Annotated in this window: 44 protein-coding genes, 10 tRNA genes and 1 riboswitch (1 of these 55 running past the window's edge); of the genes, 40 read left to right on the top strand and 14 right to left on the bottom strand. The window is 52.9% G+C overall.

Annotated elements, in window-relative coordinates; all coding sequences use genetic code 11:
* From YWK_RS0105950 to YWK_RS0105915, 7 genes are all read left to right on the top strand, one after another.
* Positions 1-449, top strand: partial view of a phosphotriesterase family protein gene (locus tag YWK_RS0105950; RefSeq protein ID WP_026964077.1) — the final stretch only. 550 nt of this gene lie to the left of the window's left edge; the window shows 449 of its 999 coding nt (coding positions 551-999); its start codon lies off the left edge, out of view; it ends in the stop codon at positions 447-449.
* 84 nt (positions 450-533) lie between these two features.
* Positions 534-2237 (top strand): long-chain-fatty-acid--CoA ligase, encoded by a 1704-nt coding sequence (locus tag YWK_RS0105945; protein WP_026964076.1) that lies wholly within the window; start codon positions 534-536, stop codon positions 2235-2237.
* A gap of 25 nt (positions 2238-2262) precedes the next feature.
* Entirely contained in the window at positions 2263-3414 is a 1152-nt protein-coding gene (locus YWK_RS18545; protein ID WP_245578520.1) for a phosphotransferase family protein, read from the top strand.
* Between the two features lie 28 nt (positions 3415-3442).
* On the top strand, positions 3443-4825 hold the full coding sequence (locus YWK_RS0105935) for a sigma-54 interaction domain-containing protein (RefSeq protein ID WP_026964075.1): 1383 nt from the start codon (positions 3443-3445) through the stop codon (positions 4823-4825).
* Positions 4826-5364: 539 nt separating this feature from the next.
* A riboswitch (cyclic di-AMP (ydaO/yuaA leader) is annotated at positions 5365-5517 on the top strand.
* Between the two features lie 203 nt (positions 5518-5720).
* Complete coding sequence (locus YWK_RS0105925) at positions 5721-6938, top strand: quaternary amine ABC transporter ATP-binding protein (RefSeq protein ID WP_026964073.1); 1218 nt, start codon at positions 5721-5723, stop codon at positions 6936-6938.
* The gene (locus YWK_RS0105920; protein WP_156909042.1) at positions 6913-7767 is read left to right on the top strand and encodes an ABC transporter permease; all 855 of its coding nucleotides are present in this window, start codon (positions 6913-6915) and stop codon (positions 7765-7767) included. The genes YWK_RS0105925 and YWK_RS0105920 overlap by 26 nt, the downstream gene beginning before the upstream one ends.
* Positions 7767-8669: a glycine betaine ABC transporter substrate-binding protein gene (locus YWK_RS0105915; RefSeq protein ID WP_026964071.1), complete on the top strand. Its 903-nt coding sequence runs from the start codon at positions 7767-7769 to the stop codon at positions 8667-8669. The genes YWK_RS0105920 and YWK_RS0105915 overlap by 1 nt, the downstream gene beginning before the upstream one ends.
* Before the next feature lie 227 nt (positions 8670-8896).
* On the opposite strand, the gene YWK_RS0105910 is transcribed toward YWK_RS0105915, so the two are convergent.
* Both YWK_RS0105910 and cudC read right to left on the bottom strand, forming a co-directional pair.
* Entirely contained in the window at positions 8897-9808 is a 912-nt protein-coding gene (locus YWK_RS0105910) for a glycine betaine ABC transporter substrate-binding protein (RefSeq protein WP_026964070.1), read from the bottom strand.
* Positions 9809-9846: 38 nt separating this feature from the next.
* A complete protein-coding gene (gene cudC / locus YWK_RS0105905) occupies positions 9847-10407 on the bottom strand; it encodes a choline uptake/conversion transcriptional regulator CudC (protein ID WP_035466169.1) in 561 nt (186 codons plus the stop codon).
* 203 nt (positions 10408-10610) lie between these two features.
* On the opposite strand from cudC, the gene betB reads away from it, so the two are divergent.
* Together betB and gbsB are read left to right on the top strand one after the other, a co-directional pair.
* Positions 10611-12107, top strand: coding sequence for a betaine-aldehyde dehydrogenase (gene betB / locus YWK_RS0105900; protein ID WP_051375204.1), 1497 nt, complete (start codon positions 10611-10613; stop codon positions 12105-12107).
* 38 nt (positions 12108-12145) lie between these two features.
* A complete protein-coding gene (gene gbsB / locus YWK_RS0105895; RefSeq protein ID WP_026964067.1) occupies positions 12146-13345 on the top strand; it encodes a choline dehydrogenase in 1200 nt (399 codons plus the stop codon).
* A gap of 804 nt (positions 13346-14149) precedes the next feature.
* Here the strand turns inward: gbsB and YWK_RS0105885 are convergent.
* The 3 genes from YWK_RS0105885 to YWK_RS0105875 form a co-directional block, all read right to left on the bottom strand.
* Positions 14150-15676 (bottom strand): alkaline phosphatase family protein, encoded by a 1527-nt coding sequence (locus YWK_RS0105885; RefSeq protein WP_026964066.1) that lies wholly within the window; start codon positions 15674-15676, stop codon positions 14150-14152.
* Positions 15677-15860: 184 nt separating this feature from the next.
* Complete coding sequence (locus tag YWK_RS21385) at positions 15861-17132, bottom strand: phosphodiester glycosidase family protein (protein ID WP_084453512.1); 1272 nt, start codon at positions 17130-17132, stop codon at positions 15861-15863.
* Between the two features lie 288 nt (positions 17133-17420).
* Positions 17421-18419: a DUF6454 family protein gene (locus tag YWK_RS0105875; protein WP_211231378.1), complete on the bottom strand. Its 999-nt coding sequence runs from the start codon at positions 18417-18419 to the stop codon at positions 17421-17423.
* A 262-nt stretch (positions 18420-18681) separates the two neighbouring features.
* Between YWK_RS0105875 and YWK_RS22220 the strand changes: the two genes are divergently transcribed.
* The 7 genes from YWK_RS22220 to YWK_RS0105840 all read left to right on the top strand — a co-directional run bounded on the left by YWK_RS22220 (position 18682) and on the right by YWK_RS0105840 (position 26428).
* Complete coding sequence (locus YWK_RS22220; RefSeq protein ID WP_035466166.1) at positions 18682-18939, top strand: DUF5670 family protein; 258 nt, start codon at positions 18682-18684, stop codon at positions 18937-18939.
* Between the two features lie 371 nt (positions 18940-19310).
* Positions 19311-20639 (top strand): NAD(P)-dependent oxidoreductase, encoded by a 1329-nt coding sequence (locus YWK_RS0105865; protein ID WP_084453511.1) that lies wholly within the window; start codon positions 19311-19313, stop codon positions 20637-20639.
* Between the two features lie 32 nt (positions 20640-20671).
* Positions 20672-21895 carry an NAD-dependent dihydropyrimidine dehydrogenase subunit PreA gene (preA, locus tag YWK_RS18535; protein ID WP_051375203.1) on the top strand — a complete coding sequence of 408 codons (1224 nt, stop codon included), beginning with the start codon at positions 20672-20674 and terminating at the stop codon, positions 21893-21895.
* 45 nt (positions 21896-21940) lie between these two features.
* The gene (hydA, locus tag YWK_RS0105855; RefSeq protein ID WP_156909041.1) at positions 21941-23332 is read left to right on the top strand and encodes a dihydropyrimidinase; all 1392 of its coding nucleotides are present in this window, start codon (positions 21941-21943) and stop codon (positions 23330-23332) included.
* Between the two features lie 44 nt (positions 23333-23376).
* Complete coding sequence (locus YWK_RS0105850; protein ID WP_026964061.1) at positions 23377-24270, top strand: nitrilase-related carbon-nitrogen hydrolase; 894 nt, start codon at positions 23377-23379, stop codon at positions 24268-24270.
* 43 nt (positions 24271-24313) lie between these two features.
* Positions 24314-25834, top strand: a complete 1521-nt coding sequence (locus YWK_RS0105845; RefSeq protein ID WP_026964060.1) for an NCS1 family nucleobase:cation symporter-1 — start codon at positions 24314-24316, stop codon at positions 25832-25834.
* 156 nt (positions 25835-25990) lie between these two features.
* On the top strand, positions 25991-26428 hold the full coding sequence (locus YWK_RS0105840; RefSeq protein WP_026964059.1) for a MaoC/PaaZ C-terminal domain-containing protein: 438 nt from the start codon (positions 25991-25993) through the stop codon (positions 26426-26428).
* 65 nt (positions 26429-26493) lie between these two features.
* On the opposite strand, the gene YWK_RS20815 is transcribed toward YWK_RS0105840, so the two are convergent.
* Positions 26494-27150: a MerR family transcriptional regulator gene (locus YWK_RS20815; protein ID WP_051375202.1), complete on the bottom strand. Its 657-nt coding sequence runs from the start codon at positions 27148-27150 to the stop codon at positions 26494-26496.
* A 244-nt stretch (positions 27151-27394) separates the two neighbouring features.
* Between YWK_RS20815 and YWK_RS0105830 the strand changes: the two genes are divergently transcribed.
* Entirely contained in the window at positions 27395-27673 is a 279-nt protein-coding gene (locus YWK_RS0105830) for a hypothetical protein (RefSeq protein WP_026964058.1), read from the top strand.
* Positions 27674-28509: 836 nt separating this feature from the next.
* On the opposite strand, the gene YWK_RS0105825 is transcribed toward YWK_RS0105830, so the two are convergent.
* Complete coding sequence (locus tag YWK_RS0105825) at positions 28510-29673, bottom strand: oxalate decarboxylase family bicupin (protein WP_026964057.1); 1164 nt, start codon at positions 29671-29673, stop codon at positions 28510-28512.
* Between the two features lie 227 nt (positions 29674-29900).
* Between YWK_RS0105825 and YWK_RS0105820 the strand changes: the two genes are divergently transcribed.
* The 5 genes from YWK_RS0105820 (at position 29901) to YWK_RS0105800 (ending at position 36114) form a co-directional block, all read left to right on the top strand.
* Positions 29901-30212 carry an ArsR/SmtB family transcription factor gene (locus tag YWK_RS0105820; RefSeq protein WP_026964056.1) on the top strand — a complete coding sequence of 104 codons (312 nt, stop codon included), beginning with the start codon at positions 29901-29903 and terminating at the stop codon, positions 30210-30212.
* A 3-nt stretch (positions 30213-30215) separates the two neighbouring features.
* Complete coding sequence (locus YWK_RS18525; RefSeq protein WP_035466163.1) at positions 30216-30704, top strand: SRPBCC family protein; 489 nt, start codon at positions 30216-30218, stop codon at positions 30702-30704.
* Positions 30705-31126: 422 nt separating this feature from the next.
* Positions 31127-33271 (top strand): hydantoinase/oxoprolinase family protein, encoded by a 2145-nt coding sequence (locus YWK_RS0105810; RefSeq protein ID WP_026964055.1) that lies wholly within the window; start codon positions 31127-31129, stop codon positions 33269-33271.
* A gap of 33 nt (positions 33272-33304) precedes the next feature.
* A complete protein-coding gene (locus YWK_RS0105805; protein WP_415782783.1) occupies positions 33305-35611 on the top strand; it encodes a hydantoinase B/oxoprolinase family protein in 2307 nt (768 codons plus the stop codon).
* Between the two features lie 5 nt (positions 35612-35616).
* The gene (locus tag YWK_RS0105800) at positions 35617-36114 is read left to right on the top strand and encodes an acetone carboxylase subunit gamma (protein ID WP_026964053.1); all 498 of its coding nucleotides are present in this window, start codon (positions 35617-35619) and stop codon (positions 36112-36114) included.
* Between the two features lie 69 nt (positions 36115-36183).
* Here YWK_RS0105800 and YWK_RS0105795 read toward each other — a convergent pair whose 3' ends face one another.
* Positions 36184-38043, bottom strand: coding sequence for a sigma-54-dependent Fis family transcriptional regulator (locus YWK_RS0105795; protein ID WP_169727144.1), 1860 nt, complete (start codon positions 38041-38043; stop codon positions 36184-36186).
* Positions 38044-38728: 685 nt separating this feature from the next.
* Between YWK_RS0105795 and YWK_RS0105785 the strand changes: the two genes are divergently transcribed.
* The 15 genes from YWK_RS0105785 to YWK_RS0105710 all read left to right on the top strand — a co-directional run bounded on the left by YWK_RS0105785 (position 38729) and on the right by YWK_RS0105710 (position 44298).
* The gene (locus YWK_RS0105785; protein ID WP_026964051.1) at positions 38729-39163 is read left to right on the top strand and encodes an Hsp20/alpha crystallin family protein; all 435 of its coding nucleotides are present in this window, start codon (positions 38729-38731) and stop codon (positions 39161-39163) included.
* Positions 39164-39381: 218 nt separating this feature from the next.
* Positions 39382-39816, top strand: coding sequence for a MarR family winged helix-turn-helix transcriptional regulator (locus YWK_RS18520; RefSeq protein ID WP_169727143.1), 435 nt, complete (start codon positions 39382-39384; stop codon positions 39814-39816).
* Between the two features lie 629 nt (positions 39817-40445).
* Positions 40446-40763 carry a hypothetical protein gene (locus YWK_RS0105770; protein WP_026964050.1) on the top strand — a complete coding sequence of 106 codons (318 nt, stop codon included), beginning with the start codon at positions 40446-40448 and terminating at the stop codon, positions 40761-40763.
* A 193-nt stretch (positions 40764-40956) separates the two neighbouring features.
* Positions 40957-41033, top strand: a tRNA-Arg gene (locus YWK_RS0105765).
* Between the two features lies 1 nt (position 41034).
* Positions 41035-41117 (top strand) — tRNA-Leu (locus YWK_RS0105760).
* A 5-nt stretch (positions 41118-41122) separates the two neighbouring features.
* Positions 41123-41198: transfer RNA gene (locus YWK_RS0105755), tRNA-Ala, on the top strand.
* 4 nt (positions 41199-41202) lie between these two features.
* Positions 41203-41277 (top strand) — tRNA-Asn (locus YWK_RS0105750).
* A 30-nt stretch (positions 41278-41307) separates the two neighbouring features.
* Positions 41308-41382: transfer RNA gene (locus tag YWK_RS0105745), tRNA-Glu, on the top strand.
* Position 41383: 1 nt separating this feature from the next.
* A tRNA-Val gene (locus tag YWK_RS0105740) sits at positions 41384-41458 on the top strand.
* A gap of 21 nt (positions 41459-41479) precedes the next feature.
* Positions 41480-41555: transfer RNA gene (locus YWK_RS0105735), tRNA-Met, on the top strand.
* Positions 41556-41564: 9 nt separating this feature from the next.
* Positions 41565-41641, top strand: a tRNA-Asp gene (locus tag YWK_RS0105730).
* A 13-nt stretch (positions 41642-41654) separates the two neighbouring features.
* A tRNA-Ile gene (locus tag YWK_RS0105725) sits at positions 41655-41731 on the top strand.
* Positions 41732-41994: 263 nt separating this feature from the next.
* Positions 41995-42552 (top strand): anthranilate synthase component II, encoded by a 558-nt coding sequence (locus tag YWK_RS0105720; RefSeq protein WP_026964049.1) that lies wholly within the window; start codon positions 41995-41997, stop codon positions 42550-42552.
* A 28-nt stretch (positions 42553-42580) separates the two neighbouring features.
* Positions 42581-44191, top strand: a complete 1611-nt coding sequence (locus tag YWK_RS18515; RefSeq protein WP_051375195.1) for an anthranilate synthase component I family protein — start codon at positions 42581-42583, stop codon at positions 44189-44191.
* Positions 44192-44223: 32 nt separating this feature from the next.
* Positions 44224-44298 (top strand) — tRNA-Arg (locus tag YWK_RS0105710).
* Between the two features lie 165 nt (positions 44299-44463).
* On the opposite strand, the gene YWK_RS0105705 is transcribed toward YWK_RS0105710, so the two are convergent.
* The 4 genes from YWK_RS0105705 to YWK_RS0105690 all read right to left on the bottom strand — a co-directional run bounded on the left by YWK_RS0105705 (position 44464) and on the right by YWK_RS0105690 (position 49118).
* Entirely contained in the window at positions 44464-45384 is a 921-nt protein-coding gene (locus YWK_RS0105705) for an ABC transporter permease (protein WP_026964048.1), read from the bottom strand.
* Positions 45381-46463: an ABC transporter permease gene (locus tag YWK_RS18510; protein WP_051375194.1), complete on the bottom strand. Its 1083-nt coding sequence runs from the start codon at positions 46461-46463 to the stop codon at positions 45381-45383. Before YWK_RS18510 ends, YWK_RS0105705 begins: the two co-directional genes overlap by 4 nt.
* Positions 46460-47992, bottom strand: a complete 1533-nt coding sequence (locus tag YWK_RS0105695; RefSeq protein WP_026964047.1) for an ABC transporter ATP-binding protein — start codon at positions 47990-47992, stop codon at positions 46460-46462. Before YWK_RS0105695 ends, YWK_RS18510 begins: the two co-directional genes overlap by 4 nt.
* Before the next feature lie 76 nt (positions 47993-48068).
* Entirely contained in the window at positions 48069-49118 is a 1050-nt protein-coding gene (locus tag YWK_RS0105690; RefSeq protein ID WP_026964046.1) for a BMP family lipoprotein, read from the bottom strand.
* Between the two features lie 143 nt (positions 49119-49261).
* Here YWK_RS0105690 and YWK_RS21790 point away from each other — a divergent pair, with 143 nt between their 5' ends.
* Positions 49262-50446 carry a glycoside hydrolase domain-containing protein gene (locus YWK_RS21790; protein WP_051375192.1) on the top strand — a complete coding sequence of 395 codons (1185 nt, stop codon included), beginning with the start codon at positions 49262-49264 and terminating at the stop codon, positions 50444-50446.
* 84 nt (positions 50447-50530) lie between these two features.
* On the opposite strand, the gene YWK_RS0105680 is transcribed toward YWK_RS21790, so the two are convergent.
* Both YWK_RS0105680 and YWK_RS18505 read right to left on the bottom strand, forming a co-directional pair.
* Positions 50531-50917, bottom strand: a complete 387-nt coding sequence (locus tag YWK_RS0105680) for a cupredoxin domain-containing protein (protein WP_026964044.1) — start codon at positions 50915-50917, stop codon at positions 50531-50533.
* Positions 50918-51069: 152 nt separating this feature from the next.
* Positions 51070-51291 (bottom strand): hypothetical protein, encoded by a 222-nt coding sequence (locus YWK_RS18505; protein WP_035466160.1) that lies wholly within the window; start codon positions 51289-51291, stop codon positions 51070-51072.
* Positions 51292-51700: 409 nt separating this feature from the next.
* Here YWK_RS18505 and YWK_RS0105670 point away from each other — a divergent pair, with 409 nt between their 5' ends.
* Together YWK_RS0105670 and YWK_RS0105665 are read left to right on the top strand one after the other, a co-directional pair.
* The gene (locus YWK_RS0105670) at positions 51701-56269 is read left to right on the top strand and encodes a glutamate synthase-related protein (RefSeq protein ID WP_035466158.1); all 4569 of its coding nucleotides are present in this window, start codon (positions 51701-51703) and stop codon (positions 56267-56269) included.
* A gap of 82 nt (positions 56270-56351) precedes the next feature.
* Complete coding sequence (locus tag YWK_RS0105665) at positions 56352-57575, top strand: aspartate kinase (protein WP_211231381.1); 1224 nt, start codon at positions 56352-56354, stop codon at positions 57573-57575.
* The last annotated feature ends 96 nt before the right edge of the window (positions 57576-57671 follow it).

Here is a 57671-nt window from a genome sequence, read left to right as displayed (position 1 = left end):
TGGGGCCGGAACAGGCGGAGCTTCTGGTGGCCGAAGGGGCGGAACCCAGCCGCATCCTCATCGGTCACATGGATGGGAATACCGATGTTGGCTACCACATCCGCGTGCTGCAGACTGGCTGCTCTGTCGGCTTTGACCGCTTGGGCATCCAGGGATTTGTCGGGATGCCGATGGAATCTGAGAAACTCACTGTTCTGCTGGGGCTGATTGCTGCAGGCTACGAGGAGCAAATTCTCCTATCCCACGATACGGTAAACATCTGGTTGGGCCGGCCTCCTGTCTGGCCGGAGCAGCTGGCCAAATTGCTGGAAAACTGGCATATCACTCATGTGTTTGACAACGTCATTCCGCAACTCATGGAAAAAGGCGTCACGGAGGAGCAAATTGATCAGATCATGGTGAAAAACCCGGCGCGGATGTTCGGCGTTCGCATCAAGGTGGAAGTGTAATCGACACATTCGGCCCCGGACCCGTGAATACATATCTGGTCGCGGCCATCGTTCCGGGGCTGGTGAATCACAGGAGGGATAAGCATGTCTTCCGCGTATGAGGACAAACCCTGGCTTGCGTCTTACGCGCCTTACGTTCCTCCGGAGCTTCCGCTGCCGAAGATGAGCATGATTGACTATTTCGAGGAGTCGGTGAAGCGGCATCCCAACCAATCGGCTGTTCATTATTTCGACCACTCCATCTCCTATCAGGAGCTGGATGACATGGCGGAGGCCTTTGCCGCCCTCCTGGCAGAGTGGGGGATTGGCAAGGGGGACCGGGTGGCTGTTTACATGCAGAACAACCCCCAGTTCCTCATCGTCCAATACGGTGCCTGGAAGCGCGGCGCCATCATGGTTCCCCTCAACCCGATGTTCAAGGAAAAGGAGCTCGAGTACCACTTAGTAGACTCCGGGGCAAAGGTTCTGGTCTGTCTGGAGTCCCTATACGCCTCGGTGGCCCAGGAAGTGGTGGCGAAGACCAAAGTGGCACATGTGGTCACCACCAATGAGGCGGATCTACTTCCCGACGGGATGAAGGAGTCCATCAGCCTTCTCAATGACTCACATAAGCAGCGGTTTGCCGACACCATCGACATGATGGATGTGGTGCAACAGAGGTTGAACATGCGTGCCCCGCATGAGGAGGTTACCCCTGACGACGTCGCCTGTTTGGTATACACCTCTGGTACCACGGGTCTTCCGAAGGGGGCAATGAGCCTACACAAGAACATCGCCTTCAATGCCGAGGTGTATCGCACATGGATGCAGCTAGGAGACAAGGACTGTGTGTTGGGTGTGGCGCCCTTGTTCCACATCACTGGCATGGTGGGTCATATCGCTGTGTCGAGTCTTGTCGGAATTCCTCTGGTGCTGTTCCATCGGTTTGATGTCAAGGAGATGCTGCGGCTCGTCGAAAAGTGGGAGCCCACCTTTACTGTCGGCTCCATCACGGTCTACATCGCTCTGATGAACCACCCGGATGTTGAAAAGCGCCAGCTCTCTTCTCTGAAAAAATGCTACAGCGGCGGTGCGCCCATCGCTCCCAGCATTACTGAACAGTTTTTGGAGAAGTTTGACATTTACATTCACAACGTCTACGGGCTGACAGAGAGCAACTCTCCCGCCCACGCTGTGCCCTTGGGCGAACGGGCGCCGGTAGATCTGGAGAGCGGAGCCCTCTCGGTGGGCATTCCCGTCCCCAACTGTGAAGTGAAGGTGGTGGACCTGTCAGATCCCTCGAAGGAGGCTGCCAAGGGGGAGACGGGGGAATTTGCTGTGCGGGGCCCGATGATTTTCGCCGGCTACTGGGACAAACCCGCTGAGACGGAAAAGGCTTTCCACGATGGCTGGTTCCTCACCGGCGATGTGGTCAAGATGGATGAAAAGGGTTGGTTCTACGTCGTCGACCGGAAAAAGGACATGATTATCGCGTCTGGATTCAAGGTGTGGCCCCGGGATGTGGAAGACGTTCTGTACAAGCACCCCGCTGTGAAGGAGGCGGCGGTGGTCGGCGTTCCTCACCCCTACCGGGGCGAGACCGTCAGGGCGTACGTGTCCATCAAGGAAGGTTTCTCCATAACGGAGGAAGAGCTGATCCAATTCTGCAAGGAGAGAATGGCAGATTACAAATATCCTCGGGAGATCATCTTCCTACAGGAATTGCCCAAGACGGCCACGGGCAAATTCCTGCGCCGGCAGCTTCGGGACGAGGCGAGGGAGGCGTCTTTGAATCAACAAAACGCGTAACCGAAATCGAGGAGCAGCTCGGAACATGAAAGATGAAAAGGGGATTGGAGGGAGACCCATGGAGGAGAAGACGGTTCCCGTTCGGGAAGGGGAAGCGTTGGATGGGGAAAAGTTAATCCGTTTCCTACGAGAGCATATCGCCGGGGTGGCGGATGCTCCCGTAGAGGTGCGGCAGTATCCCACTGGGGCTTCCAACCTGACCTATCTCATCCGGATTGGCGAGTGGGAGGCGGTGCTGCGCCGCCCTCCCCTCGGTCCGCTGCCGCCCAAGGCTCACGACATGGAGCGTGAGGCAACGATTCTACAGAAGATTCACCCGGTATTCCCTCTGGCGCCGAAGCCATATGCCATCTGCCGAGATACTTCTGTGTTAGGAGCCGTGTTCTACGTGATGGAGCGCCGGCAAGGCGTTGTCATCGATGGTACCTTCCCTCCCGGGGTACATCCAACACCGGATCTCTGCCGGCGGATTTCGGAAGCGGCGGTGGACACCCTGGTGAAGCTTCACGACATCGACTGGCGGGAAGCGGGGCTGGCATCCATCGGCCGCCCCGCGGGGTTTTTAGAGCGTCAGGTAAACGGGTGGATTGCACGGTACGACAAGGCAAAGACCGACGATGATCCTGAAGCGGAGCCTCTCATTCGCTGGCTGTCGGACAACGTGCCTGAGAGTTCCGAGCTGACGGTCATCCACAACGATTACAAGTTGAACAACATGCTGTGGAATCCAAAGGATGTGGCTGAGCCCGTGGCGGTGCTCGATTGGGAGATGACGACCATCGGCGATCCCCTCTTTGACCTGGCCGCGGCTTTAAGCTACTGGGCGCGGCCGGAGGATCCCGAGGAGCTCATCCACGTGTTGCCCAATGTGACCACCTACTCTGGCTTCTTCTCCCGGGTCCTCCTTTGGGGAACGGGTACGTCACCTGCTCCGTCATGCCGATGCTTTGGCGGGGGTGGGAAAACTGTAGACTGGCGTGTGAATCGGAGCCGGTCTCCTGCTGGTGAACCACGCCGGCCTCCGGGCATTGTACCTCGATTTACACCATCCTCTACAGTCATATGGAAACGCTCAGGCGATGGTCCAAGCCATCGCCTTCAACAATGGGTGTCCTTGGGTCATGATGTAAATCGTCCATCGTTGACTATATTCAGAATAGATGAAAAAATAGAATGACAACTTATCATCTCTTTTGGGGGTTAAGATGAGCAAAAACCAGCAGGTTTTGCTAAACAATTGGTCCAGCATCTTGGACCAGTTGGACGAGATTTTCCTGTTTATCGGCAACGATACGGAGATTCTTTACGCCAACAGTGCTTATTCTCGGCTGATTGGCGTCCCCAAGGACAAGGTGATTGGCAGGCACTTATCCGACATCGAGCCCAGGGCGCGGATTATCGAGGTGTTGGAGTCGGAGCGGCCGGTCTGTCACGATTACTCCTATATCGAATCCGCGGGCATGGATATCGTGGCGAATATCTTTCCCGTTTACGACGAAGGGAAAAAAGTGGGGGCCATTGGCATTTTTCGCCCCGTTTCCTTATTTTCCGCCGACTCTTTTCGCGCTTCCGCTCCCGTAAGTCGCACGAAGGGGGAGCCGATGGAGCGAGACAAGCCGTTTAGACGCTTGGTTGGAGAGAGCCAGGCGCTGAAAAACGTGATATCCATTGCGCAAAAGGTGGCCCAGACGGACACCACTGTCCTCCTCAGAGGGGAGACCGGGGTGGGCAAAGAGCTGTTCGCTCGGGCGGTTCACGAAGCAAGCCCCTTCTCTAACGGCCCTTTTGTCGCCCTCAACATGGCTTCTATCCCGGAGACCCTGCTTGAATCGGAGCTTTTCGGCTATGAGGTTGGCGCATTTACCGGGGCGCACAAGACCAAGTCGGGATTGATGGAGTTGGCCGAGGGCGGGACGCTATTTTTGGACGAAATCGGCGAAATCAGCCCCATGCTCCAATCCAAGCTGCTTCGGGTGCTGCAAGAGCGCGAAGTCATCCGGGTGGGGGGGACCAAAGCCCGCCCCGTACGCTTCCGCCTCATCGCCGCAACCAACCGCGACCTGGAGTCTATGGTCGAAAACGGGAATTTTCGCCCCGATTTTTACTACCGCATCAGCGTCATCCCCATCCACATTCCGCCCCTCAGGGAGCGCGCGTCCGATGTACTCCTCTTGGCCGAACACTTCAAGCGGCAGCTGGAGGAGCGTCACGGTCTGCACAAATCTTTCTCTCCCCGAGTCCTGGACGTAATGAAAAGGTATTCCTGGCCAGGCAATGTGCGGGAGCTGCAAAGCTGTATCGAGTACATGTACGTTCTGTCCGAAGGACAGCTATTGGACGTCCAGCACTTGCCCCATCACCTCTGGGAGGCTGCCAACGCCCAGAGCAGAGAAGAAGCTTGTGTACCTCCCTCGCAGAAGGATATCAAGGTCAAAGCGAACCTGAAAGAGGTCATGGAGCAGGTGGAGAAAGAGATGATGATGCAGGCCATAAGGGAATCCAGGACCAAAACGGAAGCCATCCAACGCCTAGGAATGAGCCGCAAGGGCTTCTACATGAAGCTCAAGAAATATCACATCACCTTCTGAATGTGATAGAGTCCATGCCATGGATGATGCCTGAGACTCGGTCTCTAGATCCGCTCGGCTCTCCGATGTGATGTTGAGTTTCATTGTCCTCATTTCCTGGTGAATACATTGGTGAAATGCTGCGTACTGCTCCTCGTATTGCGTGACACCTTTCGCTTGTTCATGTGGTTGTGGGAATGTATCGGTAGCCGCTACAGATGGTATCGCATCGCTCTGTTGGTATTTCAGAGGTTCGGACGATGTCCTCGCAATTTCGGCAAGGAGGCTCACAATACATAAGAGGGAATGCATGGCGGCGTTTTGGAGGTATGGCTTCGGATGTTCGGACATAGCTTTCATTATGGAGATACCTGCATTCTACTTTATTCGCTTTTACGGAATGACATCCACAATGGTGTATTTTTCTTGCCGGATATTCCGTTTTCCTTTAGACTGGAAGAGTGACAGTGAGGAGGGAGTAAGTACTGAGTCACGTGAAACGTGGATGCGCATGCAGAAATGAATTCGCACACAATCTCCTTTCTTACCCTGCCTAGCATACTTAGGACGGGCCGAATTTCGCATCGGTACTGGTGCGAGAACGGGGGACCCACAATTTCTGGGGTGAATTGACTGGCTGTTCTCGCAGCTTCGTCATAGGCGATGTTCGCCGAACCCGACAGCTAACCCCGTAGGCGAATACGACAGAACTGCTACTTCCTTCGTTTTAATTTCCCGAATGTTCGTTTTTGTAATGTAACCCGTTTCGTGGTTTCCGTCGCACGCTCATGGATTGTAGGCGCATTGTACTCGTCATAGATTCTGAGCATTTCATATTTATTGTTAACAGTGATATGGTGTCGGCTGCATTCAGTTGACACCTGAAGCTAGACCATACTGTCACAGGGGGGTATCCATGGCTAATTTCATTGAGTTGAAGAACGTCACTAAAATCTTCGGTACACGAAAAGCACAGGCCTTGCAACTGTTACAAAGAGGCATAGGTAAGGAGGAAATTCTCAAACAGACAGGAGCAACTGTGGGGGTCAATCAAGTCAGCTTGACGGTAAAACAGGGTGAGCTGTTTGTTCTGATGGGACTCTCAGGCAGCGGTAAATCTACATTGCTGCGATGTTTGAATCGATTGGTTGAACCCACATCCGGATTGATTCGCATTGACGACACGGACATTCTGAGTCTCAGCAAGAAGGACCTGTTGCGCTTCCGGCAGACGAAAATGGCGATGGTGTTTCAGCACTTTGCACTGCTCCCACATCGAACTGTCGTTGAGAATGTGGCGTTCGGACTGGAACTGCAGAATGTATCGAAAGCGGATCGACTCCGGATTGCAAGGGAAAAACTGAGTCTGGTCGGGCTGGAGGAATGGGCAGATTATTACCCGGAAGACTTGAGCGGCGGGATGCAGCAGCGTGTTGGCCTAGCACGTGCCCTGGCGAATGACCCGGATATCCTGTTGATGGATGAAGCGTTTAGCGCATTAGATCCACTCATTCGCGAAGACATGCAAACGGAACTATTGCAACTCCAACACCGTCTGCACAAAACCGTTGTGTTCATCACCCATGATTTGAACGAAGCCTTGCGACTCGGTGACCGAATTGCGCTGATGAAAGACGGGCAAATCATTCAATGCGGGACCCCAGACGACATCGTCAGTAATCCGGCAAACGAATACGTTGCACGCTTTGTGCGCGGTGTGGATTTGACGAAAGTGCTTGTGGCAGCCGATGTGATGAAGCGTCCATCCCCGCTTCTACGATTGAAGGACGGGCCCCGGGTGGCGCTGCGGACACTGAGGGACGCCGGATTATCCAGTGGCTTTGTGATTGACGACGCTCGCACGTTGCAGGGCATTGTTTCAGTCGACGCGCTGGTGACGGCTGTTGCAGAGAAAAAGCTGTCGGTCAGTGAATGCAGCCTCGAGGATGTGACCCCAGTTCGAAAGGACACATCACTCGACGCATTATTGCATCGTATCGTGCATTCCAAATACCCGCTTCCGGTGGTGGATGACAAAGCGCGTCTTGAGGGGCTTATTCTCAAAAGCTCCATTTTAGAGGCCCTCACTTCACAAGGAGGTGAAGCGGATGCTGCCGCAACTTCCACTCGATAACTGGGTTAATGCATTGGTCAGTTGGGTTTACTCGGCCCTCGGTCCGTTCTGCAATCTCGTCTCGGAATTTATTAAGACGATTGTGACGGCCATCACAAACGAAATGACCGCCATCCCATGGCTAGTCGTACTGGTCGTATTCTCGGCGCTCGCGTTCCTCGCAGGCCGATGGAAATTGATGATTGGAACCGCGATTGGACTGTTTCTCGTGTACGACCTAGCCCTTTGGAATGACATGATGGCAACGCTGGTCCTCGTCATACTCTCCGCATTTGTGTCTGTGGTGATTGGCTTGCCCATTGGGATTTGGAGTGCTCGCAGCAATCGCGTTTATAAACTTGTCGCACCACTGCTCGACTTGATGCAGACGATGCCAGCCTTTGTCTATCTCGTGCCTGTGCTTATCTTTTTCAACATCGGACTGGTACCGGCCATTTTTGCCACCGTTGTGTTTGCGATGCCGCCCGTGATCCGTTTGACGCGCCTTGGTATCTTGCACGTGCCGACTCAGCTTGTCGAAGCGTCGAGAGCGTTCGGAGCATCCGACAGACAACTACTGTGGAAGGTGCAAATTCCACTTGCCATGCCGAGTATTAAAGCAGGTATCAATCAGACGATTATGCTCTCACTGTCCATGGTGGTCATCGCATCCATGATTGGTGCGGGCGGACTTGGCGCGGACGTGATGTCTGCCCTGCAAACCATCAATGTCGGTAAAGGGTTTGAAGCTGGCATCAGTATTGTCATTCTTGCAGTGATATTGGACCGCATTTCGCAAAAGCTGGGCACTGGGCGAATGCGTCGACAAACGATGGGTGGTAATGCCTGATGAACAAACTGCAGAAGATCACTTGCGCGTTGTCCGGGATTTGCCTTACAACACTTACGCTGGCGGGGTGTTCGAACACGCCGACCCAAGGTCATCAGACCAGCAATCAACCAAACACGTCAACATCGGGGAAGACAGTCACCATCGGCTACGTGGATTGGGATGAAGACGTCGCCGCTTCATACCTCTGGAAAGACATTTTGACGGAGAAGGGGTATAGCGTTCAATTGCAGTCCCTTGACGCAGGGCCGTTGTTCTCTGGTCTGTCCGAAGGTGGTGTTGACGTCTTTTTTGACACATGGCTTCCAGTCACGCACCAGACTTACATGACCCGATACGGAAGCAATCTCGCGAACCTCGGTAAGTGGTATCAAGGTCAAACGCAGGAAGGGTTTGCTGTACCCAGTTATGTCACCGATGTCACCAGCATCGGGGACTTGAAAAAACACGCCGCGGAATTTGGAAATCAAATTGTCGGGATTGACCCTGGTGCTGGAGAAATGCAACTCGCTGCCAAGGCGGTCTCTGATTACGGACTCGGCATGCAACTGGTTCAAAGTTCGTCACCAGCCATGCTCAGTGCATTGCAGAAGGCGTACAGCGAACACAAACCGATTGTCGTCACCATGTGGAGTCCGCATTGGGCCGTGACGAAGTATCACCTGAAGTACCTATCGGATCCCAAAGGCGACTTCGGCAAGCCCGGCTGGATTCAAACGGAAGCCAATAAAAACTGGGCAAGTAGCAACGCACAGGTGTCACAGTGGATCAAGAATTTTAAACTGACGCCGCAGCAACTGGGAAGTCTGGAAGAAGACATCAACAGCGGGCCTTCAAAGGACCAAGGGGTTAAGAAGTGGATAAGCGACAATCAAAACCTCGTGAACAGCTGGTTGAAGTAGAGAACCTACCAAGAGTGCGGGAGTGAACGGTGCCGAAAGCAGGAAGGAATATGGGCCGAAACAAAAAATATCCACAGTAAGAAAAGTACGTGAACGAGGGCGGATACTCTTTCATCAAATTTGAAGAACGAAGTACCAATGAGAAAAACCCCCAGGGTAGTATGTGAGTGTGCTGCCGCCCTGGTGGTTTTTCTTCATAAGGGTGATGACGAATACACAACAGGAAATTACGAACGGAACCAGCTGTTGACGAGGTTTTGGTTTGATTGAACCCACTTTTCGACGCCTGCCTGTGTAGTTGGCGCGTGGTTGATGTCAATCTCAAGTTGACCGAGTTGATCTGGTGTTAGTTTGAAATTTCTGAACCATTTCGCCGGCTCGGGGTTTTGTGCCGCCCAAGTCTTATTGGCTTCAATGTCAATGCGTTCATCGTGGCCCATCGTTCCTTTTGGGTCGGCCAAGTACTTCAACTGCCACTGCGAGAATGCCCAGTGCGGACTCCAAAGGGTGACGGCAATCGGCTTGTGCGCTGCGTATGCAGCTTTCAATGCTGAGAGCATGGTCGTTTCGCTGCCACTGACGAGTTGCATGCTGTTTAAACCATAGGCCTGCATGGACTTTTGAATGACTTCCATCTCGCCTGAACCGGGGTCGATACCGACGACTTGATTCCCAAATTCCTTGGCGTGGGCAGCCAACTGATCTAAAGAATTGACATCCGTTACGTAGCTGGGCACGGCAATGCCAATCTTCGCGGGTCCTTGGTACCAGGTACCCAAATCCGTCAAGTTGCTGCCGTATTGTTTGATGTAGTTCTGATCCGTATAGGGGAGCCATGCATCAAGGTGTACAGAGATATCTCCGGTGGACACGCCGAGGTAAAGAGGACCGGTTACCATTTGTTCGAGTTGGACGTTGTAACCTTTCTTCTCAAGCAGGTTTTGCCAAAGGTAACTGAGTGCAACGTCCTCGGTCCACGTGACGTATCCGATGGTCACGGTCTTGCTGCTTTGCGAAGCAGCATGAGGACCATTGTTGGAACCTTGGGCGACTGTGTCGCATCCGGCCAGCAGCGTGACTGCTAGACCAGAGACAGGTAATATACGTAATATACGCACAATTTTTTTGTCGTTTACCATTCGATGTCCTCCTTGGCTGGGATAATGATGTGGATGTTTTACTCTTCGGGAACCGGGGACGACATAAAGTACTTCATCAGTTGTCCACTGTCCATCGCCTTTGTCAGGTCGCTCAGCCAGTCATAGTAGTCTTTCGCGTGACGCAGTTTCTCCAAATCGGCCTCGGCCTGCTTGACGTCTTCCGGCGAAAGATCCCCACTCTCCAATAGCGCACGGATTTCCTGTTCTGTTGTGGCCAATCCCTTTGTGCACAGTTCGATTTCCTGACTCCACAGATGCGTGAAAAACTCCCGGAATGCGCGAAACAAGTCCTGTTCCGCCTGGTATAAATCCTTACGCACCCCCTTCTCCCACTTCTTGTGGACCAGTCGCAGGCGGGCCAACTCACGTACGCCGGTACTCATACTTGTTTTGCTCATGCCGCTTTGTGCGCACATCTCATCCAAGGTCATCGGCTTGTCGCGGAAAAACATGATGCCGTATAGGAGGCCCATCGAGGGACTGAGGCCATACATGTTCATCGTTTCCGCCAACGCTTGAATGTAGTGACGTCGCGCCTGTTCTAATTTTGATTCTGCGGGTAATTGACGACTACTCATGCTCGGGCACACCATTCTTTTGTGTATGTTGGTAAAACAGTTCGTACGGTCAAAAGTGTATGAACTGAATTTATCGTAACACTATGTGCTTTTGAAATTCCAGTCTTGAAATGTTCAGATAGTACTGATAATGTTTTCTGTTGTAACGGTATGTACAGAAAAAACTGTACAAACGAAACTTGGTGCGAAGGGGGCTTGGTGTCATGGTCATTCCCAAAGAGGTGATTGTTCGTCAAACGCAGATGTATATCGCAGGCGGGTGGGCATCGGCTGTCTCGGGGGCCATGCGAGAGATCATCAATCCTTTTGATCAAACTGTGATTGCAATTGTCCCGGAGGGTGACAACAGGGATGCTGAACGGGCAATTCAGGCCGCGCGCGAAGCGTTCGACGATGGTCCCTGGCCGAGAATGACGGGGGCAGAGCGTGGACGAATTCTATATCATGTCGCCAGTCTCATTGAACGCGACGCCGAAGAACTCGCTATCCTCGAAACATTGGACACAGGAAAGACGTTGACGGAGAGTCGCGCGGATATGAGCGACATCGTCCGAGTCTTTCGCTACTTCGCGGGGTTAGCCGACAAGGACGGCGGTGTTGTGATTGACTCGCCAAATGCAAATTCCGCGAGTCTCGTCGTACGTGAACCGGTCGGCGTGTGCGGACAGATTACACCTTGGAACTACCCCCTGCTGCAGGCATCCTGGAAGCTGGCTCCGGCACTCGCGGCGGGCTGTACCATGGTGTTGAAGCCGAGCGAAATTACGCCTTTGACCACGCTTCGGATGGCGAAGATCTTCGAAGAGGTCGGATTGCCTCCCGGGGTGGTCAATATTGTCACCGGCCCTGGCGAAACGGTTGGTGCAACGCTCGCTGAATCCCCCGATGTAGACCTTGTCTCTTTCACTGGAGGAGGTGACACGGGGCGGAAGGTGATGCGTGCTGCAGCTGTAAATTTCAAACGAATTGCCCTTGAGCTTGGCGGCAAGAATCCCAACATTGTCTTTGCCGATGCAGATTTTGAGACCGCGTTGGATTATGCCTTGAACGCGGTCTATTTTCATGCCGGGCAGGTGTGTTCAGCCGGAGCTAGGTTGCTGTTGCAGGAGGAGTGGCATGACCAGTTTGTCGAAGCGCTGGTGGAACGCGTTCGGAAGATCAGGCTTGGCAGCGGATTTGAAGAAACCACACAGATGGGGCCGCTCATCTCCGAGGAACACCGTGCAAAAGTCGAACAGTACCTGGCAATTGGCCGGGCACAAGGTGCCAAGTTGCTGGTTGGAGGCAAGCGGCCGGAACGGGGGGATCTACAAAAAGGGTTCTTCGTGGAGCCTACCGTCTTTGACGATTGTGTATCGTCGATGCGCATTGTTCAGGAGGAGACATTTGGTCCAATTCTGACTATCGAGACGTTTCGCACAGAAGAGGAGGCCATTGACCTGGCCAACGATACCGTGTACGGATTGGCGGGCGCGGTTTGGACGCGTGATATGGCTCGGGCACGCCGGGTGAGTCGGGCCTTGCGCCTTGGAACCGTGTGGATTAACGATTTTCATCCTTATTTCGCTCAGGCGCCCTGGGGAGGTTACAAACAGTCGGGCATCGGCCGTGAACTCGGGCCGTGGGGGCTTGAAGAGTACACGGAACGGAAGCATATCTATCAGAATTTCGACACGCAGCCGATGAAGTGGTTTGGCTAATATTCATCGTTTTACCGAATTGAGACGGGAGGGAATCGATGATGATGCGTATTGAACGCATGATGCGATACAAGGGGTTCGAAATGCCGACCGCGGTGAAGTCTTCCATTGGTGCATCCAAGCACGTTGGCGATGAAGCCAAGGCGCTTGGCGTCAGAAAGGTGATGCTGGTGACCGACAAGATAATTTATCGGGCCGGGCTCATTCATCCGATTGAACAGAGTCTACACGAGGCTGGCGTCACCACTGTACTGTTTGCGGAAATCGCAGGGGAGCCGGACACGGCGTTGGTCGCCGAGGGCAGCCGGAGGTTCAAGGAAGAACGGTGCGATGGCCTGGTCGCGGTTGGCGGGGGAAGCTCCATGGATACCGCCAAATCGATTGGCGTGGAGGCGGTTCACGATGCGCCGTTACTCGCTTACGAAGCAGCCCCTGGCAAAAAACCGCTGGAACGCCGCATTCCGCCGCTGATCACGATTCCTACCACAGCCGGTACCGGCAGCGAAGTGACGCAATGGGCTGTGATTAAAGACCCAGAGCGGAAAATCAAGTTCAATGTCGGCGGTCCGCTGATTGCCGCGCACGTGGCCATTTTGGATCCGGAGTTACATGTCAGCATGCCGCCTCACATCACCGCGGCGACAGGCCTCGATGCGCTGTGCCACGCCATTGAATGTTATACCTGTCACTATGCGCAACCCATTACAGACGCCGTTGCACTGTTGGCCATAGAATACGTGGCGAAGTACATTCACCGCGCTTATGCGAATGGACACGACCTCGAAGCGCGTCACGGCATGGCACAAGCCGCCATGTTGGCAGGACTGTCCTACGGCAGTGAGTCGGCGGGGGCGGTGCACGCAATGGCGCAGACCCTTGGTGGAATGGTTCCCGTTATGCACGGTCAGTGTGTCGCGGCGATGTTGGTGCCAGTCATGGAATATAACTGGCTGGGTGAGCCGGAGAAGTTCGCGCGGATTGCGCAGGCTTTGGGCGTCGACACGACGAGAATGAGCGTCAATGATGCTGCCCAAGCAGCCGTGCGCGAAGTGGACCGCTTGGTGCGTCAGTTAAACATCCCTACACTGCTCGAACAAGGCGTAAATCCGGAAGACATCGAGCGTTACGCACAGGCCGCATTCGAGGACCCACAGACCGTAGGCAACCCGCGAGACATCGGGATTGAAGGCTATCGCTGGCTCTACCGACGCTGTCTTGGTCTCGAACCCTCTACATGAGTCCATACGAATCCTGTTGGTTTTTCTAATTGATGAAATCAGTCTTTGGGCTGTTTCATTGGTCGGATGCGACGTCACGCCAACGTCAATCCGAATCATCTAACGATTTGCATATTAGAAAACACCCACGATTCATTCGAGGGTGTTTTCTATTCGATGATTTGGTGGTATGCAACGGCGTTATGAAGAGATCCGGTCGTATTTAATCAGTGCACAAAGCAAGACCTTGTGTCGCGCCTGGTGGTGACGATGGAAAAGGCGAATTCCAGCTTCCTGCATGGGTCACCATGATCCGTGATGAGTTAAGATACTTCCAGAACGCGGGACGCGGCCGGGAGCGTGGATGGAGTGGCTCGCCAGTGAAACGGAGCTATTGTGCGACGGTGAACAGAGCTAGGCCGAGGACAAACGTGGTCAGGTTAGGACTAAACTTCTTGGATTTCTTTTTTTTGACCTTCTCGTGCGTAAACCAATTCATCACTGCTATGAACATACATAGGACCCCGGCGATTTTCAGAGCCAATTTCCACCACATATGTATCACACCTTTCTCACTTGCCATACCAATTAATTATTGCAAAATGAAGGGGTATTGCAAGATGTTTTTGAAAATACATTACGCGATGACGGATGTAGGAGTGTAAAAAAGGTAGATCTGTGCCGTAGGAATAACAGATGAACGCGATACATTGGATACGACGGGCTTTGTGTCTATCCGTGACTCGGTATAATCAACGCCCCTAGAGTGATTCAAATTGACCACTCTAGGGGGACTTCATGACAGGTTGTTTTTGGAAGGGACAATTACATCTTGGCGTGGCGCAGCATCATCAATCCAGGTAGTACCTGTGTGTGTTCTTTCCGTACAGCTTCAAGTGCATTCGGATTCAATCCCAGCACTTTTAAAATCGTCGGTGCAATTTGGGTTGTTTGGACAGAAGAAGCAATTTTCTCGGCGTGTTGGATCCCTGCAAATGATACCAACAACGCTACATGCGTATCATCTTCACTAAAACCGCCATGCTCAGCAATCTTTGAACCAGGTTTTGCATATACTACTCCATCTTCTGGTTGGACAACAATATCTGGCACTCTGGAATCAGTGGCAGGGTTATTGAACAGCCATTGCTTTTTAGATGTGACATAAGAATATACTGCCTTAATGTGCGCTTTTTCCTTGTTGCGTTCGATGGCAGCGACTACAGCCTTCGTCTTGGACTGGTCAGTGAGCCAGATCAATGCAATGTCATCTGCAGTCATCTGAGCAATGAGGTTCGAAGGGACGCCTGCCGTAATTAGATTTTTATCGGTTATTCTCAGCTTTGCAGGGTCGATGGGAGTTTGTCCATGCTTCGCAGTCAGGATGATAAGGGTCGAATTGTAAAGGTGCTTCTTTTTCAATTCATTTACGATTTTACCGATAGATGCATCGGTATGTTCAAAAGCACCCTCAAGACCCTTACTGAAGGTTCCCTTGCTGTTGAGATAACCATTGCCAGGGAGTTTCTGAGCGACACTGACAGCCTGGAAATTCATACCGAATATAGTCGGGACTGGAGTGGACTTCGTACCGGTATGATCTTTACCGTCAATTTCATTCTCAATTGCCTTTACCTTTAAATCATCGTTTGCTTCCGTGGCGGCGATACTTGTGGTGGCATCCCCGTTGGCTGCGATTTCGGGCGTATACAAATCGTCAACACCTTTGCCTGACGGCCCATTCAGCAAATCATACGACAGATGCTTGTCAGCCCACGCAGTGTGCTTTCCGGCCGCTTTGATCACTTCAAAAATCGTGTTGACTCTTAAATAGCTGTGAGGATATACGGGCTGTTTGGTTACAGGATCGCGAGGCAACATCGCTGGATTAATACCACCGCCGCCATCAATTTTATTTTTATCCTTATCGACTGACTCGTCATACAGGACCTCAGTACCCGGTTTGTCTCCGGCATGACTAGCAATAGGCGGCAACAGTTTTCGATCATAGGAGTCGTCATAAAAAACGCCTGTTGAGTTTGGAGTACCGCCGGTTACCATTGCCAGTGTGCCTGGGAAGGAATCAGATGGCTTGGAAGTCGAGGCATTTGTATATGTAATGCCGTGGTTGCTTAAAGCAGCCAGATTCGAATGCGGATGTTCTTTCACGAAGTTCGCAAGGTCACTTTCATGCATTCCGTCGACACTAATCAACAAGACTCGTTGTACTGCTTGTGGTGCCGTCTTTGCGGAGTCGTCCTTCTTCGTTGTTGTTGTTGCGTAACTTGTTAAGGGTGAAAGAGCAACGGATAAAGCGAGACCTGATGCTAGAACTGCTACGCGTTTCTTCATCTTAACACCTCGAATACATAGATTTTATTTGCAACAGAATTTATACCAAACGGGAGTGAATATCTTACGAAGTTTGTGTTAAGATTCAGCAAACGTTTCCAGTAGGATTTGGTGATTCTGGAGGTTTGCCTCCCTGAAGTAGTTCGTACAACAGGTTCAACCACTAAGGGAGGCAGTCCAATTTTTATTTACCAGACTTGGTTGAATAAACGAACAGCCCATCTGCAACCGGACGTTCATGTCCGTCAGACGGTGAGTTTACGACGGAAACCGTCGAATCACCGTGGTGGCGAACCACCATTTCGCTTGAACCGCCACCATCAAGCATTACTGCCTTGTACGCGCCTAAACTCTGTAAGTAGCTCGCCATTTGTTTGTACGACAAACCGATGCTAAGATTTGGTTGGCGACCATCAACGACCACCATATACATGTGTCTTCCATCCCTCGAGACCCCTACCGCAGTCAATGGTTCCAATGCATTAGAAATAGCGTATTTTGTACCGTGTCCGTTCGGGTCGTTGTACCATTGTCCATTTTCAAGCAGGATGTAACCCGTACCTAGTGCTTGTTCCAAATCGTGATTCGGTGATACTTTTTCATGAAGGTGTACTTTGGAGCCCGTTTTGAGATGGCTGGTTACCCAAGATGCTGCATTTCCGCCGCCAGCCACGAGTGCCTCTTCACCAGGATGTAGTTGAGGAACTTGTGAGACATTCGTGTCTACTTCTTCCACTGTGAATTTCGTTGATGAGTTCTGAGAGTCCGGCTTCAAGTATGCGACCGTTGCATTACTGACAGGGAACGACGCACCGAGGTCTGATGTAATCAGAGTTAGGTTCCCATTGGCCTCAGTTCCTGGACGATTCAGGGACTCGATTGAGTACGAAGAACCGGAAGACGAAGTTACGGAAGCAGTGAAGACTTCAGGAGCAATTGAAATTCTCCCATTCTTAGTCACACCTAAAATACCGGATTCATTACTATACTGGCTTTCCACAATCCGCCCATTCACTACCGTCAAGTCAAGGGGGGCACCGGTCGCGTTAATATCAAAGAAATCCCCATTTATACCGGCTACTGCACCTGTGCGGTTAGCCATAGAGCTAACTGTTTCATCAGGGCTATAAAGCTTATTATTGGCTAACGTAACACCCAATCTGACATTCGGGTTTGTGAGGTCAACCTCTGTGACGTTAGTCTGTATAGGACCATTCACCGTTTGAAATGATTCCGAGTAATGAGTGACGCCAGAAGTAATTGTTTCGATTGGAGACTTTTTCTCAGATAAGACCGTCGGCCAATAAGCTGGAGTTGTCGGAGATGTCGTACTCAAAGTGACAGGAGCCGAGGCAGCACTATTTTTAGGAGCTGCATTGGCGACAACGGGAAAACCGATACCCATAGTGATTGCCAGAGCCAGCCCTGACTGGATTACTTTGTGACGTCGATTCATGACTTCTACACCTCTTCATTAAATCCATAACCTGAATAACCTTGGACGAATTAACTCTATTAGAAAGCTAGCAACCGTGTGATAAAAATTGATAAAATTCATTTTAAATTTTGGTAATGAATGCATATAGTTATATAAAGTTTCTTCTAATTGAAACACGGTGGAGCTGTTTATGGAGGTTGGCCACAACAAGTCTAAATTTGGCTAGTGAGCCATAATGAAGAGCCTACTACGATAACGTAGTAGGCTAGCGAGGGAGATAGACTTTCCTGTCTTAAGCTGTAGTTTTTATTTAAGGTTGTTTGTTTCATACACCAGCATAGACGAGTGATCATCATCGGGTACTGCATAAAGTCGAAGCTCTTGCCCAGTACTTTCTAAGAAAACTGGGTTATACGTTATGACACGTCCTTGTGGAGACAATTCCGTGATTGGTACTTCATGAAGGGTATTCAAAGTCTTCACGTCAAGCAAAGCCAATCCACCCAACTGGAATGGATTATTCAGATCTCTAGGGTTTTGAAGTGAAGCGACTCCGCTGCAAATTGCTTTGCCTTGACCTATGTAGTGACAATCTTGATAATCTACGAAGTAACTCGGGTTATCTCTCACAAGCAGCTGTCGCCCTTGTTCGTTCCACTCATAAAACTTGCGCGATCCCCAGTTGACGCCCATCACTTTGTGGTTTTGTCGGTCGATGACTAATGCGCCGATATGGTCATGAACGCGGAAGACTTCTTGTGCTTTCATGGTCTCGGGATTCACTTTGTAGATGATGGCTTGGCTGTTGGGGCGATATTCGGCTACAGGCACCCAAATACTTTTACCATCAAAATCAATTCCTCCCGGATGATAAATGCTTCCTTCGCCAAGTCGGATATCCTTCAACAGCTTGCCTTGTTTATCAAAGACGAACAAATGCCCGATTCCTCGTCCAGGGCTGCGGTCATAGCCTCCCTGGGGGTGATCGTATTTCATCGGCTGCTCGATGATTTGAACCGAAGACATGTAAAACAGATCCCCGATTCGAACCATCCCTTGTGGGTGATAGGTGTCAAATTGTAGATCAATCTTTTCTTTTTGTTGCCAGGTCGTGTCCCGGGTAACCTTCTGGAACTCACTGCTTACGTTCTGCTCTTTCGAACTGGGGTTGTCCGTTGTTGAGGTTGCCGCGGATACGGCGCTAGACGAAGTTGCCAAAGCTGTAGCATGGTTTGACACTGCATATGCAGTGGTCCCGGTACTAATGAATAGCATCGCAGCGGTGACAACTGTGGCTTTTCGCACGATATCTCCTCCTCATGGGTGTGTGTTACAAAGCGGCAGTAGTTAGTGTGTGCGTTGTCTCTTTCGCTATTTTACTGAGCTCATGGTTCGGTAAAAAGGATATTAATGATAATTTAACATAAAATTTGGGTGTTATTCATAATATGAAAATAAAAAATATTCACTTCTTTATGTGCGGCATTATGGTCTCACATGGAGATAGCTGAAGCCACAGGAATTAATAAAACATCGTTGTATAGATATGTCAGGAAGAACGTGAACCGTGATTTCTGCAGTATCAAACAGGGTAAAAACCATAACAGGGATCGCTTACAGAAAAGGTGGAGAAAATGAGAGTGAGGTCAATTCATCTACAAATGAAGTGCAAAGGATGCTTCTAGCAATTGCGTCAATTTTTCTTGTGCTGTGGCTGTTGGGTGTGATCTTTCACCTAGTTTTTTATGGGATGATTCATCTCTTGCTTATCGCAGCAATCGTGATGTTCGGAGTTCATCTGTTCAGGAGAAATCAACGGACGTAAACCGCTGTGAAATTGAATGGCAAGGGTACTCCTTGAAGGGTACCCTTTTTCACTGACCAACCACTTCTCAGTTCCTAAAACGTGACGAAGTACTTCGCATCCACGTCTCTCATCTTCGTGTATACCTCTATCCCATACACATCGAGGGTTATGTTATCTACACTGCATGAAAATTGCCCCGACATTCATACACTTTGTAGCATGCGTGACAGTGATATGGGTTCATAAAATTCACTAACCAGCTGTTTGTGAGGGACCGTTCTACCTCGAGAAGCAATGGTGACGACTCGCTTGGACAGATGAGCTCTTTCATCAATAGGAACCATAGAAAGTCTAAACACATGGAAGAAATGGACGGAAGGAGGTTCATTATGAGCCGGGCAGACGCGAGGGAAAGCGTCGATTCCAGGGTGCATCACACCGTGTACGACGAACTGACCCGACTGGAGGTGATGCGCGAGGCCAACCGATGTTTGTACTGTTATGACGCGCCCTGCACACAGGCTTGCCCTACCCATATCGACGTGCCTTCGTTCATACGAAAGATTGCAACGGATAACCTCTCTGGAAGTGCCAGGGTCATCATGGATGCGAATCCTATGGGGGCCAGTTGTGCGCGGGTGTGTCCCACTGATGACCTGTGTGAAGGCGCATGTGTGCTTGGACGCGATGAATCTCCAATTCGAATTGGAGATTTGCAAAGATACGCGACGGATTGGGCGATGGAACACGGAATGACCGATTTTACTCCTGGTCCGGCGACTGGCCATAGGATCGCAATCGTAGGAGGGGGACCCGCAGGGCTTTCCGCGGCGCGTGAACTGGCGCGGGCAGGCCACGACGTCACGTTGTTCGAGGCGAAAGACAAGTTAGGAGGCCTGAATACCTACGGAATTGTCCCATTTCGATTGCCCATGGATGTTGCGCTGTGGGAAGCAGAGCAAGTTGAAAAACTGGGCGTCCACATTCGAACCAACTGTGCTGTAGGCCAAGATGTATCAGTAGAAAGTCTGACATCAGCATACGATGCCATTGTCCTCGCATGTGGCCTGGGCTACGTACCACAGATAGGTATTCCGGGAGAACATTTGAATGGGGTCTGGGACGCGATTGATTTCATTGAGAAAGTGAAGTCCGGGATTGCTGTTGGGGATATTGGCAGTCGTGTGGCGATTATTGGAGCCGGCAACACCGCCATCGACGCGGCCACCTGTTCGAAGCGTCTCGGGGCCGACCAAGTCACCATATTCTATCGGCGCACAGAACATGAAATGACGGCTTATCCGTTTGAGTATGAGTTTGCGAAACAAGAAGGCGTAGAATTCCGATGGAAGTGTGCACCCACGCGAATCGCCGGAGAAAACGGTCGCGTGCAAGCGATAGAGTTCATACGCACGAGATTGCTAGAGGACGGGACGGTTGAACCGCTCCCGGGTACAAAGTTTCTCGTCGAAGTCGAGACCGTGATTCGTGCCATTGGCCAGAGCAAACAGACGGACTTGATTGAACAATTCGGGTTACGTCATACATCTGGGGTCATAGACGTCGATGATGGGTTCAGAACCAGTCAACCGAACATCTTCGCTGCAGGAGACAATACCTTTTCTCGGGGCGGTGCACGGGAAGCCATGGTGGTTGAAGCTGCAGAGCAAGGGAAAATCGTTGCCCGCAGTGTGGATGCGTTCTTGAAGATGAAATAGATTGGAAACTTTCATCTTGGGAGGTTCAGGTCATGGCAGACCTATCGGTTGACTTCGCTGGCATTCGCAGTCCGAACCCGTTTTGGCTTGCCTCGGCTCCCCCAACCAACAGTGGTTATCAGGTGATGAGAGCGTTTGAGGCGGGGTGGGGCGGGGCCGTTTGGAAGACCCTCGGAGACCCCATCGTCAACGTGAGTTCCAGATTTGGCGCTCTAACCGTCGCGGGACAACGGATGGTAGGACTCAACAACATTGAATTGATTACGGATAGACCCCTAGAAGATAACCTGCGAGAAATTCGTGAAGTGAAGAGAGCGTTTCCCGACAGAGCGGTTGTGGCGTCCTTGATGATGGAACCGAAACGGGAACGCTGGCACGAGTTGGTGAAGCGTGTGCAGGAGGCGGGGGTGGACGGCTTTGAACTGAATTTTGGGTGCCCTCATGGCATGTCCGAACGAGGGATGGGCGCCGCTGTGGGTCAGGTTCCGGACCTGGTGGCTCAAAATACCGAATGGGTGGCAGAAGTCGCAGAGATACCCGTTATTGTGAAACTGACGCCGAATATTACAGATATTCGTCAAACGGCGCGTGCAGCGGTACAAGGCGGGGCGAATGCAGTCAGTATGATTAACACCATCAACAGCTTGATAGGGGTAGATCTCGATACGTGGCATCCCATCCCTCATGTCGATGGGAAAGGGGCCCACGGGGGGTACTGCGGGCCCGCCGTAAAACCCATTGCCCTCAACATGGTCGCTGAGTGCGCACGCGATCCGCTCGTTCCCGTACCGATATCCGGCATTGGAGGGGTGGCGACCTGGCGAGATGCGGTTGAATTTCTCCTGATGGGCGCAACCAATGTTCAGGTCTGTACGGCCGTTATGCACCACGGATTTCGCGTCGTGGAGGACATGGTTGACGGATTGAATCGGTATTTGGATGCCCGCAACATGAATTCCGTCGTGGAACTGGTCGGACAATCGGTCTCATGTTTTACAGATTGGAAGCATCTAAATCTGGAGTACAAAGTGGTTGCGCAAATTAACCAAGACCTGTGTATTCACTGCAACAAGTGTTATATCGCATGTGAAGATGCGGCTCACCAATGTATCCATCCGGTTGAACAGAATGGCATTGCGCAGTGGGTGGTCGATGAGTCGGAGTGCGTTGGGTGCAATCTTTGTGCAATGGTTTGTCCTGTTGAAGGTTGCATCACGATGGCAGACATCAGTACGGGTTCAACAGCGCCATCGTGAAAGAGAGGACTGGGAAAGGGCAGGACCCTCGGGAGGTGCATGAAGTTGGGGACTTTACTTCGTGGCGGCACGGTGGTCACCGCGAGTGACACGGTTCACGCTGACGTGTTGGTGGAAGACGAAGTGGTCACAACCATCGCGAGGCACATTCCTCCAAGTGACCACACTGTCGTGGATGTTTCAGGATGTTATTTGTTTCCGGGCGGTATCGATCCACATACACACTTGGATATGCCTTTCGGCGGAACCGTAACCATTGACGACTTTGAATCAGGAACGAGAGCCGCTGCCTTTGGCGGAACGACGTCCATGATTGACTTTGCGCTGCATACCAAGGGGGATACCTTAAAGAACGCCATCGATACATGGCACGACAAGGCGAGCGGGAAAGCTGCGATTGACTATGGATTTCACGTCATGGTCGGAGATATGAACGCATCGGTCATGGCAGAAATTCCGGACGTTGTGGAAAAGGAAGGGGTCACGTCATTTAAAGTGTTCATGGCCTACAAGAACAACCTGCAGGCCGATGACGAGACGCTGTTTCGGACGTTACGGTTGGCGGCCGAGGTAGGTGCACTTGTCCAAGTACATGCAGAAAACGGAGATGTGATTGATGTCTTGGTCAAAGAAGCCCTTGAGAAAGGCCTCACTGCACCGAAGTATCACGCGTTGACACGGCCTCCGGAAGCGGAAGGAGAGGCGACAGCTCGGGCGATTCGATTGGCTGAGATTGCGGGTGCCCCATTGTATGTTGTTCACGTGACCTGTGCTGAGGCAGCGAATGCAATCAGCGATGCACGCAAACGCGGCTTGCCCATTTATGGAGAAACTTGTCCCCAGTACCTTGTCTGCGATGTCACAGATTATGAGCGTCCCGGCTTTGAAGGAGCCAAGTATGTGATGTCTCCTCCTCTGCGGGACAAATGGAATCAGGATGTTCTGTGGAACAAGTTAAAGAACATGGAATTGCAAGCCTTCGGCTCTGATCACTGCTCCTTTCACTTGAAGGGGCAAAAGGAGTTGGGGATTCACGATTTTTCGAAGATTCCGAACGGGTCGCCGACGATTGAACATCGCATGAACATCTTATACCACTATGGCGTTCATGAAGGGCGGATTGGCCTGAACAAGTTTGTGGCGCTGACATCGACGAATATCGCCAAGCTGTTTGGCCTGTTTCCCAAGAAGGGGACCATCGCAGTCGGCAGTGATGCAGATATTGTGGTGTGGGACCCGAGCGTAAAGCACACGATATCGGCAGCAACACATCACATGAGGGCAGACAACAACATCTTTGAAGACATGACGGTATACGGTAAGCCGAAGTACGTATTTCTTCGTGGCCATAAAATTGTGGACCATGATTCGTACATCGGTGCGGTCGGCCAAGGTCAGTTCCTGCGTTGCGGGAGGTTCTATCCAGTCCAGTTTTAAGTTTAGCAGCTGTACGAGATTCGCTTGCACAGGAGGTCCATGAGATGACGAACAATAAAGTGAAAATTGGGTTGATTCAAGCGCATCACGACGTGGACGGTGGAGAACCGGTTTCCGTGCACAAGCGGGCAGCCATTGAAAAGCACTTGGGACTGATTCGTGATGCGAGTCAAAAGGGCGCACAAATGATCTGCCTCCAGGAGCTGTTTTACGGGCCGTACTTCTGTACAGAACAAAACGCGAAGTGGTACGAAGCAACGGAACACATTCCCGATGGAGAAACGACGCATGTCATGCGGGAATTGGCTAGGGAGTTAGGGGTCGTTTTGATTGTGCCGATGTATGAGGAAGAGATCCGCGGCGTCTATTACAATACGGCAGCTGTCATCGACGCCGATGGAACGTATTTGGGGAAATATCGCAAGCATCATCTACCTCAAGTGCAGGCTGGCCCGGCTGGCTGTGGTTTCTGGGAGAAATACTATTTTAAACCTGGTAACTCGGGCTATCCGGTTTTTGACACGGCTTATGGGAAAGTCGGTGTCTACATCTGCTATGATCGGCATTTTCCAGAAGGAGCACGCCTTTTGGGGTTGAATGGAGCCGATATTGTTTTCAACCCCTCTGCCACCGTAGCTGGACTGTCCGAGTACCTGTGGAAACTGGAACAACCAGCGCATGCTGTCGCGAATGGCTACTACGTAGCGGCAATCAACCGGGTGGGTTATGAGACGCCATGGAATATGGGCGAATTTTACGGCCAGTCGTATCTGGTCAATCCGCGCGGGGAGTTTGTTGCCATGGGAAGCCGCGACAAGGACGAGGTTGTGATTGGTGAAATGGACCGTGATGTCATCACCGAAGTTCGGAACATCTGGCAATTCTACCGCGATAGGAGACCTGAATCTTACGACGCTTTGGTGGAGCTGACGAAGTGATAGGAATCCCTTGATGCATGCTTCACCTGGAGGGTGAGAGCCATTGAAAACGCAGGTTCAGGCAGGTGACGTTGTCTATCTCACCGACGAAGCGAGCAATCAGGTCAAAGGTCATCATTCACTTTGGAATAATGACCTGCGTCCCTGCTCTCGAGACGAACACAATTGGCCAGGCGGACGCTTCGCCTCGCTCTGGATTGGCATGTGTATTTGTCTGCCGACCTATTCTCTCGCCAGTGGAATGATTGCGCTGGGGATGAATTGGTGGGAAGCTGTTCTCACCGTATTCGCTGGCAGTTGCATTGTGATGATTCCGATACTCTTGATGTCTCACGCAGGTACCAAGTATGGCATCCCCTATCCTGTATTTGCTCGACTGTGGTTTGGAAACAAGGGAGCCCATATTCCAGCCTTGGCCCGCGCTGTCATCGCTGCCGGTTGGTTTGGCATTAACTCATGGTTTGGTGGGCAAGCCTTAGATGCCATCCTAAGTCACATTTTCACCGGCTGGGCATCCATCGGATTCCATTTGGGTCTTGCATTCTTACTCTTTTGGGCATTGAATGTTGGTATTGCCACAAGGGGCCCGCAAGCGATTGGGAAATTAGCTATGGTTGCCGCGCCAACCCTGGCGATTGGAGCCATTGTGCTGTTGGTCTGGGCGGTGGTTAGCGCGGGTGGTTTCGGTCACATGCTCTCGGCACCGGCTCAAATTCATGGCGCCAAGTTCTGGGTTGCCTTCTATCCGTCCGTCATTGGCGTCATTGCGTTCTGGGCCACTTTGGCTTTGAACATCCCGGATTACACTCGTTACGCAAGAACACAAAAGGGGCAAGTCGCAGGGCAGATTGTATCCATGCCGGTGACGATGGCACTGTTTTCGTTTATTGGCATCGCGGTGACATCCGCGACGGTCATTCTGTTTGGAACACCCCTGTGGAATCCTGTGGACCTTATTGTGAGATTCCCAACGCTTGTGGTGATTGTCGCGGGCATTGTCGTCATTCTGTCGTCGGTAACCATCAACGTGGGAGCCAACGTTATGGCTCCTGCCCGCGCATTCGAAAATCTTTGGCCACGCCGCATCACTTTTGCCATTGGGGCCGTGATTACGGGAATTTTAGCCCTAGGCATGCAACCGTGGTACGTTTTGTCGCAATTCAGCAATTACATCTTCAACTGGCTTGGTACTTACGGTACCTTGTTGGGACCTTTTGACGGGATTGCCATTGCAGATTACTGGTTGGTTCGATCCCGGCGCCTTGACTTGCTGCAACTGTACACTCCGAAAGGCCGTTACGCGTATGCGCGTGGATTTAACATGAGGGCTGTGTACGCGCTCTTGGTCGGGTGGATTATCGCTTTCATCGGCCTCGTTGTCCCGTCTCTGCACTTCCTTTGGAGTGGTGGATGGTTCTTCGGACTTTTGGGAGGTCTATTTTCCTATTGGATGTTTATGCGAGGGGAAAAGTCGGTACTCACCGACGAGGAGTATGAGGCAGTCACTGTGGCAGAAGTTGCTCCATCGGGTCCATCGGCCGGAACTGCTGTGACCACGGAGTAATATCTCGCATCACTGCCGAGCTGAATTGCGAAACTCTGCCAATGCCACTGCTGCAGGTAAAGACACCAGTGATGGGGAAGGACCGCTTTCCTTCCCCTTTTGTTGAAAGTTGACGTAAATTTAAAATAACTCTTCCATGAAAGGCAGTGATGATCCGTGTTCGACAAGTATTTTGAGGAGTATCAGATTGGCGACACCTGGCGGTCGAGAGGGCGAACCATCACAGAGTCAGACCTTGTCATGTTCGCGGCCTGGAGCGGGGATTGGTATCCGCTTCACACCGACCAAGAGTGGGCAAAGAACACCCAGTTTGGCCAACGTATCGCTCACGGACTACTGATTCTCTCTGCTTCGATGGGACTGACTCATTTAGAACCTGGACGCGTTGTCGCGTTTTACGGCATTGATCATCTTCGCTTCGTACGACCCACCTACATCGGCGACACGATTCACGTTGAAATGGAAGTCGCGTCCAAACAAGATAAAGGTGAAGCGGGCATTGTAGCATCACATGCGACGGTCTTGAACCAGGATGGAAATCCCGTATTGGTGGCCACACACAAACTGCTTATCGCAAAGAGGCCAGCAACGTAATCTTCATCGAGTTCCGACGGGGTGACTACGACCCGAAGGTGCCTAACTTCCCCTGGCGATTGGGGCTACCAAAACCTCCACCAGGGCTTTTTATCTGCTTCTTTGGCTTCTAAGAGTGCTCGCATCGTGTCTATGAGCATCTGATCCCGCCTCTCAAGTATGTCGTCGATGGATTCCTGTGCGGCTGCAATTTCCCGTTCTTTTCTCCATTGTTCACGGATCTGTTCGATTTTTTGATCCACAGCATCGAGGGTATCCAGCTTGGTTGCTTCGAATTGAGAGTGATATTTGGCCTCCAGATCCGCGCGGATCTCCGATTTTATGGTGGGTATCATTGCGGCAACTTCATGCTGAATCAATTGACGAAATGCCGCGTATTGTTCGTCGTATTGCGTGATGCCATTGGCTGTTTCTCCTGGTTCTGAGGGCGAATCGGTAGACGCTACAGGTTGTATTGTATCGCTTTGTTGATATTTGTGGATGACGATTTGGGCTATCATGTCGATCCCCATGTTGGTGTTCTCCGACATTTTCTTCATTTGGTGAAAGACGAGAATGTCTGACTCGCTGTATCGTCTACTTGAGCCGTCATACTCGAAAAGAAATCCGTTCCTTTCGAGCGCTTGTGCGTATTTTCGAACCGTAGGAGTTGCTAGGTTGCAGCGTTCCGACACGTCCTTCGTTTTGTATATCGGCTTGTTTTGGAGTGTTTTTCCGTTCATATCGCTCACCTCGCCCCAAAGTATAGGGGAACACCGTTGCAAAATCCGTCGTTTTCTGCGCTGAGATGATAATCCATTGCGATGATTTACGTTTCAAACGTGTTTCCATCGGAGTCCGCATTGTCATCCTTTTACGATAAAATAAGCAAAAATTCACATAGACTTTACAATTCACGTGCATCATATCTAGTGAGAATATACTGAAATCGCACGGAGAACGTGTTTATTCTGGGGAGGATTTGTGATGGAGGAATATACGTTTTTGGATTTCGATGAATTCGCCAGCGCATGGCTGAGTGCAGACGAATTTGAGTTGGTGCGAGATCTTGAAATTCAGCTGTGCGTCAGCCATAAGACGAACACCATCCATCATGCTGTGTATTCCCAGAACCGCCTGTCGCCTCGTGGCATTCTGGCTCAACGTCAAGTCGTCGACAAAGTCATACACCGTCTGTCCAAGAATTTGAGCGAGTCAGGAGCTGTTGCTCATGAATCGAAAAACTTACTGGCTCTGAGAGATTGATTCACAAGGCGTCTTGCAATAAGGTGGAGAGAACATCTCCGGGACGGAATCTGATTCGCGTCCGGTGTACATTCGGCACGCACTGTTTTCGTGTCCGAATTCCGCTACTGGCTTCACGACTGCGTTCACCGATGTCTCACTGCCAACGAAATATTTAGCACGTGCCTCCAAATCGGAGTATCCCGGCCACTATGAGCGTTTTATCTCAAAACGCTTTTTGGAGGACGTGACATCATATACTGGGAGGAATCTGTATGAGCGAAGTAAACAACACACAGTGTGTCGCTTGCCATGAAGAACTGGATGAACATAGCGTTGAATTAAGGATAGCAGGTATAGGCCCTCTTTGTTCCTCATGTGCGCAGGAATATGAAACAGCACTCTGTGGAGACTGAATCACGGCAGTCACCCCGTTTCGCAATCACGTTCTCCTTCGGTAAGGCTACTTTATCGGTTTGAATCCCAACCCCTTCGCCATAGAGGATGATCCTGGTCACATCAACGTTTGGTGAACGTTGGTGGGTCAATGAGCAACGTGAGGCAACGGATCATGAGGGCAACGTTGCGATTGAAAAGTTGAGCACATTGCTTACTAAAAACATGACCGTTGTCCGTGAAGTCGACCTCGCGTTCTGTGTAACCACAGAACGGAGGTCGATTTTTATGTCCTCAGACGAACGTGTGGGTAGGCAGGCATTGAAACCGTTCTCGTCGCGCATGACCTCTCCATCGGTGGAATGGGATTTCGTTCTCTATGCTGGAAACAACGCATTGAAATATGCGCTTCTCCATACCGAGGGCGGTGGACGTTTCTTGAAGCCAGTGCAAAAACACCTTCACTTGACGACTGGCCATTTTTCCTTGCGCAGCGCATTCATCAATGCTGGCCCTACATTCAAAGTATCCTCAACAAGCTCGCGTGGGGTCAGTGCCATCCACTGGTTCAGCGATACATCTGCGTAGTAACTGCTCTTGAATACCTCGAGAAAAATCAGTTTTTTGTCACCGGTATTCTGAATGTAGTGCCCATAGGCGAATGGTACATAACCAACGTCACCCGCCCGAAAATCGAAAGTGCGCGCCTTGCTTGCGGACGCGAACGCTGTCATGCGTCCCGTTCCTTGCAGATAATACTGCCACTCGTCGGTGTTCGGGTGCCAATGTAGTTCCCGCATCGCGCCCGGTTCGACTTCCACGAATGCTGCCGAAATGGTGGTGATGGGGAATTTCGAGGAATCAGTAATACGCACCGTCCCACCCAGGGTCCTGATTGGTTGCTGAGCCAGCATACGGTGTGAAAAACTCCGCGGCACCGTGCCTGCCGGGCTCGATACCTTCTGGGTCGAAAGTGGACCTGGTGCACTCCTCTGAAACATATAGACCTGTTCAGATGGGATATTGGCGAAGGCGCTTTCCGGCACGCCGAAGTTGGCCGAGAGAACGTCCTTCGGTGTGTGTGCAAAACAGTCGGTGATACTGAAGGTGTCATTATCGGAGAAGTTACCATCATCAAAAACCAGCAGGAACTCGCAGCCCTCAGCGAGTCCTTGAATAGAATGCGGAATACCGGGAGGGAAGTACCACAGGTCTCCCACGCCGACGTCGGCGATAAAGTTCCGACCATTTTGGTCTACGGCGGTGATGCGCGCCCGGCCGACGATCATGAATGCCCACTCTGCCTGCTTGTGCCAGTGAAGCTCCCGAACACCGCCCGGCGTCAGACGCATGTTTACGCCCGCAATGGTCGTCGAGATGGGGAGTTCTCTGGCTGTGATCTCCCGAGACCAGCCGCCAGGCTCCAACCGCATATGGGTGTCGGAAAAGGAGAACTTCAAGTTGGGAACTGTGCCGGCATCGGTGGTCGGTGGGACCAGCAAATCAGGGTTCTCAAGATCTCGCATCACGTCCCTCGGACCGGGATCCGTCGCGCCAGCTCCATCCCTTATGGGCTGTGGAACACGGTTTGCGTTTTCTGGGGGATCTTGAGGTTGTTTGTTCATATCAATTGCCCCCTTTGCCGTATCGTTTTGCGCCTCATTTACGCCGTATGCGATGCGGATGCATTTATGCCTAAAATTACGCAATATGCTCGTCTGACCAGTTTCGAAAGTTCAAGTCACTCCATCCTCTATCGTCAACATTGCAAAGAGGCGCACACGAAAGCCTATTCCACAACTGCCTTTAATATTACTTGAAAGTTATATAACCAAACGGTAAAATAAAATATATGAAAAACCTAAGCATTTTCGAGGTATTGGTGGAACCTAACCGGCGACGTATCTTGGATCTCCTAAGAGTTCGGGATCGTACCGTTGGAGAAATTGCCGAGCATTTTTCTTTGAGTCAGCCTGCTATTTCTAAGCATCTTCGGGTTCTTCGCGAAGCCGGACTCGTTGAGGTTCACAAACACGCGCAGCAACATCGCTACCATTTACGGGCTGAGCCTTTGGCTGAAGTAGATCACTGGCTGGAGCCGTATCGGCAATTTTGGTCGGAGAAACTGGATGCCTTGGAGCAGTATCTTGACGAGGAGGAGTAGCAATTGTTAGCTGTAGTACAAAAAGTGGAGAATGGTTATATCGCCCGCTTCGAACGGCATCTCAAGCATTCCGTTGAGAAGGTATGGTCTTCGCTAACGGAGAACGATAAACTGGCGAAATGGTTTCCCGAACTCCGGGTAGATGATCTCCGTGAAGGTGGGACCATTACGTTTCACATGCAGGATGGTACCGCTGATGAACTTCAAATTACTGAACTCAAAAAGTATTCCGTACTGGAATATACGTGGTGGGGAGACAGTGTTCGTTTCGAGTTGTATCCAGAGCCGGAAGGCTGTCATTTGGTCTTAATCAGAAAGATAAATACCTTGACGGACCATACTTCCAAGGACCTTGCTGGGTGGCATGTATGTCTGGATGTCATCAATGCATTACTGGATGGTACGACATTAGAGTCCAGAGAAGACGAATGGAAAAAATGGCATGAGAATTATGTTCGGGCTGTAGCAGACGCCTCTGAAAATGAACAATAAGTGCTCCTGCATTGACTGATTCATTTTTGAGAAACAGTCCCAGCAGCGACACAAGAATGATTTTTCAAACCACATGAAAATGCGGAACGCGGTATATCCAAACGCCGCGTTTCTTTGTATCTTCAAGTTGCGGAAAACATCCTCCGCACACTCAAGTGGCATTTGAACGATGCGAACCTCTTAGAAACACTCTTTGCGAAAAGAGTGTTTTTTCCTTCCTACACACCGAGAAATCATCCACCTGCAAGGCTGTCGCGGTGCCCCGGTTACACAGTGCTACAGTTGTAGCGCTACAGTTGTAGCGTTTTCGGAGAGGAAATCACTGAATTGAGTGCGGTATTCGGCAATTCGCAATTGGCACGGATATTGCAATTACGTAATGTCGAAGCACTCTGATCTACCAGTGGAAGGAGAGATGGTACATGGCAAGTCGAAAGACTCAAATCCTCGCGATTGATGCCGGGGGGACCATGACCGACACGTTCATCATTGACGATCATGGAGAATTCGTTGTCGGTAAAGCCCAGACGACCCCGGGGGATGAGTCAATCGGCCTGCTGCACTCCGCAGCAGACGCACTAACGTTTTGGGACATGACCGTGGAGGAAGCGTTTCCACAGTTGCTGACCGGTGTGTATTCCGGGACAGCGATGTTAAATCGACTCGTGTCTCGCAAAGGTCGCAAGGTGGGTCTCATCGTGAACAAAGGGATGGAAGACTTCCACCGCATGGGTAGGGCCATCCAGTCCTACTTAGGTTACTCGTATTCAGACCGTCTTCACTTAAATACGCACCGTTATGACCCTCCGCTTGTGCCGAAAGAGTGGACTCGGGGTGTCACGGAACGGATTGACCTCTTTGGGAATGTTGTCATTCCACTGTATGAGCATGAGGTTGAACCAGCTGTCACTGAGCTGATTGAAGAAGGCGTGGAGGCCATTGTCATTTCATTACTTCACTCGTACAAGAATCCGGTCCATGAGCGCCGGGTCCGCGACATCGCGAAAGCGACGATTCAAAAGAAGGGGAAGGACATTCCTGTATTTGCTTCAGTGGATTACTACCCGGTTCGCAAGGAGACCCACAGAACCAACACGACCATCATTGAGGCATACGCGGCAGACCCATCGCGCCACACGCTTGAACTGGTCGACAAACGAATCAAGGAGAAGGGTGCCAATTTTGACGTCCGGGTGATGGCCAGCCACGGCGGGACCATCAGCATCAAAGCGAACGAACTCGCACGCACGCTCGTCTCTGGTCCCATTGGCGGTGTAGTCGGCGGTAGATACTTAGGGGAACAACTCGGCATCAAGAATATTGTTTGTTCCGACATCGGGGGTACGAGTTTCGACATTGCGCTTATCACACAGGGTGACTTCACCATCGATACAAGTCCAGACATGGCTCGACTGGTTCTGTCGTTGCCACTTGTTGCCATGGACTCGGTGGGCGCAGGTACCGGCAGTTTCGTCCGGGTGGATCCGTACACGAAATCCATCGTGCTCGGCCCAGACAGCGCTGGCTATCGCGTCGGTGTCTGTTATCCCGAAGGCGGCATTGATACCATCACGGTCTCAGACTGTCACGTTGTGTTGGGGCTGATTAACCCGGACAACTTCCTCGGCGGACAAGTGAAATTGGACCGTGAACGGGCGTATCAAGGTGTAAAGGAACAACTCGCAGATCCGCTCGGGCTGTCCGTGGAAGCTGCGGCATTCGGCGTCATTCAGTTGCTTGAATCCCAATTGCGCAACTACCTCGAGTCTCTGGTCATGGGCAAAGGATACTCGCCGACTCAGTTTGCCTGCTTCTCGTACGGCGGGGGCGGACCGTTGCACACCGCAGGATATGTGAAAGGGCTCGGTTTTGAAGATGTATTGGTACCTGCATGGGCCGCGGGATTCTCTGCGTTCGGTTGCGGGGCTGCCGACTTTGAGTATCGCTACGACAAAACGCTCGATATCAACGTGGCGAGCGAAGCAACAGCGGATGAAAAAGAGGACGCGCTGGCAACGCTCCAGGACGCTTGGACTGAATTGACGGAAAAAGTGCAGCAAGAGTTCGAGAAAAACGGATTCAACAGTTCCGAAGTTCAATTTCGCCTGTACTTCCGTATGCAGTACCAAGGTCAATTGAACGATTTGGAGATTGAGGCTCCGTTGGCAAAGGTCAACTCCGTCGAGGACTGGGATAAACTCACGTATGCGTTTGAAGAGACGTATTCGCGAGTGTACGCCAAGGCAGCTCGCTCTCCAGAACTTGGATATAGCATTACAGGTGCCATTGTTCGCGGCTCTGTGGATGTACCAAAGCCGAAGATTCCGGAAGAGCCGTATGTCGGCGAGATCCCACCGAAGGAAGCCTTCCAGGGGAAACGGCGAGTGTACTGGGATGGCGAATGGGTTGAAGCGGACATTTGGGAGATGGAGGCGTTACAGGCCGGCAATTGGATACGCGGACTGGCTATCATCGAGTCACCCGCTACGACATTCGTGGTACCACCTGGGTTTGAGACCGTCCTGGATACTCACCGAATTTTTCACTTGCGTGAAGTGAATCGGTAATTTTTCAAAATCAAAGGAGGAATTTCCGTGGCGATTCGGCAAGGGGACTTGAGTAACAAGCAGGAAGAGTTACTTACCCAGCAGTATCGACGGGCGATTGGTTGGAATGGAAAAACGCTCAAGGAAATGCGTGCGGAAATCGATCAAATCACCCAGGAAACTGGGCATTATGCTGGACTGAAGGAACTTGTATTGAAGGAACAAGACCCCATTCGATTTGAGAAAATGTTCGCCAAACTGCGCGGTGGACTCGTGCACGCGCGTGAGACGGCCAAGCGGGTCGCTGCGTCTCCCATCGTCGAACAGGAAGGCGAATTGTGTTTTACGTTGTACACGCCCGAAGGGGACTCCGTCGTGACGTCGACAGGGATCATCATCCACGTCGGAACCATGGGCGCAGCCATCAAGTACATGGTAAACCATGATTACGAAGTGAATCCTGGTATTGAACCGGGCGATATCTTCTGCAATAACGATTGCCAGATTGGCAACGTGCACCCCTGCGACGTGCATACCATTGTCCCAATTTTCTGGGCAGGAGAAGTCGTCGGTTGGGTCGGCGGGGTCACGCACGTCATTGATACCGGTGCAACCGGTCCCGGCAGCATGACGGTGGGTCCTGTAACGCGATACGACGACGGGTATCAGGTCGCATGCCGGAAAATCGGCCGCAACGATACCTTACTTCAAGACTGGGTGATTGAAAGTCAGCGCTCCGTCCGCACAACGAAGTATTGGCTGCTGGATGAACGGACGCGGATTGCTGGATGCCACATGATTCGTGACCTGGTCCTGAGCCTCATTGCCGAAGAGGGTGTTGACGCTTATAAGCAGTTCATTCGCGAGGTCATTGAAGAAGGTCGGCGTGGGCTCATCAACCGCATCAAAGCCGTTACAATTCCAGGAAAGTATCGTCAGGTCGGCTTTGTCGACGTTCCGTATCGGCATTCCGATGTTGAAGTCCCACCCTATGCCAAAGTCGATACCATCATGCATGCGCCGTCCGAGATAACCATCCATCGCAACGGACAAATGGAGCTCAATTTTGATGGATCAAGTCGGTGGGGATGGCACAGTTACAATGCGACGACCGTGTCGTTTACGAGTGGTATCTGGGTCATGATGACACAGACTTTGATCCCGAACGACCGCATCAACGATGGTGCCTACTTCGCGACCAAGTTCCAGCTCCCGTATGGTGCATGGATGAATCCAGACGATATCCGTACGGCCCATAGTTACGCATGGCACTTCCTGGTGTCGGCCTGGAGCCCTCTGTGGCGGGGACTGAGTCGAGCTTACTTCTCTCGTGGATACCTCGAAGAAGTGAATGCTGGCAATGCGAACACCAGCAACTGGATGCAAGGCGGGGGATACAACCAGTACAACGACATCCATGCCATTAACAGCTTTGAAGCGGCGGCCGAAGGCACGGGTGCAGGGGCAGTCAAGGATGGACTGGATCACGCCGCAGCCATCTGGAATCCCGAAGGCGACATGGGGGACATGGAGATTTGGGAATTGGCTGAACCACTCGTGTACCTCGGTCGGTCCATTAAGCCCAACACAGGTGGATATGGGAAGTATCGCGGTGGCTGTGGTTACGAGACGCTGCGCATGGTCTGGGGTTCGCGGGACTGGACGATGTTCTTCATGGGCAATGGGTACATCACGAGCGACTGTGGTTTGATGGGCGGTTATCCGGCCGCTTCAGGGTATCGGTTCGAAGCACACGGTACCGACCTGAAGGAACGCTTTGAGAAACAACTTCCGTTCCCTCGAGGGGGAGACCCGAATCCGGCAGAACACAAATACGAGCAGTGTCTCGAGGCCAAGGTCGTGAAACGGGATAAGCAAACCATCACAACGGAAGCGATTTTTGAAGATTACGATCTCTACCTGAACTACCTGCGCGGTGGCCCTGGCTTTGGCGATCCGCTGGAACGCCGCCCGGAGGACATTGAGAAAGACCTCAACGGTGGGTACGTGCTTCCGGAGTACGCGGAAAAAGTGTACGGCGCGGTGTTTACGGTAGATAATCGCGGGAAGTACCACGTGGATCCGGAGAAAACTGAACAAGCTCGTCAAGCCATTCGGAAGGAACGCTTGCAACGCGGGCGTCCGACCCGTGAATGGATGGCCGAAGAACGTGGTCGGATTGAACGGAAGGAAGCCTCTCTGCCTGTCCGCCACATGTATGCGACCAGTTTTGAAATCACGGAGAAGTTTCTGACGGAGTTCCGAGCGTTTTGGAACCTGCCAGAGACGTGGAATCTCTCCGAAGACGAATTGGAAATGCCGACATTCGGGTCTGGACATAAGAAATCCCATGCGAGGTGATTGAAATGCCAAATTATGATCGCGCGACCATCGAAGAGTTGATTGATGGAACGATAGACTTTTTTAAGCTGAAGGAAATGCTGTCATCGTTCAAAGATCCAGGGCGCTTTGATACCTATGTGAGTATCCTGCAGGACAGGGTACCGTGGGATGACAAGATTTTGTTGCCCTACGGATTGCACCTTTATATCGTGTTGAAACGAGACGGGCGTCGGGTCATCAAGTGCGATTGTGGTCACGAATTTTGTGAAAGCCATGAGAACTGGAAGTTGCACGCATTAATCTACGTGCGTGACACAGAGGAGAAAATGGCAGAGATTTATCCGAAGTACCTGGCACCGGATCCGCAGTGGCAAGTCATTCGAGAATACTATTGCCCGCAGTGTGCCACGCAGTTGGAAGTAGAAAACGTGACACCGTGGTACCCGGTAATCCACGACTTCGAACCCGATATCGACGCGTTTTATGAAGAATGGCTCCAAAGGCCTGTTCCGAGCTACTGAGCTTCAACGATGCAGCCATGACAAAGAAAACCGGAGTGGTAAACCCACTCCGGTTTTCTTTGATGGAGGTTAATTCAGCAGCCCGTACTTGTTCATCCGCCGGTAGACGGTCGTTCGTGCGATACCCAACTGGCGCCCTACTTCAGAAATATTTCCGTTTGTCATCTCGAGCCATTTGAGTAGTTCATCTCGCTCTTGTGTACAGTATCTTCGAGTGTTCCTTGCGGGGTTCGCTTCTTTCAGGTTTCTCTTTCGTCGTCGATGCGGTCCAGACGTTGTTACGTTGAGTGGCACTTCGGTTTGGACCTTGTCTAGCGGCTGAACATAGGGTGGAAGCGCTTCCCACGAGATACGACCATGGCCGAACAGCAACGCATGTTCCATCATGTTTTGAAGTTCTCGAACATTTCCTGGCCAATCGTATTCGTCTACCAAAAATTGATGGACATCCGGATCTACGTTGGGATAGGCCAGTTGATGACGATCTGACAGTTGACGCAACACATGTTGTATCAACAACGGAATGTCTTCACGACGTTGCCTGAGCGGTGGGAGGTGGATGCACACCACGTTTAAGCGGTAATACAGGTCTGAGCGAAACTTCCCGTTTTGGACATCTTCATCCAAGTTTCTGTTGGTGGCTGCAATCACTCGGACGTCAATCGGAACCGACTTTGCAGACCCCAGTCGGACAATCTCGCGCTCCTGTAAAACCCGGAGCAAATACACCTGAAAATCGATGGGCATTTCACCAATTTCATCAAGGAAAATCGTACCGCCTTGCGCTTCTTCAAATTTTCCCTTCTTTCCATTCTTTGCGGCGCCCGTGAAAGTGCCGGATTCATATCCGAACAGTTCGCTTGCCAACAGATCACGGGGAATGGCACCGCAGTTGATGGCAACAAAAGGTTGATTTCGGCGTGGGCTTGCATCGTGAATGGCGCGGGCAAAAACCTCTTTTCCTGTCCCGCTTTCACCCTGCAAGAGGATGGGCACATTCGTTTGCGCCGCCACATCGCACTTGGCGATGGCACATCGAATTTGAGGAGATTGTCCAACGATGTTTGTCCAACTGCCCTTCACTGTCTCGTAGCGTTGGAGGCTGTGTTGGACGAGCGGTTTGATGATGAGGATAAACCCGCTTCGTCGGTTTGCGGAGTAAATTTCTCGAACTGTCGCCGACAGGTCAAGGCTTTCGATGACAATCTCGTAACACTCATGGTTCCCACGAGGTCGATGGTGCAACAATTGATTGTGAAATTCACGATGGTTCCACACGTCGCGAAGTTGCTTGCCGGTCAAGGTTCTCACGGTTTCGATGGCCACGTGATTGGCTTCGATGATCTGAAATGCTCTGTCCAGCAATATGATTCCATCACCAGGGTACCGACGCGTCGCAGTGACATACTCTTCCAACAGGTAGTGCTGAGATTGCGTCGTTTGTTGCATGAGTATGCTCTGAATCATGTCGGCTGCCACCGTCATCATACTGAGCGTGTGGGATTGAGCATGGCTCCAAAGACCCGTCGCGTCGACAACACCGAGGACCTCGTTTGTAGCAGGGTCACGGATGGGGGCAGCAGAGCACACCCAGTCATGCACACCTTCGCAAAAGTGTTCTGCAGCAAACACTTGAATAGGTTGCTTCTCAACGAGGGCGGTTCCAATGGCGTTTGTGCCAATGGCTTCTTCGCTCCAATCGGCACCGACGACGAAGTTCATTTGCTCTGCCCGATGGAATACGTCGTGATCTCCATCCAGAAACAGAATTCTGCCCTGGCTGTCGCACAACGTAATCAGGTGACCGGTTCCTTTCGCCTGATTCGACAACCGCGTCAGGCATGGTAATGCTGATTCATACAGCTGTGAACGGTCGATGATCTTCCGAATTTCGTCGTCACGCAGTGAGACATTTGTTTGTTTTTGCATGGGATTTGTGCCGCTTTGGACACAGCGAAGCCACGAGTCTCGGATGAAGTCGCGGATGGATGAATTGTTTTGGTGGCTGGATTGGTTGGACTGTAGATTGGTGACGAAATGACTCCAATTCTTCATCGTTGTTTGATGTTGTGCATCGAGACTGCCGGGTGATAAGTCAAGCATACGAGCGGCTGCCATTGACCATCACTCACCTTGAACAATTGATTCATCATTGTCCCGCTACTCATTATAAGAAAATTCCGCCCAATTTGTCGACTGTGAATTTTTTTATTTTATTCAGAAGGAACCGAGGATCGTCCACATCGACAATTTACGATACGTTGTTTCAAAATTGACACATGGTCAGCACCTACAGGTCGAGAGAACGAGGTAAAATAGGTTACAGCATTGTTGAAAGGTGGCTGACATCATGTTCCTTATGCTTCTGATTGTACTGGCGGCAGTCATTTCTTTTGTTTGGGTGGCTTGGGCAGCCAAGAATCTCTTGCACAAGTGAACTGGAGGAAACAACGTCGCTGGCGTTGATTCAGATACATATCGTGTGCTGAATGATGTGGGTACTGAATGAAACATGGGTCGGAGTGTCTTCAAGCGCCACCTCGCATAGGTATGACGCATGAAGCGTAGTGTACGGTGGAAACATACGCGCATCTTAGGTTTGGAGGTGCGTTTCATGGCTCTCGTACCATATGATCCATTCGGCATGTTGCGTCGCGACTTTGGTTCATTCCCACGTTTATTAGACGACGATTGGCTCGGCGCACATTTCGCGGCGATGCCTCGCGTTCGGGTCGATGTAAGAGAAACACCAACGGAAGTGATTGTGTCGGCAGAAATTCCGGGGCTCGAGAAAAAAGAGGACGTCCATATCACAGTACATGACAACCACTTGCACTTAAGTGGTACTATCGAGCGTGTGGGAGAACAAAAGGACGAGCACTTCCACCGAACAGAACGATATCACGGGCATTTCTCGAGAACCATCCCGCTGCCCACGAGTGTTGACGACTCAAAAGCGAAAGCGTCGTACAAGAACGGAATTTTAGAGGTTTGCCTCCCGAAGTTACAGCAGCAAGTCGGTCGTCACATTGACGTTGACTTTCACTAACACCGACCAGGTGACTTCTGAGAATCGGATCGTCTGGGTCAAGCGTTGATAGAAGCCGATCTACTTTTTGAGTGGATCGGCTTCTCCTCATGTGCAGCGCTTGTGCCAGCCACTCACTTAGAGCAGGTGAAATCTTTACGGGGACACTGCAATAGTGCAAACTGTAGGTGAACGCTTTCACAGGTAGAATGATGTTTACAGTAATGGGGTTGAACGACTTGACGAATACACAGCGGATGGCGAGGGAGTTAGAGGAACAAATCTCCCGGCTAAAACACCTCATGTACGTCCGACCCGTCGAAAAGGGTTACGGACTGACCGCTACCCAGATGTTTATATTGAGGTATTTAGACAAGCGGGGCACTGCGAAGGCCTCTGACATAAGCAAGGCGTGCGGACTCAGCCCGGGCGCGGTCACACAAATCTGCGATGAGTTGGAGACACTTGGACTGGTTGCACGGAATCGTTCTCAAGACGACCGGCGCGTGGTGATTATCAACTTAACAGATCTTGGCGTCGCTAAATTAGAAGAGATTCGGCAGCACGTGACAGATAGGCTCGTGAACATCGTCGACAAAGTCCCTCCGCATGAAATGGAACAGTTTATGCGCGTGTTCCGGAAAATTATTGAACTGAGTGAGAAGGACTTCTAGTATCAGACGGGCAAGTGCGTGAGCTTTGCTTCTTTTCGCCTAGACGCCACCATGAAGTGCCACTTTTCTGTCTCCTCCGGAAACTGTAACACCAAGGGTGGACAGAACGCAGAAAGGGCAGAGCGAGCCCGATTCTGCGTTCTATCTTTTCATGTCTCAGTGCAGCGTCACACTCGGGTTTGACTGGATGAACGCGAGTCACTTGGCCATTCGCACTCGGATGGACGGTTGTTATCCCCGATTCTGCACATCTTCCTGCTGCAGGTTTTGTGTCTGGTGCGGAGCTGGTTTACGATTCGTCACGCGTGAACTGTGCCCGGCTTGGGAACTGGAGTGTGCTGAGTTTGTCTTTGGATAGCTGAACGTTTTGCTGTCTCCCATATGTTGTTTTCCTCCCTCACACGTATCTTCAGTCTCTTGTGTGCCCTTCATTCCATCTGTTTCCGGAAATCATGGATGACAATGGTGCACATTGTACATCTTTGGACACCCAGCGGTGACATCCTGAGGTGCATTCTGTTGACTTCCATTCGCTACGACGCTTTCAGGGAAGGCAAAGCTTACATCCGGGTATGGTGGAGCCGCTGGTTGGTGCAAGATAGGTGAAGAATGCCAAGGGGGGGATTGGAATGCCTACGCCACACCACAGCCCGGATGTACAAGCCGACCTCGTTCACGTTCGTTTCGTCGAGTTTGTGGACAGCGATTTTCGCGGGACGGAGCAGGCCGACGGTGACGCTCGCGATGGATATCTGATCTTTAACGGCCACCGCAAGGACTTTGGTTATGGAACGTTCCGTACGTCAGACGACTATACGATTGAACACGATGTCCTGGACTACATTCAACATGAGCACGCTGCTTTTGTCCCGTACATCGAATCGTGTGGGGGATTTTACTTGGGCGGCACATGGTGCGCTGTCGATGGACGAGAGCTTGACCGATAAGAAATGGTCCGCAACCCCATTCAATGGCTACGCAGAGCAACCTCCCGGACTGTGAAGACCAGTGGTTCCCGGAGGTTGGGTCGTGTTTTGAAATGTAATATTTTTCAAGTGAAAAAACAGTTGCAATAGGGCACATGCCTCAGTATAATAGTCCTTGTCGCTCGGGGGCGACGGAAAAAACAAGCCAAAGCAAGTGCCCGTAGCTCAGCTGGATAGAGTGCTTGACTACGAATCAAGAGGTCGGGAGTTCGAATCTCTCCGGGCACGCCATGCCGAAGTGGCGGAATTGGCAGACGCACACGACTCAAAATCGTGCGGGAAACCGTGCCGGTTCGAGTCCGGCCTTCGGCACCATGTGTGGGGCTATAGCTCAGTTGGGAGAGCGCTAGAATCGCACTCTAGAGGCCAGCGGTTCGAATCCGCTTAGCTCCACCAACGTTCCTCGATAGCTCAGCGGTAGAGCATCCGGCTGTTAACCGGAGGGTCGTAGGTTCGAATCCTACTCGGGGAGCCAAACGTTTCCGTCGCCTTCGGGTGGCGCAATGGCCCCATGGTCAAGTGGTTAAGACACCGCCCTTTCACGGCGGTAACAGGGGTTCGAATCCCCTTGGGGTCACCATGGGCGGTTAGCTCAGCGGGAGAGCACTCGCTTCACACGCGAGGGGTCGGCAGTTCGATCCTGCCACCGCCCACCATTGCGCAATGCGCGCACCCACCGCGGGGTGGAGCAGTTGGCAGCTCGTCGGGCTCATAACCCGAAGGTCGCAGGTTCAAGTCCTGCCCCCGCAACCAAAGTTACATGGAGCTGTGGTGTAGAGGCCTAACATGCCTGCCTGTCACGCAGGAGAACGCGGGTTCGAATCCCGTCAGCTCCGCCATCTTGAAAAGCATGGGCCTATAGCTCAGCTGGCTAGAGCGCACGACTGATAATCGTGAGGTCAGAGGTTCGAGTCCTCTTAGGCCCACCACAGCTCTTCGATTCGATTAGGGACCGCAAGGTCCTTTTTTCGTTATGAACGCCCTGTAGTGGGGATTGACGGATCTTGGATTCCTCGGTAAGCTGAAGACAGTTGAGCTGAGTGAGATAGTTGAGTGTAGTGTAGCCTGAGGGTAGCGACGCTTGTATAGGTCTGTCGATATGCGTCCAACATCGACCACAGCTATGCTGCTGTGGTTTTTTTGTTCCCTTTTGGTCCGCTCACTTTAGCGAACAGAAAGGATGTGCTGTCTCCTGCTGTTGGTGATTGATAATTACGATTCTTTTACGTACAACCTCGTTCAGTACTGCGCAGAACTAGGGGCTGAGGTGGAGGTTCGACGCAACTCCGTGCTGCTCGACGAGCTCATCGCCTTAAAGCCCTCGCGGGTACTGGTGTCTCCTGGTCCGTGCTCGCCCAGTGAAGCTGGCTGTTCCCTCGATGCCATTCGCTATTTTGCAGGGCGTGTACCGGTGTTTGGCGTCTGTTTGGGGCATCAGGCGCTCGCCCAAGCGTTTGGGGGGAGGGTGACGCGTGCGAGCGAGTTGATGCACGGAAAAACCTCCATGATTCATCACTTTGGAGATGCACTTTTCGAAGGGGTTCCGACTCCTTTTCAAGCCACTCGGTATCATTCACTCATTGTGGACAGGGACACATTGCCCGCTGATTTTCGGGTGACAGCAGAGTGCGACGGCATCATCATGGGTGTTCGGCATGTACCCACGGGTGCGGTCGGCGTCCAGTTTCATCCCGAATCGATTCTGACGACGCACGGCAAAACCATCCTCAAAAATTTCCTAGCCAGCTGATCTGCCACAACGAAGGGGGAGACGTCCTGTGTCTGATGAATTTCAATCTCACAGCTTCGATGCAAAGGCTGCGACTTTAGACCCGTTCTACACGTATCTCGGATTGACGGAGCAATTTGGTGAAGGTCAGGTGTTTTTGCTGGACGCGGCCAACGAAACGGGTACTGGGTACCGGATGAGTCTCATTGGCGTCTTGCCAATCCTGGAGTTCCAGGTCAAGGATGGAGATATTGCCGTGTTTGCGCTGACAGGGCTGGCCGAGTACCTTCGCCATGCACTGGCTGCGGCGGGATGGAGGGAAGTGTGCGAAAGCGACGCAGGCCGTATGAAAAGTTACGTGGACGGACCTTGTTTACGGTATCGTTCTACTGATCCGATGTCTGTCCTCGAATGCATTCGTCAGGCCATCCGAGCCAATCATCCAGTCGACGCAGGCCCGCCCTTCTCGACCGGCTTATTTGGTTACATTGGATACGACGCGGTTCACTACCTCGAGGCGTTGCCAAAGACCACGTTGGACGACAGAGGCTTACCCGATGTCCGACTTCAATGGTACGCTGCCGTGGCGCATCTCAACGACGACGGGGCTTCCGTGTACGACGCACTACCTTTCCTGGAACCTGTCTTATCGGACAATGAATGGGAACGGTGGGCGCGCCAGGTAGAAGCGGTTCGGTACGCGATGGTTGAGGCGCGCGTTCAGGGCACGCCTCCCCGACAGACCCCACACGTGGATGCAATGGCCTCGGCTGTGGAAGATGTGTCCCGAGAACGATTTATCGCGAATGTCGAGGCCGCGAGGGAGTATATTCGGGCGGGAGATATTTTTCAGGTTGTGCTTTCAAAGCGGCTACGGGTGCCCAAGCGCATGCATCACTACACCGTATACGAGAAGTTGCGCGCTGTGAACCCGTCTCCGTACATGTTCATGGCGGAGTACCCGGATATGCGGTTGTTCGGAGCGAGTCCAGAAGTTCAGTTCCGTGCGGTAGGCGGTGTGGCCGAGATGAAGCCGATTGCGGGAACGTCGAAGGGACGGGGGAGGTCGGTTGCAGAGGACGAAGCGTTGATAAAGCGTCTACTGTCTGATGAGAAGGAGCGCGCCGAACACGTCATGTTGGTGGACCTTTGCAGGAACGACCTCGGACGTGTATGTGAGTACGGTTCGGTGACAGTGGACGAATTTCTCACCGTGGAAGCATACTCTCACTTGTTTCACCTTGTCTCCAGGGTCACGGGCGTGTTGCGCAACGATGTGAGCGTATTTCACGCGTTGCTGGCGACGTTTCCGGCTGGCACGTTGTCCGGTGCACCGAAAATACGTGCTATGGAGATTATTGACGAACTGGAACTCTATCGACGTGGACCCTACGGAGGCATGGTGGGTATCATAGACTTCGACGGAAATGCCAACACGGCCATCGTCATTCGAACGGTGGTGGAGCACCAAGGGACATACTACGTACAAGCGGGAGCGGGCATTGTCGCCGACAGCAATCCGGAACAGGAATGGCAGGAGTGTAACCACAAGTTAGGTGCCCTCTTGGAGGTTTTGGGGGTTCCGAGACTGGAAGCCGTGAGTAACACCAGCTGTAAACAATTTCTACTCAGATCTGCACTGAATCACTTGTACAAATGACGTGAGTTGTGGTATATTCTAATTCGTCACTTGCGCCCATAGCTCAGCGGATAGAGCACCGGTCTCCGGAACCGGGTGCGGGGGTTCAATTCCCTCTGGGCGCACCACAACTTCAGAAGAAGAGAACGCCGACTCCAGGGTCTCGGAGTCGGCGTTCTCTTTTTGGTTGCGCAGACCCTTCCAGCGACACAAAAACGGCATAGAAAGTGAAGGGCCGTCTCCAGGGCGTCAATGTACCCTAGAGCGGCCCTTCGTGTGTCAAGGGTCTTACGTTAACGCTGCGGATTGTAGGGGATTCCGTCAGCGGCTGGCGCTTTGCTGCGACCTACCAGTCCCGCGAGCGCAAGAATGGTCAACAGATACGGCAACATACCCAACAGATTTGCTGAAATCCCGTGGTTTTGTAAGGCAATGCCGAGCGCCGTAGCAAATCCAAAGAGCAGCGATGCGGCGAACGACCCGAGGGGCGTCCACTTGCCAAATATCATGGCCGCCAGCGCGATATAACCGCGACCGTTGGTCATATTGACGTCAAACGAGTTGAGAATCCCGAGGGACAGATACACGCCACCCAGTGCGGACAACACACCGCCGATGATGACGCCAGCGTACCGCAGACGCCACACATTCAGCCCAGCGGTGTCGGCTGCCAGCGGATTTTCGCCGACGGAGCGCATGCGCAGCCCAATGCGCGTGTGGAACAGAAACCAGTGCGACAGGACTACGATGACCAACATCACGTACACCAGCACGCTTTGATTCGTGAAAAAGGCGCCGATGAACGGAATCGACGACAGGACTGGTATCGACAACGTCGGAAGCTGAGGGGTCTGTGGCGGCGTGCCGCCGAACCCGAAGATGGTATCCAGCAGGAAGGCCGTTAAGCCCGCGGCAAAGATGTTAATGGCCATGCCGAGGACGACTTGATCCGCGGCCAGTCGAATCGCGGCCCACGCGAAGACAGCGGATAGCAGTCCACCCATGATGAGTCCACAGAGGAGTCCCACCCAGGCGCTGCCGGTCCAGTACGAAAAGGCAACCCCGAAGAATGCGCCCATCAACATGATGCCTTCCATGGCGATGTTGACGACGCCGGTGCGTTCTGAAAACGTACCGCCAATCGCAGGTAATGCGAGCGGCACCGCCATGGCGAGTGTAGAGGCCCAGAGTTGTGCGTTGGTAAGGATGTTCATGCCGGCTTCGGACCCTCCTCGGAAATGGATGTAGACGCGCGCGACGTCCACCGTTTGTACCACTGGATCACTTGCGGCACGATTCGTTCCGCGGCGACGAAGAAAATAATCAATCCGGTCAACACGTCCGTCAGGCTTGCTGGGATATTGGTCACCTGCTGCATGTTCTGACCACCCGTGGACAGCGCAGCAAAAAAGACGGCGGCGACGATGACGCCAAACGGGTTGTTTCGAGCCAACAGGGCGACGACGATGCCCGTGAACCCGTACCCGGTGTTAAACCCTTCGGCCAGTCGGTGGTCAATGGCCAGCAATTGCACGCCGCCGGCCAATCCCGACAGGACACCGCTGATCCCCAGCGCGAGGACTGTGTATAGCGGGACTCGGATCCCTGCATAGCGAGCAGCGCGCGGATTGGATCCGACTACGCGCAGTTGAAAACCGAGTGTTGTGTGAAACAACACGAACCAGACCACGACGACAGCGACAATGGCGATGACAATGCCAATGGTCAACTGCGACTGTGGTATCAGAGTTGGTAGCCACGTATTTTGAGGAATTGGATAGGATTCTGGAATATACCCTGGTTTACGCATCGGGCCGTCTTCAATCATATACTTGCACAGCAAAATACCAGTGTAGCTCATCATCATGGTGGTGATGACTTCGTGCGCGCCTCGATACGCCTTCGCAAGTCCCGGAATGATACCAGCCCAGAGGCCACCGACGAGCATCGCGACAACGAGGCAGAGGATGACGTGGAGCCACCCAGGTAGCCCTGTGAAGTGATAACCAACCCAGGTTGCCGCCATCACGCTGACCCAGTACTGGCCTTCGGCGCCGATATTGAACAGGCCGGCCCGGAACGAAATCGCAATGCCGAGTCCAATCAAGATGAGAGGCGTAGCGATGGCGAGCGTGTAACCGATATTCGCGGCATTTCCGAACGCCCCAGAAATGAGCGCCCCGTAGACTTGCAATGGGTTGTACCCGATGGCGGCCGCGATAATGCCACCGATGATAATGGCGAGCAAGGAAGCGATGACTGGTGTCGCCAACGCCCGCATGATGTGTTTCACCTAGTCGTCACCTCCGTCGCTTCCCCGTTCGTCACACCTGTCATGAGGAGACCCAGCTGTTCACGCGTCGCCGATTCGCCGGGGACAATCCCGACCATCTCTCCGCTGTGAATGACGCCAATCCGGTCTGACAGGCTGAGGATTTCGTCGAGTTCCAGTGAAACCAGCAGAATCGCTTTTCCTTCGTCCCGCAAGCGAAGCAGTTGTTTGTGAATGCCTTCGATGGCGCCCACGTCCAGGCCGCGTGTCGGTTGAACGGCAATCAGCAAGTGCGGCTCACGGGACACTTCCCGCGCCAGAATGACTTTTTGCTGATTCCCTCCTGACAAGTCACCGGCGTGTCGATTCACGTCGCGGGGCCGGACGTCAAACAAGTTGATCAAACGCTCCGCATAAGTCTTCGCAGGTTTGTGGAAGAGAATACCGCCTTTCGAGAATGGCTTGCGCTTGAAATCCCGGAGGATGGCGTTTTCCGTCAGAGTAAAGTCGAGCACCAATCCATCTAATTGTCTGTCTTGTGGGACGTACGCAATCCCGGCTTTGGTCCGTTCCGCTGTCGACAACCGCGTGATGTCCCGTCCGAGGAACCGCAAACGTCCACCGACGATAGGGAGTAGTCCCGCGATGGCGTCTACCAGTTCCGTTTGGCCGTTGCCGTCAATGCCAGCGATACCAAAGATTTCTCCTGCTCGAATTTGGAACGAGACGTTGCGTACTTTTTCCCGCCGCGCCGTATCGTTTACGCGCAACTGTTGCACGTCCAAAATGACTTCGCCCGGATTGGCTTTGGTCTTCTCGACGCGCAAGACCACTTCGCGTCCAACCATCAGGTTTGCCAACTGCTGTGGTGTGGCATCGCCAATGGGCAGGGTTTCCACTGTTTTGCCCGCGCGCATGACCGTCACCCGATCCGCAATAGCCCGCACCTCGTCCAGCTTATGACTGATGAACAAGACTGGGATGCCTTGCGACTTCAAGTGGCGGACGACACTGAACAGTTCTTCGGTTTCCTGTGGCGTGAGCACTGCCGTCGGTTCATCGAGAATCAACACCTTTGCCTTGCGGTAAAGGGCTTTCAAGATTTCCACGCGTTGCTGGAGACCGACGCTGAGTTGTTCGACTTTCGCCGACGGATCTACCTCGAGTCGGTACTTTTCGGACAACTCCCGGACTTTTTTCTCGGCTTCAGCCCGCTTGTACGTGATGCCACCCGGTTCGTCGCCAAGCACAATGTTGTCTGCGACCGTCAACGCGGGAATTAACATAAAATGTTGATGAACCATACCGATTCCGGCGCGAATGGCGTCCCGCGGGCTGTGAAACTTGACGGGCTTGCCTTCCAGGCGAATTTCGCCGCTGTCCGGTTGATACAAGCCGTAAATGAGCTTCATCAAAGTGGACTTACCCGCTCCGTTTTCGCCGAGAATGGAGTGCACTTCACCTTTGTGCAAGGTTAAGTTGACTCCGTCGTTCGCTTTGACGCCGGGGAAATGTTTCACCAGGTCGACAACTTCCAAAAAGCTGGTCATCCGGGGCCTCCTCTCCCGTTCCTTTGATTCCCGAAAACGGCCCAGGGACGACCTGGACCGAGAATATGACCCTGACTTATTTCATATTTGGCGAAACAGTAATGGTTCCGTTCTTGATCTGTTGCGCAAGCTGGTCGACCTGCTTTTGCACGTCCTGTGGCACTTTGGGGTTCACTGTGCCAAGACCGACACCGTTGTTCTTGAGATCAAAGTACTGAATGCCAGATTTCCACTGGTGGTTCACAGCCTGTTTGATGACGTCAAAGGTCGACGTATCCACACCCTTCACCGCGCTCGTCAGGATGGTGTCTGGAGCGAGGTACGCCTGATCCGCGTCGACGCCAATGGCGTACACGTGCTTGCTCTTCGCGGCATTGATAACGCCTACACCGGTGCCGCCAGCAACCTGAAAGAGGATGTCCGCGCCATCGTTGATTTCTTGTTGTGCAATCTGACTGCCCAGCGCCTGGTCGCTGAAACTGTTGGCGAATTTCACTTCTACCGTCGCACCGGGGTCCGTTTTCGCCACACCTTGCTGGAATCCGGCGATGTATGACGTGACCGGTGGTATCGCTTGGCCGCCGACGACGCCCAGCATGTTTTTGCTGTTGAGGCCGGGGAGTTTTCCTTGCTTTTCTAACAAACCTGCCATGGCGCCAACCAGGTAGCCGCATTGCTCCGTGTTGAAGATGGCGCTCGTGACGTTGGGGATGCCTTGAATTGGATCGTCAATGATAAGAAACTTCGTGTTCGGATACTGTGGCGCGACCTGTTTCACAGCATCATCCATCAGGAATCCGACGGCAATGACGACGTTGTACCCCTGGCGGGCAAATCTTTGCAAGTTGGGAACGTAGTCGTTCGCCGATTGGGATTGAACCACCGCACCTTGTACACCCAGTTGTTTCACTGCCTGCTGAAGGCCTTGATTGGAAAGGAAGTTAAATCCGTGGTCGTTCAAGCCTCCTGTGTCGGTGACCAGTCCCACTTTGAAATTTGACTTAGGGGCTGCCCCCGTGGTGTTGCCAGCATTGTTTGTGTCGTTGTTTGCTGCGGTGCCACATCCGGTCAAGAGGGCACCGAATGTCAGTACTGCGGCCGCAGAAGCGACCATTTGTATGCGCATCTCATTTTCCTCCTTGAATAGACAAACTTCGACAACAGGACAGAATTCTTTGGCAGAGCAAGAAATCCTGCCGCTAGTGTGCGCAAGTTGCAAAAAAAATTGCTCGTAGGCCACGTTCAAGTCCGTAGAAGGGGAGTGAGCGTATGACGGTTCCAGCAAACAAAGTGATACTGTACGCCGCCGATTCCACCGACTGTAAGATGGCACTGGAGGCCGCAAGGCAATCCGGGATTCCTGTGGCAAACGTCACCGGAAACTACGCGAAAGCGTGGAACGACGTGGCGAGCGGGGAGTACCTGGTCCTTGCTGTCGGCGGCGCTGCTTTGAACGCGCTCTACTACAATCCCTGCGGCTGGTCAAATCCTCTGAATCAGGCGGGAGGGCATACGCCGTTCGAGGTTGTTTCTGCGCCGCAGACCACGTTGCCAGGTAAGAACCACTTCGTCAACGCTGCGGGCGTGTCTGCCGCGGACACGCAGCAGATTGCCAATGCATTCGCATACTTTGCTGTACATGGGCGATTTCCGGGCAAACTTGCGAAGTACCCACACCCCGTGGCGCCCACTGAACACTGTATCGGCAGTGCCAATGTCCCTTGTTCTTGCGCCGAAACCAGTCCAGGAATCAGCCCAGGCACGTCTTCGTCGCGTTCCACACCCGAGCCACAGGTACTTTCCATACCTTCCTGGGGCGTGGATTCAGCGGCGGCTGTCGATACGTCGTTCTTCGACTGCGTGGTGGATAAGTACGGGAAGCCTGTGTTTTGGGGACGTTACATCAAACCGATTCGCGGTGTAAGTGACGGCTTAACCACCCCAGAAGTGACCTTCTTGCATGAGCGAGGGGTGCGCATCTTGGCTATCTTCAACAACTTCAGTCGCGCCACCGGGTATTCCAGCGGAGTCGCAGAAGCCAATGAAGGGATTGCATCGGCGCGTGCGCTAGGTATGCCCGGAGGCGTGGTTATCTTCGCAGACGTCGAAGCGGACTACGTCGTCGACGAAGCGTGGATCCGGGGGTGGACGGACACCATGACAAAATCCCAGTACGTGCCCGGGATTTATCACAATCCCATCACGGGAGGTTTTTCCCAGGCGTACTGTACAGCGGTACGGAATGACCTAAAGGTGGCTCGGAACCTCATCTTGTGGAGCAATGAACGGGAACCTGGCATCACGACGAAGACCCACGCTCCCGCTTGGCATCCGGCCGCTCCACCATGCCCGGGCCGCGTCTTAGCATGGCAGTACGGGGAAAACGGAACGGCGGGTTCACACTGCATCGATACCGACCTGGTCCATCCGTCTTTGCTGCCGAACTTGTGGTGACGTCGGACGGTTGATGCGAACCGCGCAACATGCCGCCGGCCCCTTGGTGTGTAGCAAGGTGGCCGGNGGCGCCGCGTCTAGACCTTACGATCTTACATCGAACTTGCCTCGGTATTCCGGACTGCCATCGGCTACCGGATCTGATGTCATTTCGAACGCGCCAAGTTTATAGGGGGAAAACTCGACCTCCGAGACCTCCCCCGGGGACAAGGTTCTCGTAAATATGTAGAAACCGGGGATGGAAAACTGGTGTTGCAAGTGACCGCGGTTTACGATGTGCAAGTGGATGGGGGCATTTTCCCGAGCGTGGATGGTCTTTGGTGACATCCCGTTGTCGAATAAATCCACTTCCACTGTGGGTTCCTTGACCGCAGCACAAGCGGCACCACCCGCAGCATCGTGCGCAGCAGCGACGAAGCCGCACAACATCCCCACCACACACAGCGTCTGCGTCCAGCGAGCTCTGTTCACAGTCTTGCACCTCCACATCCTTCCTATAAGGAATATGTTCCCCGTTTTACTTGAAATATGCGCGTTTCACTGTGCGTTGACCAACGCCTGTCCATGTGAGCGATACGGCGAAAGGCGGAGACCGTTGGCCCCGCCCACCGTAGAGCAAGCCATTAAGGGCTGCTCGGGCTCTCGTATCCCATCATGCCACCCATCAAGTTGTAGCCGCCGCCGTACATAGAGTAGTGGTGATCATATGCTGACATTGCCATCCCGGGTGCGCCCACCCCAACACCGCATGTCGGACCATATGCAGGCACAAACAGGAAGAACAGTACGAAGATAATCAGAAACACCACAGCCCATCGAGTATAACCGCCAAATGCACCGTACATTGTATCCCCTCCTCCGAAAGATACCCCATCAAATGATGGGACAATTGTCCGATGATACGGACAGATGCGGATAGATGACCGCCTGTTCGAGGAGAGGTGGGGTGGAAAACGCATTGCACATTTATAAATTGATGTGTATAATACATCAGAAATACCTCCTATTCGTTGCACTTCATGACCGTGTTCTCTGTTCCCACTGCCGAAATATCTGCAGTCCACGATACATCCAAGCAACGGCAGCGACGACAACGCATGCTAAGGCCCATTGGGAATCTTGAAGTCAGAAATTTAGTCAAATTTTTGTCATAATTGCTGTCAAGCCCTGTAGGAATAAATATACATATTCCTGAATAGGGTTACTTTTCAATCTTCTCAATCAAAATACCGGTGCTGGAAAGGAAGTGATCAGGTGGATCTGAATGCAGTAACGCGAACCATCTCACGGGAACACGACGCTTGCGGTATTTTTGCGTGCGTCGCCAAAGAAGGGGTGCGCACGCGAGAAACAGTCGACATGGGGGTGCAGGCATTAAACGCCTTAAAACACCGCGCTGGATTTGTCCGCGGAGAAGGCGATGGCTGCGGCCTGATGCTCGACCTGCCTCGTGCGCTCTGGCGGCGGTGGTTGAAAGAAGCAGGAACTGAGCCGCATCTGGTTGGGGACCCTAGATTTTTTGTTGCCCACCTGTTTCTGGAACAGGCCCGGTCTGAGCAACTGTTGGACAACGTCGAAGCGACGCTGTCCAGTTTGAACACGCGGGTGCTCTGCGTCCGTCACAACCCTGTCAATGAGGCGGCGCTTGGACCCTTGGCACGCGCTGAAAATCCAGTGTTTGTTCAAATCGCTGGACTCACAGATGAGCCTGGTCAGCATGTGTTGATTCGACTCACCTCTGCGCTGGAACAACTACACGCAGTTCATGTCGCCTCGTTGGATAACACCACAGTTGTGTACAAAGTCGTCGGGGATGGCGACACACTCTACAACTACTATCTCGATTTGCGAGAGGATGCGTTTACCTCTTCTTTCGCTTTGGCACACACTCGCTATTCCACCAATACGAAAACGGCGTTTGCGCGCGTACAGCCATTCCGGACGTTGGGACACAACGGCGAAATCAACACGATTGCGCGGTTCTACGAAGAAGCAGGGATGCTCGGCATCGAGCTGGATCCGGAAGGTAGCGACTCGCAAATGGTGGCGGCAGCGGTGGAGCACTTCACACACCGCTTTGGCTGGAGTTTATATGAAACAGCAGAGCTCTTCTTCCCGCCGATTGTTCACGAAATCAAGCAGATGCCCCAGGAACTGGCGGACATGTATATGCACCTGCGTGCACTGTGGGGGCCGTTTGCGCAAGGACCGGCAGGTGTCATGCTTCGTTCCGGCAATGAGGCGGTGTTCTCCGTCGATGCGCTTGGCCTTCGTCCAATGTGGTGGGTGCAGACGGCAGACAGACATATCTTCAGCTCTGAGCAAGGCATTGTTCCGGCAGACGAGTGGGTCACAGATCCTAAGCCGTTGTCTCCGGGAGAAAAAATTGGTGTCACATGGGATTCCACGGGGCAAGTCACGGTCCACGAGTACGCTGAACTGCAACAACTGGTACTCACCAGGATGAAGAAGCGGTACGATTTTCGCGGTGAGCGCAAAACCATTCGCTCGCCGGGACCGTATCCACAAGAAGAAGCAGCCCCCTCTTACTATGACGCAAAGCCGTGGAAAATTCGCGCTGCGGCGTTCGGGTGGCGTGAGGACGATGTGAAGCTACTGGACGCACACATGCAGACGGCTGCGGAACCTATCAAGTCGCTCGGCCACGACGAGCCGCTTGCAGCGCTCGCCGGAGGTATTCGATCCATCGCTGATTTCATTCAGGAAACAGTGGCGGTGGTCACCAACCCGGCTATCGACCGTGAACGGGAAATTGAACACTTTAGCACGCGCGTCTTGATTGGGAAGCGCCCGTCGCTTGAAGATCCGAGTCACGGCGGACTGCGAATCGAACTGCCGTCGCCTCTGTTGCTCGAGTCGAACGTACCTGCGCCGGACGTCGAGCGACAAGATATACAGGCCATTGCGCACCGGTTTGGAACCGTGTGCTACGAAGATACGTTGGCGGCTCTGCACGACAGCCCCTATGGTACAGTGGAAGTTCTGTTACACCGGAAACCGGACGAATCTATCACGCAGTGTCTGGAACGCCTGCGTAAAGAAGTGATTGCCGCAGTGCAAGCTGGTGCCAATGTGGTGATCTTGGACGACCGCCTGCAATTCGTGCGTGGTCGGCACATCGATCCCCTCCTCGCCCTCGCTGCGGTCCACAAAGGATTGTTGCGCCCGGCGTCTAGCCGCGGAGGAGAGCACCTGAGGCGGCGGACCAGTCTCGTCCTGCGGAGTGGCGGTTTGCGCAATTTGCACGACATCATGGTAGCGCTTGGCCTTGGCGCGGACGCAGTCAACCCGTACCTGATGTGGGAAGCCTGTTGCGACAAGGGCGGCGTGCACGGAGTGGAAAACGTGTATACAGCGCTGTGCAAAGGCATTGAGAAAGTACTGTCGACCCTTGGAATTCACGAATTGCGAGGGTACGAGCGACTATTCAGTGCCATCGGTCTGAGTGAACAGGTTGCAGAGATTCTCGGCATCCCTACCTTCTGCGCGTCCGACTCTGTCGGCTACGGCTTCAGCGAAATGGAACAGGATGCCGAGGAACGCCAACGGGTGTATGCACTCGAAGAAGAACGGCAACTGGGGCGTTCCAGAGCGTTTCAGATGTACCCGCGCATCTGGAAATCCGCCGGTCAGGTTGCAGACGGCAGTTTGGCGTACGACCAGTTCTTCGAGAAGCTACAGACGATGGAAGAGGAGAATCCGGTCAGTCTGCGGCACGCACTACGGTTGAAATCGAACAACGCCGAGGTCGTGGATCCGTCGGAAGTATCATCGGTCGATACGACCATTGACAGCCATGCGTATCCGCTGGTCATCAGTTCGATGTCGTTCGGATCGCAAGGAGAGACGGCGTACCGCGCGTACGCGGAAGCGGCGTATCGGTTGAACATTCTCGCGATGAACGGAGAAGGCGGAGAAATCAAGGACCTGTTGAACGCGTATCCGAAAAACCGCGGCCGTCAAGTTGCATCCGGGCGCTTTGGCGTCAACGCGGAGTTGTGCAACGGGGCGTACGTCTTGGAAATCAAGATTGGCCAAGGCGCGAAGCCGGGGGAAGGCGGGCACTTACCCGGTTCGAAAGTGACGGTACAAGTCGCCAATGCGCGAAACGCCGCACCTGGTATTGATCTTATTTCGCCGTCCAACAACCACGACATTTATTCCATCGAAGATCTCGCTCAGGTCATCTACGAGCTGCGGACGCTTAACCCGTTCGCGAAGATTGCTGTGAAAGTACCTGTGGTGCCGAATATTGGAACCATTGCCGTGGGCATTGTCAAGGCGGGGGCGGACATCGTGGAGTTGAGTGGTTTCGATGGCGGAACGGGCGCTGCGCGCGCGCATGCCATTCGGCACGTCGGACTTCCGGTGGACATCGGCATCAAATTGGTGCACGACGCATTGTGTGAAGCGGGACTGCGGGACGTGGCCGAAGTGTGGGCAGACGGTGGCATGAAGTCGGGCATGGACGTGATGAAAGCCATTTTGCTGGGTGCGAATCGCGTTGGGTTTGGGACCATGGCGATGGTGGCGATTGGCTGTACGTCGTGTCGCGCCTGCCACAAGGACACGTGCCATGTCGGCATTGCGACGCAGATGACCAGTCTCGAGGAGGCACGGGAAAAAGGGCTGAAGCAGTTCATCCCGCAGGAATTTGATCTTGCGGTGGAAAGACTGGTTCGCTGGTTTACCGCGGTCGGTGAACACGTTCGCGTCTTGACCGCAGCACTCGGTGCCAAGCGCACACAGGATCTCGTGGGACGCGCGGATCTGCTAGAACCTTTCGGGAGAACCAGCCAAGTGGACCTCCATTGGCTGACCCAGCGCAAGGACTTCACAGGACTTGGCACGCAGATTCGCTACCGCCATTGGGAGAACGACGAGGGACTGGAGCTCATGGATGCATCGGTCGCGGTCGCAGCGGGTACGGAGACTTCCATGACGCCCGTATACTCGCACGGCACTGGTCAAGGAGGAAGCTTTCTGTCGACGGTTGACTCGCCGTCCACGCCACACATCCGGTCCGCGCCGCGTGTCCTCGGGACGTGGGAAAGTGGGGACAGAGTCAGACGACGGAAGGGCGGCGACAAGCCGTTCGAAGCGGTGTACCCCTTCCCAGTTGGCAACGGGTTTGCGGCGTACCAAGTCACTGGCGTGCATCATGTGGTCTATGGTGGGGCCCAGGATGGCGTCGGCAAGGGTGCATACGGCGGACGCACCATCGTTCTCAAGCATCGCACACCCGATGGCCGATGGGTCGGTGGGTCTGTCGGCAAAGGCCTGGCTTACGGCGCACAGCGAGGACTGTTTATCGTGCAGGGCAACGCCGACGCTCGCGCCGGAATCCGACTCTCTGGTGCTGATGTGGTGATTGGCGGCGACCTGACAGGTCCCATCCGGGACGAACTCGGATTCATCGGTGCCCGCGCGAACATCGCAGGGTTCGCTTTTGAGTACATGACGGCCGGCCGGGCAGTGGTTTTGGGAGACCCAGGACCGTGGATCTGCTCTGGTATGACAGGTGGTTCTGTCTACGTCAAGTTGAATCCAGCCCTGGGCTTCACGGAGTCTGCGTTGCGTAAGCGCATTGCCAAAGGGGCCAAAGTGACCATCAAACCCCTGGATGCGGAAGGGGAGGCGGATGTGATTGGTCTCTTGTCCGCGTATCAAAAGGAACTCAGGAAGTCCGGACAACGTGAAGCTGCCACTCAGTTGGCTCCGTTGCTGGCGCGGCCTGCCGAATTCTTCGTGATGATCCGGCCTGGAAAGGATCTCACAGATCAGAGTATCGCGACCGAGTAAACCTCACGGAAGATACGTCTTTACCGAAGCAGCGCAGTGCTATATCATAGTGGAAAACACCTAGGAGTGGACTGCATTGCGGATGGTACAGAAGTACGGAGGCACGTCGGTCGGATCCGTCGAACGGATTGAAGCGGTGGCTGACAGGGTGGCTCGTGCTCGGCGCGAGGGACATGAAGTCGCTGTCGTCGTGTCGGCGATGGGCCATACCACGGACGAATTGTTGGCACTGGCCAAGGCCATCACGGCGGAGCCGGATGCACGGGAATTGGACGCCCTGCTCTCAACGGGTGAACAGGTGTCGGCGGCGCTGGTCGCGATGGCACTGCAGCGCCGCGGAATTGCCGCGCAGTCCTTTACAGGATGGCAGGCTGGCATTGAGACCGAGCCTGTACACGGAGCCGCGCGCGTGATGGAGATTCACGCAGAGGCGTTGGAACAAGCTTTGCAAGCGGGGACCGTACCTGTCATCACTGGATTCCAGGGCATCGCCGGTGGTTCCATCACAACACTGGGTCGCGGCGGGTCAGACACGACAGCTGTCGCGGTCGCGGCCGTGCTCAAAGCGGATGTCTGCGAGATCTACACGGACGTTTCAGGCGTGTTCACAACGGATCCAAGAGTTGTGAAAACAGCGCGTAAGCTAGAGCACGTGTCGTACGACGAGATGTTGGAGTTGGCAAACCTTGGGGCACAGGTGCTTCACCCGAGGGCCGTTGAAAATGCCAAGCAATTCGGAGTGCCACTTGTGGTGCGGTCCAGCTTTTCGGAGGAAGAAGGTACATGGGTGACGGAGACAGCACAGGGCTTTGAACAACGACATGTAGTCACAGGGATTGCCTTTGAGCGGGAGGTTTCCCGCATCGCATTGATTGGCGTTGCGGTTCGCCGTCACGGATTGGCGGCTGTTTTTGGCACGTTGGCGAAGAACAGCGTGAACGTGGATGTGATTGTGCAGAGTGTTGTGGACGAAGCGGAAGTCGACGTTTCCTTCACCGTCAAGGACGTAGATGCAGACAAGGCGTTACGGATTGTCCGAGAACTGCGCACAGACCTTGGCTACACGGACCTGGTGTCAGAGACCGGCTTGGCCAAAGTATCGATTGTGGGAGCAGGCATGATCAGTAATCCTGGTGTCGCAGCGAAGATGTTCCAAGTACTTGCGGACAACGACATTCCGGTTAAGATGGTGAGTACGTCTGAAATCAAGGTATCGTGCATCATCCCAGCCAGCGAATTGGATCGGTCCGTGTCTGAGTTGCACGCGGCATTTTTGGAATCTGCTGTGGCGAGTGTAGAATCTTAGGCTTCCGCAGAAATACGTCCTGGGGCGCAGTGGAAACAGCTGCGCCCTGTTTTTACCGTTCAAACCACCGAGTTTGCAGTGACAAACGACCATATC

Origin of the sequence: Alicyclobacillus pomorum DSM 14955 (genome assembly GCF_000472905.1) — a bacterium.
GTDB lineage: Bacteria > Bacillota > Bacilli > Alicyclobacillales > Alicyclobacillaceae > Alicyclobacillus_A > Alicyclobacillus_A pomorum.
Note: the sequence above shows the minus strand (reverse complement) of the source record. Positions and strands in the feature narration are given on the sequence as shown.

Coding starts and splice junctions, on each gene's coding strand:
- YWK_RS0105885 (WP_026964066.1), bottom strand. CDS start 15,676: ATGAAGAAACGCGTAGCAGTTCTAGCATCAGGTCTCGCTTTATCCGTT.
- YWK_RS21790 (WP_051375192.1), top strand. CDS start 49,262: ATGACGGTTCCAGCAAACAAAGTGATACTGTACGCCGCCGATTCCACC.
- YWK_RS0105915 (WP_026964071.1), top strand. CDS start 7,767: ATGAACAAACTGCAGAAGATCACTTGCGCGTTGTCCGGGATTTGCCTT.
- YWK_RS0105690 (WP_026964046.1), bottom strand. CDS start 49,118: ATGCGCATACAAATGGTCGCTTCTGCGGCCGCAGTACTGACATTCGGT.
- YWK_RS0105850 (WP_026964061.1), top strand. CDS start 23,377: ATGACGAACAATAAAGTGAAAATTGGGTTGATTCAAGCGCATCACGAC.
- YWK_RS0105865 (WP_084453511.1), top strand. CDS start 19,311: ATGAGCCGGGCAGACGCGAGGGAAAGCGTCGATTCCAGGGTGCATCAC.
- YWK_RS21385 (WP_084453512.1), bottom strand. CDS start 17,132: ATGAATCGACGTCACAAAGTAATCCAGTCAGGGCTGGCTCTGGCAATC.
- YWK_RS0105910 (WP_026964070.1), bottom strand. CDS start 9,808: ATGGTAAACGACAAAAAAATTGTGCGTATATTACGTATATTACCTGTC.
- YWK_RS0105770 (WP_026964050.1), top strand. CDS start 40,446: ATGCCTACGCCACACCACAGCCCGGATGTACAAGCCGACCTCGTTCAC.
- YWK_RS0105820 (WP_026964056.1), top strand. CDS start 29,901: ATGAAAAACCTAAGCATTTTCGAGGTATTGGTGGAACCTAACCGGCGA.
- YWK_RS18545 (WP_245578520.1), top strand. CDS start 2,263: ATGAAAGATGAAAAGGGGATTGGAGGGAGACCCATGGAGGAGAAGACG.
- YWK_RS0105935 (WP_026964075.1), top strand. CDS start 3,443: ATGAGCAAAAACCAGCAGGTTTTGCTAAACAATTGGTCCAGCATCTTG.
- YWK_RS0105705 (WP_026964048.1), bottom strand. CDS start 45,384: ATGAACATCCTTACCAACGCACAACTCTGGGCCTCTACACTCGCCATG.
- YWK_RS0105785 (WP_026964051.1), top strand. CDS start 38,729: ATGGCTCTCGTACCATATGATCCATTCGGCATGTTGCGTCGCGACTTT.
- YWK_RS0105830 (WP_026964058.1), top strand. CDS start 27,395: ATGGAGGAATATACGTTTTTGGATTTCGATGAATTCGCCAGCGCATGG.
- YWK_RS0105825 (WP_026964057.1), bottom strand. CDS start 29,673: ATGAACAAACAACCTCAAGATCCCCCAGAAAACGCAAACCGTGTTCCA.
- YWK_RS0105665 (WP_211231381.1), top strand. CDS start 56,352: ATGGTACAGAAGTACGGAGGCACGTCGGTCGGATCCGTCGAACGGATT.
- YWK_RS0105810 (WP_026964055.1), top strand. CDS start 31,127: ATGGCAAGTCGAAAGACTCAAATCCTCGCGATTGATGCCGGGGGGACC.
- YWK_RS0105800 (WP_026964053.1), top strand. CDS start 35,617: ATGCCAAATTATGATCGCGCGACCATCGAAGAGTTGATTGATGGAACG.
- YWK_RS18505 (WP_035466160.1), bottom strand. CDS start 51,291: ATGTACGGTGCATTTGGCGGTTATACTCGATGGGCTGTGGTGTTTCTG.
- YWK_RS0105695 (WP_026964047.1), bottom strand. CDS start 47,992: ATGACCAGCTTTTTGGAAGTTGTCGACCTGGTGAAACATTTCCCCGGC.
- YWK_RS0105925 (WP_026964073.1), top strand. CDS start 5,721: ATGGCTAATTTCATTGAGTTGAAGAACGTCACTAAAATCTTCGGTACA.
- YWK_RS0105795 (WP_169727144.1), bottom strand. CDS start 38,043: ATGCAAAAACAAACAAATGTCTCACTGCGTGACGACGAAATTCGGAAG.
- YWK_RS0105920 (WP_156909042.1), top strand. CDS start 6,913: ATGCTGCCGCAACTTCCACTCGATAACTGGGTTAATGCATTGGTCAGT.
- cudC (WP_035466169.1), bottom strand. CDS start 10,407: ATGAGTAGTCGTCAATTACCCGCAGAATCAAAATTAGAACAGGCGCGA.
- betB (WP_051375204.1), top strand. CDS start 10,611: ATGGTCATTCCCAAAGAGGTGATTGTTCGTCAAACGCAGATGTATATC.
- preA (WP_051375203.1), top strand. CDS start 20,672: ATGGCAGACCTATCGGTTGACTTCGCTGGCATTCGCAGTCCGAACCCG.
- gbsB (WP_026964067.1), top strand. CDS start 12,146: ATGATGATGCGTATTGAACGCATGATGCGATACAAGGGGTTCGAAATG.
- YWK_RS20815 (WP_051375202.1), bottom strand. CDS start 27,150: ATGAACGGAAAAACACTCCAAAACAAGCCGATATACAAAACGAAGGAC.
- YWK_RS0105945 (WP_026964076.1), top strand. CDS start 534: ATGTCTTCCGCGTATGAGGACAAACCCTGGCTTGCGTCTTACGCGCCT.